At 64.6% G+C, this 57,671-nt stretch carries 48 protein-coding genes (2 of these 48 running past the window's edge); 30 read left to right on the top strand and 18 right to left on the bottom strand.

Features of this window, described 5'->3' with window-relative positions; genetic code table 11:
* The 3 genes in view from NCR34_RS16110 to NCR34_RS16100 are tightly spaced (at most 55 nt apart) and all read right to left on the bottom strand, a layout consistent with a single transcriptional unit that may run on beyond the window.
* Positions 1-1,160, bottom strand: partial view of an efflux RND transporter permease subunit gene (locus NCR34_RS16110; protein WP_250500452.1) — the beginning only. Its footprint begins 2,041 nt before the window's first position; 1,160 of the gene's 3,201 nt are visible here — the first part of the coding sequence; the start codon lies at positions 1,158-1,160; its stop codon lies beyond the left edge, outside the window.
* 31 nt (positions 1,161-1,191) lie between these two features.
* Positions 1,192-2,388: an efflux RND transporter periplasmic adaptor subunit gene (locus NCR34_RS16105; protein WP_250500451.1), complete on the bottom strand. Its 1,197-nt coding sequence runs from the start codon at positions 2,386-2,388 to the stop codon at positions 1,192-1,194.
* A gap of 55 nt (positions 2,389-2,443) precedes the next feature.
* The gene (locus tag NCR34_RS16100) at positions 2,444-3,262 is read right to left on the bottom strand and encodes an alpha/beta hydrolase (RefSeq protein WP_250500450.1); all 819 of its coding nucleotides are present in this window, start codon (positions 3,260-3,262) and stop codon (positions 2,444-2,446) included.
* Between the two features lie 216 nt (positions 3,263-3,478).
* On the opposite strand from NCR34_RS16100, the gene NCR34_RS16095 reads away from it, so the two are divergent.
* The 4 genes from NCR34_RS16095 to NCR34_RS16080 all read left to right on the top strand — a co-directional run bounded on the left by NCR34_RS16095 (position 3,479) and on the right by NCR34_RS16080 (position 7,497).
* Positions 3,479-4,489, top strand: a complete 1,011-nt coding sequence (locus tag NCR34_RS16095; RefSeq protein WP_248322475.1) for a LysR family transcriptional regulator — start codon at positions 3,479-3,481, stop codon at positions 4,487-4,489.
* Between the two features lie 252 nt (positions 4,490-4,741).
* Positions 4,742-5,080 carry a DUF4148 domain-containing protein gene (locus tag NCR34_RS16090; protein ID WP_175941427.1) on the top strand — a complete coding sequence of 113 codons (339 nt, stop codon included), beginning with the start codon at positions 4,742-4,744 and terminating at the stop codon, positions 5,078-5,080.
* Positions 5,081-5,119: 39 nt separating this feature from the next.
* A complete protein-coding gene (locus NCR34_RS16085; protein ID WP_206469471.1) occupies positions 5,120-5,266 on the top strand; it encodes a hypothetical protein in 147 nt (48 codons plus the stop codon).
* 1,766 nt (positions 5,267-7,032) lie between these two features.
* Entirely contained in the window at positions 7,033-7,497 is a 465-nt protein-coding gene (locus NCR34_RS16080) for a DUF3331 domain-containing protein (protein ID WP_206469470.1), read from the top strand.
* 52 nt (positions 7,498-7,549) lie between these two features.
* On the opposite strand, the gene NCR34_RS16075 is transcribed toward NCR34_RS16080, so the two are convergent.
* Positions 7,550-8,164 (bottom strand): NAD(P)-dependent oxidoreductase, encoded by a 615-nt coding sequence (locus NCR34_RS16075; protein WP_250500449.1) that lies wholly within the window; start codon positions 8,162-8,164, stop codon positions 7,550-7,552.
* A gap of 436 nt (positions 8,165-8,600) precedes the next feature.
* On the opposite strand from NCR34_RS16075, the gene NCR34_RS16070 reads away from it, so the two are divergent.
* The gene (locus tag NCR34_RS16070; RefSeq protein WP_159833576.1) at positions 8,601-8,798 is read left to right on the top strand and encodes a hypothetical protein; all 198 of its coding nucleotides are present in this window, start codon (positions 8,601-8,603) and stop codon (positions 8,796-8,798) included.
* Positions 8,799-9,054: 256 nt separating this feature from the next.
* Positions 9,055-9,702, top strand: a complete 648-nt coding sequence (locus tag NCR34_RS16065; RefSeq protein WP_250500448.1) for a phosphoribosyltransferase — start codon at positions 9,055-9,057, stop codon at positions 9,700-9,702.
* Here NCR34_RS16065 and mdeB read toward each other — a convergent pair.
* Positions 9,699-12,413, bottom strand: coding sequence for an alpha-ketoglutarate dehydrogenase (mdeB, locus tag NCR34_RS16060; RefSeq protein ID WP_250500447.1), 2,715 nt, complete (start codon positions 12,411-12,413; stop codon positions 9,699-9,701). The two genes, NCR34_RS16065 and mdeB, sit on opposite strands and share 4 nt — an antisense overlap.
* A 138-nt stretch (positions 12,414-12,551) precedes the next feature.
* Between mdeB and NCR34_RS16055 the strand changes: the two genes are divergently transcribed.
* The 3 genes from NCR34_RS16055 to NCR34_RS16045 all read left to right on the top strand — a co-directional run bounded on the left by NCR34_RS16055 (position 12,552) and on the right by NCR34_RS16045 (position 15,776).
* Positions 12,552-13,082 carry an Lrp/AsnC family transcriptional regulator gene (locus NCR34_RS16055; RefSeq protein WP_250473710.1) on the top strand — a complete coding sequence of 177 codons (531 nt, stop codon included), beginning with the start codon at positions 12,552-12,554 and terminating at the stop codon, positions 13,080-13,082.
* A gap of 694 nt (positions 13,083-13,776) precedes the next feature.
* A complete protein-coding gene (locus NCR34_RS16050) occupies positions 13,777-14,673 on the top strand; it encodes an ATP adenylyltransferase family protein (protein ID WP_250500446.1) in 897 nt (298 codons plus the stop codon).
* A 68-nt stretch (positions 14,674-14,741) separates the two neighbouring features.
* Positions 14,742-15,776: a S1C family serine protease gene (locus tag NCR34_RS16045; protein WP_250500526.1), complete on the top strand. Its 1,035-nt coding sequence runs from the start codon at positions 14,742-14,744 to the stop codon at positions 15,774-15,776.
* A 74-nt stretch (positions 15,777-15,850) separates the two neighbouring features.
* On the opposite strand, the gene NCR34_RS16040 is transcribed toward NCR34_RS16045, so the two are convergent.
* Positions 15,851-16,729 (bottom strand): hypothetical protein, encoded by an 879-nt coding sequence (locus tag NCR34_RS16040; RefSeq protein ID WP_250500445.1) that lies wholly within the window; start codon positions 16,727-16,729, stop codon positions 15,851-15,853.
* Positions 16,730-16,983: 254 nt separating this feature from the next.
* Here NCR34_RS16040 and NCR34_RS16035 point away from each other — a divergent pair, with 254 nt between their 5' ends.
* Positions 16,984-17,259 (top strand): putative hemolysin, encoded by a 276-nt coding sequence (locus tag NCR34_RS16035; RefSeq protein WP_250500444.1) that lies wholly within the window; start codon positions 16,984-16,986, stop codon positions 17,257-17,259.
* A gap of 434 nt (positions 17,260-17,693) precedes the next feature.
* Here the strand turns inward: NCR34_RS16035 and NCR34_RS16030 are convergent, their stop codons facing one another.
* Positions 17,694-18,437 (bottom strand): response regulator transcription factor, encoded by a 744-nt coding sequence (locus NCR34_RS16030; RefSeq protein ID WP_206469465.1) that lies wholly within the window; start codon positions 18,435-18,437, stop codon positions 17,694-17,696.
* Between the two features lie 489 nt (positions 18,438-18,926).
* Between NCR34_RS16030 and NCR34_RS16025 the strand changes: the two genes are divergently transcribed.
* From NCR34_RS16025 to NCR34_RS16015, 3 genes are all read left to right on the top strand, one after another.
* Positions 18,927-20,219, top strand: a complete 1,293-nt coding sequence (locus tag NCR34_RS16025; RefSeq protein WP_250500443.1) for an MFS transporter — start codon at positions 18,927-18,929, stop codon at positions 20,217-20,219.
* A 107-nt stretch (positions 20,220-20,326) separates the two neighbouring features.
* On the top strand, positions 20,327-21,763 hold the full coding sequence (locus NCR34_RS16020; RefSeq protein WP_250500442.1) for an MFS transporter: 1,437 nt from the start codon (positions 20,327-20,329) through the stop codon (positions 21,761-21,763).
* Positions 21,764-21,829: 66 nt separating this feature from the next.
* Positions 21,830-21,997, top strand: a complete 168-nt coding sequence (locus tag NCR34_RS16015; RefSeq protein ID WP_206469462.1) for a hypothetical protein — start codon at positions 21,830-21,832, stop codon at positions 21,995-21,997.
* 75 nt (positions 21,998-22,072) lie between these two features.
* Here the strand turns inward: NCR34_RS16015 and NCR34_RS16010 are convergent, their stop codons facing one another.
* Both NCR34_RS16010 and NCR34_RS16005 read right to left on the bottom strand, forming a co-directional pair.
* Positions 22,073-22,345 carry a hypothetical protein gene (locus NCR34_RS16010; RefSeq protein WP_206469460.1) on the bottom strand — a complete coding sequence of 91 codons (273 nt, stop codon included), beginning with the start codon at positions 22,343-22,345 and terminating at the stop codon, positions 22,073-22,075.
* Positions 22,346-22,465: 120 nt separating this feature from the next.
* The gene (locus NCR34_RS16005; RefSeq protein WP_250500441.1) at positions 22,466-23,302 is read right to left on the bottom strand and encodes a helix-turn-helix domain-containing protein; all 837 of its coding nucleotides are present in this window, start codon (positions 23,300-23,302) and stop codon (positions 22,466-22,468) included.
* Positions 23,303-23,537: 235 nt separating this feature from the next.
* On the opposite strand from NCR34_RS16005, the gene motA reads away from it, so the two are divergent.
* Together motA and motB are read left to right on the top strand one after the other, a co-directional pair.
* Positions 23,538-24,407 carry a flagellar motor stator protein MotA gene (gene motA / locus NCR34_RS16000; RefSeq protein ID WP_248322488.1) on the top strand — a complete coding sequence of 290 codons (870 nt, stop codon included), beginning with the start codon at positions 23,538-23,540 and terminating at the stop codon, positions 24,405-24,407.
* Between the two features lie 33 nt (positions 24,408-24,440).
* On the top strand, positions 24,441-25,424 hold the full coding sequence (motB, locus tag NCR34_RS15995; protein WP_250500440.1) for a flagellar motor protein MotB: 984 nt from the start codon (positions 24,441-24,443) through the stop codon (positions 25,422-25,424).
* 29 nt (positions 25,425-25,453) lie between these two features.
* Here motB and NCR34_RS15990 read toward each other — a convergent pair whose 3' ends face one another.
* Positions 25,454-26,785 (bottom strand): Nramp family divalent metal transporter, encoded by a 1,332-nt coding sequence (locus tag NCR34_RS15990; protein WP_250500439.1) that lies wholly within the window; start codon positions 26,783-26,785, stop codon positions 25,454-25,456.
* A gap of 271 nt (positions 26,786-27,056) precedes the next feature.
* On the opposite strand from NCR34_RS15990, the gene NCR34_RS15985 reads away from it, so the two are divergent.
* The 7 genes from NCR34_RS15985 to NCR34_RS15955 all read left to right on the top strand — a co-directional run bounded on the left by NCR34_RS15985 (position 27,057) and on the right by NCR34_RS15955 (position 36,216).
* Positions 27,057-27,335 (top strand): DUF4148 domain-containing protein, encoded by a 279-nt coding sequence (locus tag NCR34_RS15985; protein WP_250500438.1) that lies wholly within the window; start codon positions 27,057-27,059, stop codon positions 27,333-27,335.
* A 164-nt stretch (positions 27,336-27,499) separates the two neighbouring features.
* Entirely contained in the window at positions 27,500-27,763 is a 264-nt protein-coding gene (locus NCR34_RS15980) for a DUF4148 domain-containing protein (RefSeq protein ID WP_250500437.1), read from the top strand.
* Positions 27,764-27,993: 230 nt separating this feature from the next.
* Positions 27,994-31,170, top strand: coding sequence for an efflux RND transporter permease subunit (locus NCR34_RS15975; protein WP_248322493.1), 3,177 nt, complete (start codon positions 27,994-27,996; stop codon positions 31,168-31,170).
* Positions 31,171-31,194: 24 nt separating this feature from the next.
* Entirely contained in the window at positions 31,195-32,469 is a 1,275-nt protein-coding gene (locus NCR34_RS15970) for an efflux RND transporter periplasmic adaptor subunit (protein WP_250500436.1), read from the top strand.
* The gene (locus NCR34_RS15965; RefSeq protein WP_250500435.1) at positions 32,466-33,917 is read left to right on the top strand and encodes an efflux transporter outer membrane subunit; all 1,452 of its coding nucleotides are present in this window, start codon (positions 32,466-32,468) and stop codon (positions 33,915-33,917) included. The genes NCR34_RS15970 and NCR34_RS15965 overlap by 4 nt, the downstream gene beginning before the upstream one ends.
* Before the next feature lie 47 nt (positions 33,918-33,964).
* Positions 33,965-34,678, top strand: coding sequence for a heavy metal response regulator transcription factor (locus tag NCR34_RS15960; protein WP_175941383.1), 714 nt, complete (start codon positions 33,965-33,967; stop codon positions 34,676-34,678).
* A complete protein-coding gene (locus NCR34_RS15955) occupies positions 34,675-36,216 on the top strand; it encodes a heavy metal sensor histidine kinase (RefSeq protein ID WP_284506573.1) in 1,542 nt (513 codons plus the stop codon). Before NCR34_RS15960 ends, NCR34_RS15955 begins: the two co-directional genes overlap by 4 nt.
* 13 nt (positions 36,217-36,229) lie before the next feature.
* Here NCR34_RS15955 and NCR34_RS15950 read toward each other — a convergent pair whose 3' ends face one another.
* The 5 genes from NCR34_RS15950 to NCR34_RS15930 are packed head-to-tail and all read right to left on the bottom strand — an operon-like array spanning position 36,230 to position 44,474.
* Positions 36,230-38,977, bottom strand: coding sequence for a molybdopterin-dependent oxidoreductase (locus tag NCR34_RS15950; protein WP_502800086.1), 2,748 nt, complete (start codon positions 38,975-38,977; stop codon positions 36,230-36,232).
* Entirely contained in the window at positions 38,974-40,236 is a 1,263-nt protein-coding gene (locus NCR34_RS15945) for an NAD(P)/FAD-dependent oxidoreductase (RefSeq protein WP_250500434.1), read from the bottom strand. Before NCR34_RS15945 ends, NCR34_RS15950 begins: the two co-directional genes overlap by 4 nt.
* Complete coding sequence (nirD, locus tag NCR34_RS15940; protein WP_250500433.1) at positions 40,233-40,577, bottom strand: nitrite reductase small subunit NirD; 345 nt, start codon at positions 40,575-40,577, stop codon at positions 40,233-40,235. Before nirD ends, NCR34_RS15945 begins: the two co-directional genes overlap by 4 nt.
* Before the next feature lie 15 nt (positions 40,578-40,592).
* The gene (gene nirB, locus NCR34_RS15935; RefSeq protein WP_250500432.1) at positions 40,593-43,133 is read right to left on the bottom strand and encodes a nitrite reductase large subunit NirB; all 2,541 of its coding nucleotides are present in this window, start codon (positions 43,131-43,133) and stop codon (positions 40,593-40,595) included.
* Between the two features lie 15 nt (positions 43,134-43,148).
* Positions 43,149-44,474 (bottom strand): MFS transporter, encoded by a 1,326-nt coding sequence (locus tag NCR34_RS15930; RefSeq protein WP_250500431.1) that lies wholly within the window; start codon positions 44,472-44,474, stop codon positions 43,149-43,151.
* 573 nt (positions 44,475-45,047) lie between these two features.
* Between NCR34_RS15930 and cobA the strand changes: the two genes are divergently transcribed.
* From cobA to NCR34_RS15890, 8 genes are all read left to right on the top strand, one after another.
* The gene (cobA, locus tag NCR34_RS15925; RefSeq protein WP_250500430.1) at positions 45,048-45,833 is read left to right on the top strand and encodes a uroporphyrinogen-III C-methyltransferase; all 786 of its coding nucleotides are present in this window, start codon (positions 45,048-45,050) and stop codon (positions 45,831-45,833) included.
* Positions 45,834-45,939: 106 nt separating this feature from the next.
* A complete protein-coding gene (locus tag NCR34_RS15920; RefSeq protein WP_250500429.1) occupies positions 45,940-46,515 on the top strand; it encodes an ANTAR domain-containing response regulator in 576 nt (191 codons plus the stop codon).
* 20 nt (positions 46,516-46,535) lie between these two features.
* On the top strand, positions 46,536-47,663 hold the full coding sequence (locus NCR34_RS15915; protein ID WP_250500428.1) for a CmpA/NrtA family ABC transporter substrate-binding protein: 1,128 nt from the start codon (positions 46,536-46,538) through the stop codon (positions 47,661-47,663).
* Between the two features lie 871 nt (positions 47,664-48,534).
* Positions 48,535-49,128: a DUF2760 domain-containing protein gene (locus tag NCR34_RS15910; protein ID WP_250500427.1), complete on the top strand. Its 594-nt coding sequence runs from the start codon at positions 48,535-48,537 to the stop codon at positions 49,126-49,128.
* Positions 49,125-51,008, top strand: coding sequence for an Hsp70 family protein (locus NCR34_RS15905; protein ID WP_250500426.1), 1,884 nt, complete (start codon positions 49,125-49,127; stop codon positions 51,006-51,008). The genes NCR34_RS15910 and NCR34_RS15905 overlap by 4 nt, the downstream gene beginning before the upstream one ends.
* Entirely contained in the window at positions 51,009-53,828 is a 2,820-nt protein-coding gene (locus tag NCR34_RS15900) for an Hsp70 family protein (protein ID WP_250500425.1), read from the top strand.
* A gap of 139 nt (positions 53,829-53,967) precedes the next feature.
* The gene (locus NCR34_RS15895) at positions 53,968-54,126 is read left to right on the top strand and encodes a hypothetical protein (protein WP_250500424.1); all 159 of its coding nucleotides are present in this window, start codon (positions 53,968-53,970) and stop codon (positions 54,124-54,126) included.
* 244 nt (positions 54,127-54,370) lie between these two features.
* Positions 54,371-56,380, top strand: coding sequence for an ATP-binding response regulator (locus NCR34_RS15890; protein ID WP_250500423.1), 2,010 nt, complete (start codon positions 54,371-54,373; stop codon positions 56,378-56,380).
* Here the strand turns inward: NCR34_RS15890 and NCR34_RS15885 are convergent.
* The 3 genes in view from NCR34_RS15885 to NCR34_RS15875 are tightly spaced (at most 40 nt apart) and all read right to left on the bottom strand, a layout consistent with a single transcriptional unit that may run on beyond the window.
* Complete coding sequence (locus tag NCR34_RS15885; RefSeq protein WP_250500422.1) at positions 56,367-57,044, bottom strand: alpha/beta hydrolase; 678 nt, start codon at positions 57,042-57,044, stop codon at positions 56,367-56,369. The genes NCR34_RS15890 and NCR34_RS15885 overlap by 14 nt on opposite strands.
* 12 nt (positions 57,045-57,056) lie before the next feature.
* Positions 57,057-57,446 carry an MAPEG family protein gene (locus NCR34_RS15880; protein ID WP_250500421.1) on the bottom strand — a complete coding sequence of 130 codons (390 nt, stop codon included), beginning with the start codon at positions 57,444-57,446 and terminating at the stop codon, positions 57,057-57,059.
* Positions 57,447-57,486: 40 nt separating this feature from the next.
* Positions 57,487-57,671 carry the 3' end of a metallophosphoesterase family protein gene (locus tag NCR34_RS15875; RefSeq protein WP_250500420.1) on the bottom strand. The gene runs 658 nt beyond the window's last position, so 185 of the gene's 843 nt are visible here — the last part of the coding sequence; its start codon lies beyond the right edge, outside the window — the gene reads right to left on this strand; the stop codon is at positions 57,487-57,489.

Genomic DNA, 57,671 nt, shown 5'->3' with positions numbered 1-57,671 from the left:
AGCAACAGCGAGAACGTACCGACGATCGACACCGGCACGGCGAGCAACGGAATGATCGACGCACGCCACGTCTGCAAGAACACGATCACCACGAGCACGACGAGCGCAATGGCTTCCGCGAGCGTATGGATCACGGCTTCGATACTGGAACGCACGAACTGCGTCGGGTCATAGACGATCTGATATTCGAGGCCCGCAGGCATGTCCGCCTGCAGTTCCTTCATCGTCTTGCGCACTTCGTCGGAGATTTGCAGTGAGTTCGCGCCAGGCTGCTGATTGATCGCGATAGCCACGGCCGACTTGTTGTCGAGCAACGAGCGCAAGCCGTATTCGGACGCCGCGAGTTCGACACGCGCGACATCGCCGAGATGCGTGACCGCGCCGTCCGGCGACGTTTTCAGCACGATATCGCGGAACTCCGACTCGTTCTGCAAGCGGCCGCGCGCATTCACGTTAAGTTGCAGCGGCACGTTAGGCAGCGTGGGCGAACCGCCGATCACGCCGGCCGCGACCTGCACGTTCTGCTCGCGAATGGCGTTGACGACATCGGTCGCCGTCAGGCCGCGCTGCGCGACCTTTTGCGGATCGAGCCATACACGCATCGAGTAATCGCCCGAGCCCCACAGTTGCACTTCGCCGACGCCGGCGATGCGTTCGAGCCGGTCCTTCACGTTGATCAGCGCGTAATTGCGCAGATACGTCATGTCGTAACGGCCGTTGGGCGAGTTCAGGTGGACCACCATCGTGAGCGTGGGCGACGACTTGATCGTCGTGACGCCGAGCCGCTGCACGTCTTGCGGCAGACGCGGCAACGCCTGGTTCACGCGGTTCTGCACGAGCTGGGTGTTCTTGTCCGGATCGGTGCCGAGCTTGAACGTGACCGTGGTCGTGAGGTTGCCGTCGCTGTTGGCCTGCGACTGCATGTAGAGCATGTCCTCTACGCCGTTGATCTGCTCTTCGAGCGGCGAAGCGACGGTCTCCGCGATCACCTTCGGATTCGCGCCCGGATACTGCGCATGCACGACCACCGAAGGCGGCACGACTTCCGGATACTCGGAGATCGGCAGCCTGAACATCGCGATGATCCCGGCCAGCAGCACGACCACCGATAACACGCCCGCAAAAATCGGGCGGTCGATGAAGAATTTGGATATGTTCATGACGGGTTCTGTTCGTTACGAATGACGCGCATCACTGTGCCGATGCCGTCTTCACCGCGGGCGCATCGCCGGCGTTGTTCATGGCGACGGCGTTGACCTTCACGACATCGTTCGGACGCACGCGCTGCAAGCCGTTCACGACGATGCGCTCGCCCGGAGCGAGTCCCTTCGCGATGACGCGCAGGCCATCGTGCGTCTGCCCCAGCGTGACTTCGCGGTATTGCACGCGGTTGTCCTTGTCCACGACCATCACGTACTTCTTGTCCTGATCCGTGCCGATGGCGGCGTCGTCGACGAGCACTGCGGGATGCGGCGTGCCGCCGCCCACCTTGATGCGTGCATACAGCCCCGGCACGAGCGATCCATCCGGGTTGTTGAAGCGCGCGCGCACGCGGATGGTGCCGGACGTCGTATCGAGCCGGTTATCGACCGAATCGACGACGCCTTCGCGCGAATAGCCGTCCTCGTTCGCCAGGCCCAGCGAGACAGGCACGGTGCTGCCCGCATCGCGTCCGAGATAGCGCAGGTACGTCTGCTCGTCCACATCGAACGAGGCGTAGATCGGCGAAACCGAGACGAGCGTCGTCAAAAGCGGCGCGTTCGCGCCCGTCGAGACGATGTTCCCGACCGTCAGTTCCGCGCGCGAGACGCGGCCCGACACCGGCGCGACGATATGCGTGTACGCGAGGTTGATCTTCGCGGCTTCGAGCGCGGCCTGCGCGGCCTTGAGGTTCGCGACGGCCTCGCGGGCGGCGTTCTGCTTCTCGTCGTAGTCGCGCTTGGCAATGGCGTTGTCCGCGAGCAGACGTTCGGCGCGCGCCGCGTCCGTCGACGTATAGCCGTTGCGGGCCTGCGCTGCCGCGAGCTGCGCCTGCGCGCGATCCACTTCGGCTTCGTAGGGACGCGGATCGATGGTGAAAAGCGGATCGCCCTTCTTCACGAGCGCGCCGTCCTTGAAATGAACCGCGACGATGGTGCCGGGCACGAGCGGACGAATGTCCACGTGATTCACCGCTTCGAGCCTGCCGGAATAGCTCTGCCAATCCGTGATGGTCTTCGACACGACGGTCGCCACGTCCACTTCGGTGGCGGTCGGACTGTGTGCCGCGGCGCGCGCCTGATTGATGGCCGCGTCGCCCTGGCCGCGCCAGACGGTATAGCCGCCCGCGCCTGCGATGATCAGCGTCGCGCCTAGCGCGGCGTAGATGCGTTTGCGAGTGAACATCATGATGGAAAGCTCCGGTTGCGTTGAGTTCGTATTGTTGTGGTGCGTGGCTTTGCGCTTATGTGGTGCGCGCGAGCCGTTTCCTGAAGAAGGCGACGACATCCTTCAATGCCGCCGCGTGCGCCGCGAGCGCCTGGTGCGATGCCTTGCAGTGGCGCGTGACTTCGGTCGGCACGCCCGCCGCAATGAGTTCGGCCGCGTATTTCTCGGCTTCGATATGCAGCAGGTCATGCTCCGCGCTTGCGATCAATGCAGGAGGCAAGCCAGCGAGACGCCGTGATTCGAGCGGCGCGGCATACGGATGCAAACGTTGCGACGCGTTCGGCAAGTACGCGCGATAGCACCGCGCGCACTCGCTGAGTTCGAGATCGGGGCACAGAACCTTGCGCTCGTCGGCCACGCGCGTCATGCTCGGATCGAGCAGCGGCGCGAGCAGCGCCTGCGCCGACACGCGAATGTCGCCGCGATCGCGAGCGATGGCAGCCACGCACGTCGCGAGGTTGCCGCCTGCATCGTGGCCCGCGACGCCCATGCGCTGCGGGTCCGCGCGCTGGCCGCGTGCATGCGCGAAGGCCCATTGCGCCGCGCGATAGCCGTCTTCCGGCGCGGCGGGAAACGGATAGGCCGGCGCGAGCGAATAGCCGACGGACACGACCCACGCCGGCGTATCGCGCGCGATGGTCGAAGCGGCGATGTCGGCATCGTCCAGATTGCCGTGTGTAAAACCACCGCCATGAAAATAGAGCACGATGGGCAAGACAGTGCCATCGGATGCCGGGCGATAGCTGCGCAGCACGATTGGCTGGACGTGCCCTGCGATATGCACCTCTTCGATGCACAGTCTCGGGCGTTGCTCCTGATCCAGCAGTGTTGCCATGGTTATTCCGTTCGCACGGCCTTGCGTACAAGGCGTCCGCGCATGAGTTGCGATGGTGCGAATTCTGGAGTCCACGCCTTTTTAGATAAATGCCTATAATCCGGCAACACAATTCGGTCGCCCCGAACAATCGGGGCAATCGTGGCTAGACCGCGCAATTCATTTCTTAGCCACCCGCTTAATTCCTCGCTCACTCAGCATCGAAGGTACGAGAACATGGATCGGCTACAAGCAATGCAGGTCTTTACCCGCGTCGTCGACACGAACAGCTTTTCGCGGGCAGCGGATACGCTCAATTTGCCGCGCGCGTCCGTGACGACGATCATTCAAAACCTCGAAGCGTTTCTCAACGTGCGCCTGCTTCAGCGCACGACGCGCAGGCTCAATCTCACTCCGGACGGCGCGGCTTATTACGAGCGCTGCGTGCGCATTCTCGCGGATATCGAAGAAGCGGAAAGCACGTTCTCCAACAACGGCAAAGGCCCGCACGGCAAGCTGCGCGTGGATATGCCGGGCGCAATCGGGCGTCTGATCGTGATGCCTCAGCTATGCGATTTTCACACGCGCTATCCGGATATCGAGCTGATGATGGGCTTCGGCGACAAGCCCGTCGATCTCATTCAGGAAGGCGTCGACTGCGTGATTCGCGTGGGCACGCTGCAGGATTCGAGTCTCGTCGCGCGGCGCATCGGCGTGTTTCAGGGCGTGACCGTGGCGAGTCCGCAATATCTGGAGCGTCACGGCACGCCCAAGACACTCGACGATTTGCAGAACCACACGGCGGTCAATTATTTCTCGAGCCGCACGGGCCGCATCATGGATATGGATTTCGTCGTGGACGGGGAAACCATCGAAGTGAAGATGCGCGGCATGATCGCGGTGAACGACGCCGAAGCGTATCTCAGCTGCGGGCTGAAGGGCGTCGGCATCGTGCAGGTCGCGCGTTTCATGGCGCTGCCTTATTTGCGCTCGGGCGAACTCATCGAAGTCTTGCCGCAATGGAATCCCTTGCCGATGCCTATTTCCGCGGTCTATCCGCACAACCGGCATTTGTCGCCGAAAGTGCGCGTCTTCGTGGACTGGGTTGCCGAGCTATTCGAACGCTGCCCGCTGCTGCAAGGACAGAAGGATGCGGAAGAGCGTTGCCTGCCGACGAGCACCGCATCGCCGATGATCGTGCGTCATGGCACGCCCGAAGTGGCGGGCACCGCAGACGTCGTGGTCTAACGAAGCACCGCTGTTCTTCTCGTTTCTCGAATGCTTTCCATCGCCATGATGGAAAGCATTCTCTCATTTCCCGCTTACTTCAATGACGACGCCGCGAGCGATTATTCGCGGATGTCGATAAATCTATTCGCGGATGGGGCATTTATCCGCCGGCACCGCGCGACTACATTTCGTCCTGCCACGACGCATCGCTCAACGTGAACGATGCGCCGTATCCCGATGCATATGGAACGGATCGAAAGGAGTCGCAACATGAAAAGCTTTATCGTCGCGAGTGTCTCGCTTGCCGCTATCTCTGCCGTCATTTCGAGCACGGCTTTCGCTGAAGGCGGACAAGGCATTGGCCGTGCGGGAACGTATCTGACTCAGACCACGTCGAGCACGAGCGAAGCACCGAAGACTCGCGCGCAAGTCCGTGCCGAACTTGCAGCGGCTTACTCCGACGGCTCGCTGCCGGCATTGAATCGCAATAGCTATCCGTCGCGCAGCATGTGGGGCGATGCGGTCGCCGCTCAAGCGGAAGCGCGCAATCGCGGGATCGTCGAGTATGCGAATGGGTCGCCGGTGCGAAACAATGTCGTCGCGCGTTAAATTATTTCGCTTACCTAACTATTCCAAATGAGGTCGATTATGTTCGATAACACGTCGCTCGAACAATTCTCCATGCTCGACGATTTCGCGCCGACCGCGCCCGTGTGGCGGCCGTTCGTGCAGCCGGCATCGACCGATGGGTTGCAGGTCGCGGAAGAATGCGGCGATTGTGCGGCGCTTTCGTGAGCACGCTCGGTCGCGCCGATGCGTTCGTTGGATGCGGGCGCGATCTGGGCTTCAGACAGGCGCGCGCGGCATTGTAGTCGCGTGACGGGAGTTGTTGCGAAGGTGGCTTGGGTGGTCTGTTGTACGTCGGGAAGAGAGGTAGCCCCGGCGCTGCCGCTTGTCTCCCCGCAATGACGGCGGGCGCGATGGCCTTGCTGGCGCCCTCTCTCGCTGAATCCTCATGACGCTCGTTCTCGCCTAAGCGGGCCAAACTGCATTTCCGCAGCGAAATGGCTTACCGTCCGGTTGCTGCATTTATTGCGCTCGCATGGCTTTCCGGCGCGGGCGATAGCGGTCCAACGTCGTGGCCGTAGATCAGAACGCCGGCTTATCCCGCGAGCTTCGACGCCGGCCACGCGCCCGCCCTAGGGCCTGTTCCTTTCGAGTCGATTGCAACGCGCGCTGAATGCGGCCCGTACTATGGCCGAAACCTAGCCCACCGCGGCGCTCGCTCTTTCTCGCCTGAGCGGGCCGAAGCGCGGTTCCGCCGCGAAACGGCTTACCGCCGAGTGTTGCTTCGACTTGCGTTCGCAGCGCTATTGAGCCCGGGCGATTGCGGTCCGAGGCCTTGGCGGTGGGTCAGATTGCCGGCTTATACGGCGGGCTTCGGCGCTGGGCCGCGCGCCCGCACTAGGGCCTGTTCGTTTCGAGTTCGGCTCAACGCCCGCTGAATGCAGCCCGCACTATGGCCGGGACTGAGCCCACGGCGGCGCTCGCTCTTTCACGCCTGGGGGCGTCAAACCGCGGTTCCGCCGCCAAACGGCTTACCGCCGACTATTGCTTCGATTTGCGCTCACAGAACTCTTGGCCGCGCGCGATTTCGGTCCAAGGCCGTGGCGGTGGATCAGAACGCAGGCTTATAGGGCGGCCTCCCGCGCTGGGCCACGCGCCCTCACTAGGGTCTGATTCTTTCGGTCTCAACGCCCGCTGAATCGTGCCCTCACTATAGCCGGGACCGAGCCCACGGCGGCGCTCGCCGCCGGGCGCAGACTCCGCGCGCTCATCCGGCCTTGTGGGCAAGGCGCCTCTCCTTGCTAGCCCGCACTGCCGGTCCTCTGCCGTCGGCTGCTTTCGTGCTCGTTTCGCGTCCGCAGCCTCTCTTATATCAACGCGTCGTTGCGCTTTCGTCGCCTGAGGCGACCAATCTGAACTGCTCGGGCAAGCGTCGAGTGTCGGCCCATTGCCGCACGCGCACTTGTGCATCTGTTTTCAACCGGCGCCTGCCTGGTCTCGATTCGTCACCTACGTGCGCGGCAGCGGGCCGAGACCGCCGCGGCGGCTCGTCGTGTTGCCTTGTGCGACACGGGTCGCCATAGGGCCGCGTGCGGCCATCTGAGCCAGCCAGATCGTCGCATCCTTGCGCCTCAGGCGCGACCCGCGCACGAGCGCCAGACCGAACGGCCAGGGCTCCCACACAGACGTGGCCGCGCGATCTGCCGAACAAACCCACGTCGCCCGTACGGAAAAGCGCGCCGTTTGTCTCCCTGCCGCGACTAAACAGTGCCGCGCCGTCCGGCCTTCGATCAAAGGCGAGACCCGCCGCAAACCCCCGCCACGCAAGGCTGGGCGCCGGTCCACATACCAATCCGGCGGCCCGCAATCGCACCCCGCTCGCTCCCCTTTCGGATTATTCGTAGTAACGGGACAGTGTTTTCACCTATCCCATATTTATCGGAATATGCTTAATGACGTACGTTCTAGGTCGAGTCAAAGCCTGGAACAATGCCATGACAGCTTTTTCGAAAAGAGCGGACCCGTGGTCACAGACCGTCCACCAACTTGAAACCATCCCCGTCGAGTCGGGGCGGACCGCGCCGTCGCAGAAGACGGCCCGCGCCGAAAGCGCCTTCCTCGAACGCCTGACCCGCGACTGGAATCGCACGCATCCGCGGGAGTCGAACGACCGCTTGCCTTTCCCGCAGGCCATCGTGCGCGTGATCGAGCGCCCGAGCAGCGCGACTGCGCTCGTTTATTGGTCCGATCCGGGAACGTGCCATTACGGCTATCAGGGCTGGCGCGCCACCACCGCGTCCGGCGACGGCGTGTGCTCGCTTTCGGGCATGCCGATTCATCGCGGGGATCAGGTGTATCGGCCGTCGCAGCGCGATCCGAAGCCCCAGAACGCATCGGCGATGATTCTCGCCGCCGCGATGCCCAAGACCGAGGAAGTCGAAGCCGACGTCCACGGCTGAGGGAAGGGGGCGGGCGCGCGGCGCGGGCGGCGCTCCGCGCGGCCGCCTGCGGTCAATAGCCGACCGTGAACCGCTGCTTGATATGCGCACCGCGTTCGAACTCGTCGAGGAACGCGATCGCGAAATCGTCGAAGGAAATCCAGCTTCGGCCGTTGGCATCGACCAGCAGTTCGTCGACGCCCGTGCGAAACCGCTGCGTGCGCGGGCCGCTCACGAACTCCGCCGACGGCGACACGAACGTCCAGTTCAGGTCGCGGTCGCGGCGCAGGGCGTCGAGAAACGCGGCGCCTGCTGTCGCTTCCGCGCGGTAGGCGTCTGGAAAGTCCGGGGCGTCGAGCAGGCGCTGGCCGGGCGCGAGATACAGACTGCCCGCCCCGCCCACGACCAAGAGCCGCTCCACGCCCGCGCGCTTCACCGCGCCCACGATCGCGCCCTCGGGCACGGTCGAAAAACGCGTCGCGCTGAAGACGGCGTCGTGTCCGGCGATGGCATCGGCGAGCGCGTCGAGATCGAGCGCATCCACGTCTCGCGCGTCGAGACCTTCGCGCTTTTCCAGCTTCGACGTGTCGCGGGCGAGCGCCGTCACGGTGTGTCCGCGCCGCAACGCTTCGTGCGTGAGCCGGCTTCCGACATTGCCGGTAGCGCCGATGATCGCGATCCTGCTCATGTTTCTTTTCTCCTTGTTTTACCGCGTGCGCATGGACGTCGCGCGCGCCTCTCGCGCCGGATGCCGGTAAGGAACGTCGAGTGAGCGGTCCTGATGGTTCGGATTCCTTCCCGCGAACAGCCGTTGGCGAGAACGATCGTACGGGACGCCGCTGAGTCCAGCAACGCGCCCGATGCGGGGATGCAATTTCCGCGCCGCTTTGTCACGTCCGCGTCCGATACTGCTCCGCCGGCGTCATAAGAAAAAATCGCTTCGGCCGGCGCGCGCCGCCGTTACACTAGAGCCCCCGCGCTCTTTGACATTGCGTCATTACGGCGAATACCGGCGCGCCGGACGCGTATGTTGCGGATGCGTGCTCAATCGAAGTCGTCAATTTGTCACGACACTGGTTTATCTTGCAGGTCCTCGCCGCTCCCTTACCGGAAAGGAGTTAATCGTGAAGAATCCGCAATTGCAGAGTGCCATCGAAGGACGCAACAATCCGGCAGGCGAGACTGCCTACGAGCCGATTCCGGTCGGCGCTGCGCCCGCCGAGTCAGCCGAGAAAACGGGCTACTCGGACTCGCTGGACATTCCGCTCAATTACGGCATCGTGATGGACGCTCTCAGGGACGCAGTGCGCGCGAATCTCTGAGCGTTCGAATCCCTCATGCGAAAGCGCCCCCGAGTCGGGGGCGCTTTTTTTTCGCCGGGCCGGTTCCTGGCGCGCCGCCGTGCGCGTGCGCTCGTTCACATGGGTAACAGACGATTTATCGCCTACGATGTAGGGATGCTCCTCCTAGGCGGATGCGCGCAAGCGCCCGGCGACCCGCGCCGTGCGGCCATCACGCGTGCCTCGGCGTGATGCCGATCAGGACGACAGTCCCACGCGCCGGCAAGACCCAAGCCACATGGATTCCTTCTTCAAGGACCGGCGCGAAGCCGGCCGCGAACTCGCCACGCTGCTCGCGGATTACGCGAACCGCGACGACGTGATCGTGCTCGGCCTCCCACGCGGCGGCGTGCCGGTAGCCTTCGAAGTGGCGAGCGCGCTTGGCGCTGCGTTGGACGTGCTCATCGTGCGCAAGCTGGGCGTGCCGTCGCAGCCCGAGCTTGCGATGGGCGCGATCGCGTCCGGCGATGCCTTCTATCTTGATGACCGCATCGTCGGCTATGCGGGCGTCAGCAAGCCCGAACTCGACGCCGTGATCGAGGGCGAGCGCGCGGAACTGGCCCGGCGCGAGGCGATGTATCGCGGGTCGCGTCCGCCGCTCGATACCGCCGGCAAGGTCGCGATCGTCGTGGACGACGGCATGGCCACCGGCGCCACCATGCGCGCCGCCGCGATGTCGCTGCGCAACGGCGGCGCCGCGCCCGCGCGCCTGATCGCGGCGTTGCCGGTCGCGCCGCTGGATGCGGCGTCGCGCTTCGCCGAAGTCGTCGATTCATGCGTCTGCGTGCTTCAGCCGCGTCACTTTCTGGGCGTCGGGCAGTTCTACATCGACTTCGAGCAGACGAGCGACGACGAAGTGCGCGCGCTGCTAGGACTGAGCGCCTAGCGCGTCCACGGAGCGTCGCGTTCGCCATGCGTCGCGCCGTACTTCTCCCGCGCGAGCCGCAGCACCGCGCGCTCGATCAGGCCGTCGTCCGCCAGCGCCTTCAGCGCCGCAAGCACGATGGCCACGCGGTCCACCTCGAAGAACGCGCGCAGCGACTGCCGCGTGTCGCTGCGCCCGAACCCGTCGGTGCCGAGCGTCACGTAACGGCGGGGCACATGGGCGCGGATCAGCTCGGGCACCGCGCGCACGTAGTCGGTCGCGGCGATCACCGGCCCGCGCGATGCCTGCAGCGCGCGCGTCACATAGGGCGTCGGCGCGTCGTCGGAGAGGCGGTCCATGCGCTCGCACGCCGCGCCATCGCGATGCAGTTCCGCATAACTCGTCACGCTCCACACGGCCGCCGCGATGTTCCAGTCGGCTTCGAGCATGGCGCGCGCAGCGATCGCCTCGTTGAGGATCGCACCCGAACCGAGCAGTTGCACCTGAGCGCTACTCGCCTCGTCATCGCCGGAAATGCGGTGGATGCCGCGCAGAATGCCTTCGCGCGTGGCCGGATCGAGCGTCTTGCCGGGCGCGGAGGGTTGCGCGTAGTTCTCGTTCGTGACGGTGAGGTAGTAGAACACGTCGCGTTGGCGCGTCAACATCTCCTGCATGCCCTCGTCGACGATCGCCGCGACTTCGTACGCAAACGCGGGATCGTAGGCGCGGCAGTTCGGAATGGTCGATGCCGTCAGATGACTCGTGCCGTCCTGATGCTGCAAGCCCTCGCCGCCGAGCGTCGTGCGCCCGGACGTCGCGCCGATCAGGAAGCCGCGCGAACGCTGATCCGCCGCCGCGAAAATCAGATCGCCGATGCGCTGGAAGCCGAACATCGAGTAGTAAATGTAGAACGGCAGCATCGGCAGATCGTGGACGCTATAGGACGTCGCCGCCGCGATCCACGACGAAATCGCGCCGGCCTCGGAGATGCCCTCTTCGAGAATCTGCCCGCGCGTGTCCTCGCGGTAGTAAAGCATCGAGCCCATGTCTTCCGGCTCGTAAAGCTGGCCGAGCGGCGAATAGATGCCCACTTGCCGGAACAGATTCGCCATGCCGAAGGTGCGCGCTTCGTCGGCCACCACCGGCACGATGCGCGGGCCGAGCGTCGCGTCCTTCATCAGACTGCCGAGCATGCGCACGAACGCCATGGTCGTGGACATCTCCTTGCCGGCGCTGTCGAGCGCGAATTGCGCCCAGGTGCCGAGCGCAGGCGGCACGAGCGATTCCGACGCCTTCGCGCGTCGCCGCGGCAGGTAGCCGCCGAGCGCCGCGCGGCGTTCGTGCAGATAGCGCATTTCCGGGGCGTCGTCGGCGGGCTTGTAGAACTTCAGCGCCTCGACGTCGGCATCGGAAAGCGGCAGGCGAAAGCGGTCGCGGAACGCTTTGAGGTCGTCGAGATCCAGCTTCTTTTGCTGATGCGTGGTCATGCGGCCCTGCCCGACCGTTCCCATGCCGAAGCCTTTCATCGTCTTCGCGAGGATCACCGTCGGCTGGCCCGTGTGGGCGAGCGCTTTTGCGTACGCCGCATGCAGCTTGCGCACGTCATGGCCGCCGCGCCGCAAACGGTCGATGTCTTCATCCGACAAATGCGCGGCGAGCGCGGCCAGTTCCGGGTTCTGGCCGAAAAAGCGCTCGCGGTTGTAGCGGCCGTCGTTGGCGGAAAAGGTCTGAAACTGGCCGTCGACCGTATGCGCGAACGCGCGCAGCAACGCGCCGGTGCGGTCGCGCGCGAAAAGCGCGTCCCAGTCCGATCCCCACAATACCTTGATTACATTCCAGCCCGCGCCGGTGAACTGCGCTTCGAGTTCGTCGACGATGCGCCCGTTGCTGCGCACCGGTCCATCCAGCCGCTGCAAATTGCAGTTGATGACGAACACGAGGTTGTCGAGCCGTTCGCGCGAAGCCAGCGACAGCGCGCCGATCGACTCGGGCTCGTCCATCTCGCCATCGCCGAAAAAGCCCCAGACCTTGCGCCCTTCCGTCTGCTTCAGGCCACGGTTTTGCAGATAGCGCATGAAGCGCGCTTGGTAGATCGAGTTGATCGGCCCGATGCCCATCGAGCCCGTCGGAAATTGCCAGAAATCAGGCATCAGCCACGGATGCGGATACGAGCACAGCCCCGGCCCGCCGATCTCGCGCCGGTAGTGCTGCAAATGCGCTCCATCAAGGAAGCCTTCGAGGAAGGCCCGCGCATACACGCCCGGCGACGAGTGCGGCTGAAAGTAGACGAGATCGCCGCCGTGATCGCCGCCCGCTGCGCGAAAGAAGTGATTGAAGCCCACTTCGAAGAGATCCGCGGCCGACGCGTAGCTCGCGATATGGCCGCCGAGTTCACCGTAGGCGCGGTTCGCGCGCACGACCATTGCCAGCGCGTTCCAGCGCAGCACGCCGGCGAGTTTCTCTTCGATGTCGAAGTTGCCCGGATACGGCGGCTGCTGTTCGACAGGAATGGTGTTGGCGTATGGCGTCGCGCGCGCCCGCGCCGATTCGACGCCGACCGACAGCGCATGCTCCGCGAGGCGGTCGAACAGATACTGCGCGCGCTCCTTCCCGACGTGGGCAACGACCGCATCGAGCGCATCCAGCCACTCGGCTGTTTCGCCGGGGTCCGCGTCTTCACGCCCCCGCGCAAGAGAAAGAAGCTGACTGGTTCCGTTCGACAAATCGGTCATGGCGCGGCTCCGCTGGCAGGCTAGTATCAGTCGAGGATAACCACTCGCGCGCAGAATGTGCATCTCATTTGGCTGCGAGATCGCTTTGCGGTAGTGTTCTTATTCTGCGAAAACGCGCGAAACAGGAATGATCGAACTATGAGCTCACAGACGAAGCAGCGGCTTGACCGCATCGACATCGGCATTCTCAACGAGCTTCAACACAACGCCCGCATTACGAATTCGGAACTTGCGCGCGCCGTCAATCTGTCGCCGACGCCCTGCTTCAATCGGGTGCGCGCGCTGGAGAAAGCCGGGCTTTTCAGGCAACACGTCACGCTGCTCAGTCCGGAGGCGCTGGGACTCAGCATCAACGTGTTCATTCAGGTGAGTCTGGAAAAGCAGATCAAGGACGCGCTGGCGCGCTTCGAGCAGGCGATCAGCGAGCGCCCGGAGGTGATGGAGTGTTATCTGATGACGGGCGATGCCGACTATCTGCTGCGCGTGGTGCTGCCCGACGTGGCGGCGCTGGAGCGCTTCATTCTGGAGCGGCTCACGAAGATGCCGGGCGTGTCGAACATTCGCTCGAGCTTTGCACTCAAGCAGGTGCGCTACAAAACGGCGCTGCCGCTGCCCGCGTCAGGTCTGACGTTGCCGGAGCCGAAGAACGGCGAGGAAGACTGGGCGTGACTTGTCCTGCGACAAAGGCTCCCTGAAACGGGAGCCTTCGCACACCCGGGTCACGCTCTCACGAAGAGAGCGGGAACCTTACGCCGAGATCTTGATGTCCACGGTCGTGTTGGTCGACGACGAGCTCGACGCCTTGGCCGTGCCGCCAGCGATGTTTGCTTGAGCCAGAGCAGCGCGTTCGATCTTTTGCATGTGCATACCTTCTTGAATAACGGTTGAAGCGATAGTGCTGTAACGCCGACGTCGCAGCTTTAAGCCGTGATCGTGACGGAGACGTTGGTGGTGGACGAAGACGTGCTCGACGCCTTGGCGGTGCCACCAGCGATGTTTGCCTGAACCAGAGCTGCGCGGTCGATCTTTTGCATGAGAGTGCCTCTCGCTAAAAACAAAGAATGTAGGTAACACGCCGGAAGACATCTGCGCTGCGCGCGCAATCCCGGACCAGCGTGGCGCTCAGTCGCGACGTCTATTCGTTATGTACAACGAACGGATAACTGCGTTTGCGAACGACTGAGTGCGAGAAAGTCTATCCAAGTCACCGCAATAAATGAACGCCGAAAAGTCTGAACTATCGAAGCTATTCCGTGCCGTTTCGCTGCCCAGACGTTTCATAGCGGCCGCCCGGAAACAGCTTCTGCACGCAATGTGCGCAGAGGCAGCAGAATGGTCGTTCCGGCAATCACTCGTCAGAAACATGAGCTCAACTTCACTGCCAGAAGCGCCTTCATGGGAAGCCGTCGTCGAGCAGACGGCGCGCGCGCTCGCGTGCGGCGCGCTGCGTCCGTTCGACACGATCGAGCACGTCATCGAGGAAGGCGGCGTGCGCTTTCTCGTGCGGCAAGCGGCGAATCTCGCGCGCAAGGAAGAGGCCGCGAAGCTCGCGGCCAAGTCTGCCACCGATGCGGCAAGCGCGTGGCGCGATCCGTTCTCGCCGTGCGAGGACGCCCTGCGCGTCGGCGATATCGGCGAGCGGCATTTCCTGTTGTTGAACAAGTTCAATGTCCTCGCGCACCATCTGCTGATCGTGACCACGCAGTTCGAGCCGCAAGAAGCCTTGCTCGATACCGACGACTTCGCCGCCCTGCTCGCGTGCCTGAACCGGTTCGACGGACTCGGGTTCTACAACGGCGGCGCCGTCGCCGGATCAAGCCAGCCGCACAAACACATGCAGATGGTGCGGCTGCCGCTCGACGGTCTCGCGGCGCCGATCGAGCCGTTGATCCGGAACGCGCGAAACGGCGCGATCTTCCGCGTGCCGGGGCTTGCGTTCGGTCACGCGGCGGCGTGGCTCGACGCCCTCTCCGACAACACGCCGCAACACGCGCACGACACGTATCGACGCTTGCTCGACGCGATCGGCGTCGAGCCGCTCGATGTCGCCGGGGCAACGCATCAGGCCGCGCCGTACAACTTGCTCGTCACGCGCCGCTGGATGCTCGCGGTGCCGCGCACGGCGGCCGATGTCGAAGGCATCGCGATCAACGCGCTCGGCTTCGCCGGCTCGCTTTTCGTGCGGGACGACACCCAGCGCCGCATCGTCGAGACGCTCGGGCCGATGAACCTGCTCGCCCGCGCCGCCGCCCGCGTCTGAGCCGCCGAGCGGGCTTGAAAACCGCCGGCGCGGCCCGCATGTCGCCTCTCGAATATCGGGAGTCCAACATGGGAAGCCGGCCACAATTCATCGACGATCTTGCGCGCGGCCCGCAAGACGCCCCGCAGTCACCGCCGCAGCCGCTCGACGACACCGCGCTGCTCGATGCCTATTCGCGCACCGTGATCGGCGCGCTGGAACGCGTGCAGCAGGCCGTCGTTTTCATCTCGGTCGAGCGCGAACTCGCCGATGCCCGCGGCGCGCGCCGTCAGGCGGGCGGCACCGGCTCGGGCTTCATTTTCACGCCCGACGGTTATCTGCTGACCAATAGCCACGTCGTCCACGGCGCGACGCGCATAACCGTGACGCTCGCTGACGGCGCGCACTTTCACGCCGATCTCGTCGGCGACGATCCGGGCAGCGATCTCGCGGTGTTGCGCATCGGCTCGCCGGAGCCGCTGCCGCACGTCGAACTGGGGGAATCGGGCAAGCTGCGCGTCGGCCAGATCGCGATCGCGGTCGGCAATCCGCTCGGCCTCGCCCAGACGGTGACGACAGGCGTCGTCTCGGCTCTCGGACGGTCGCTGCGCTCCACCTCCGGCCGCATGATCTACGACGTGATCCAGACCGATGCCGCGCTCAATCCCGGCAACTCGGGCGGTCCGCTCATCAATTCGGCGGGACAGGTGATCGGCGTGAACACGGCCATCATTTCGGGCGCGCAGGCCATTTCGTTCGCGACTGCCATCGATACGGCCAAGTGGGTCATCATGCAGATCTTCGCGTACGGACGCGTGCGGCGCGCGTATATCGGCGTAGCGGGAACGACGGCGCCGGTGTCGCGGCGCGTGCAACGCTTCTTCGGGCTGACGTCGGCGAGCGCGGTGCACGTCATGGAAGTCGTCAAGGGCAGTCCGGCCGCGCTGGGCGGGCTGCGCACGGGCGACCGTATCGTCGCGGTGGATGGCGTGAGCGTCGATAGCGTCGACGGCTTGCAGCGCGCGCTGGATGCATCGCGTATCGAGCGCGCGGTGAAGGTCGCGGTGCTGCGCGGCACGCAGATGATCGAGGTCGACGTGACGCCGGTTGAGCAGACGGGATGAGGGTTGGCGGGCGGGCGCCTTCGCCCCTCTCGGGCCATCCAACACTTGATGGCAACTTGAACGTCGTTACGCGTTTAGTCTTCCGAGTCGCCCTGCGCGAGTTTGAACAGCTCCGATAGGAACTCGTGATGCTGATCGAGATCGCTTCTGCTGAGCCTCAGCTTGTAACGTCCTTCCTTGGTGCTGTATTCGAGAACATCGAGCCCGGCTTCTTCTATCCTCGCCTGTATAGCCTCGCTCTGCGGGAGTCTTATCAAGACGCCCAACCAATTCTTTCTCGGCTTCAGTGCAACGAAATTGTCGGGTCGACCATTTCGGTCGGCAAGACCAATGTAGAACTTGTTGTACTTGAGTGAAAGTCCCGGATCGAATTCATTGATCAATCTGAGCACTTCATCCGCAAGGCCGACCGTAGACTTGCTACCGCGTTTCTCCCAATAGGCCCGGTCCGTTGTCTCAGCGACTTCTTCGTCTTCATCCACGAGTCCGAGCTTCCTCTCGTCGAGAACGGTCGTGAATACCAGCGAGATGTTCGCACCGAATCGGAATGCGCTTACCTGAATCGCGACCAGCGGAATGAATCCGTTGAAAAGATTCACGACATTGAGAAACCGGCTGGTTATGTCTTCGGCAACGATGACGGCGACATGTTCGTATTGTGGGTAGCGCTTGCGCTCGATGTCCCAATACTCAATGGTGCGAATGATGTGCGACTCGTCTGTCTTTCCTAGCTGAATCTCTATCTCGTATCGGCGACTTTCATCAGCATCCTGACAGAGAATGTCGAGCCGGCCCGCGCCACGGTGAATTCGTTCCTTGTCTTTTACGATGAGATCGCCGAGTCCGAGAATCGACGGGTCTTCAATGATGCGTTCCTGGATCCAGCGTTCACCAAACTCTGGATGATTTTTCAGTGAGATTCGTTCTGGTTTTAGGTAGCTCAACGTCGTCATTTGGCTCATTCCTTTGCTGCCCGTAATGGCTTACGTGCCATTGTATTCTCGGGCTCTTGCATATCGTACGCTTCTGTCCGTGACCGGTCGTCGAAGAGCGCCGCACCGGTTCGGCCCACCGAATCCGGGTCAGCTTGGCGACCGCAGCGGGGATCGCCGTCCGTTCGCGGAAACAAACTTCACGAGAGTTCGACGACGCCACAGGCGCTTGATATATTGACCCCGTTCGACTTTCGAATCGCTCGCCCCCAATCATGTTCAGGCTCGCCACTTTACTTGCCAGCATTTTTCTTTTGGTAGCTTGCACGTCGCCTGCCCCTTCGGTCACCGACGCTTCTACAACCCAGTCCGCTCCGCGACCCAGTGGCCCAGTAGGACTTCCGAATCCGGCGTCTGTCGATTGCGCTCGCCGAGGAGGCACGCTGCAATTCATCGACACCAGCGACGGCCAGATCGGCATGTGCCGCTTACCCAGTGGCAAGTCGTGCGAGGAATGGGCGCTGCTTCGCGGCGAATGCTCGCCAGACTAGAAGTAGCGGGGCCAAGTTCGGCGCGTTACGCCTGCGGTGCGACGCAGAGCATTTTTGAGATAGGTCCGATGGCAACCAAGACCACCTCATCTCAAAATTACTCCTGTCTGAACCGCAACCGAGTGAGAAGATTATGAGCCCGTTCTTTCTGATCGATGTCGCCGCCCTTTCCCGTAACACGCACGTTTCCCGCGATTCCCTGAAAGAAACAGTCCCTACGACAATGATCGAGACTCTGGTACGCCTGCTGACCTCACTGTTTCATTAATCGATGGGTGTTCGCATTAAACGGCGAAGCCAGCTTTGCGCGACCAATGCCGGCCTTGCCCGTCGCGCGAGCGGCAAGAGACAAACGCCGACAAATCGAAGCGCTAAACCGAAAAACAAAAATGCCGTCTCACGACGGCATTCCCATTCAGCTTCGTTCAAGCGCCTCAAGCAGCGATTCGCGCATGCTCGGTTTCCACGCGATCGTCGCCCGCGTCCTCGCCGTCATCGTAAAGATGGAGCAGCCGATAGCCGCTCTTGTACACCGGCTGCAGACGGAAGTGATTCACCGGCTCGATCTCGAGCGCGAGACGCAGGCGCGACACATGGCTATCGATCGTGCGCGTGGTTTCGCGGAATTCGCGACCCCAGACCATCGCGAAAATGTGATCGCGCGACAGCACCCGACCGATATTCGAGAAGAAAAGCTGCGCGAGCCGGAACTGCGTGCCGCTTAATTGCACCGGGCGGCCGCGCACGGTGACGGTCTGCTGGCGCGAATCGAAGCGATACGGCCCGATCTCCAGGCATGCGCTGGACGTCGTCGGGTACGCGCGGCGCAGCAAGGCTTCGACACGCGCGCCGAATTCGCCCGGACGGATGGGATAGACCACGAAGTCGTCCGCGCCCGCCGTCAGCGCGCAGACGACGTTGTGCTCGGCGCCATCGGCGGTGGCGAACATCACGGGAACGCGCTCGCCGAAGCTCGAGCGCACGGATTTCAACAGATCGAGACCGCAGAGGCCCGTCGAGTTCCAGTCGAGGATCAGGAGATCCACGGTCGAACGCGACAGCGCCTTGGAAAGCAGCAAGCCGTCGCCAAAGGTGACGACAGTGTGTCCGAGTCGTTTGACGACTTCGGCGATGAGATTTCGGTAACTTGGGTCGGTTTGCAAAACGGCGACGCGCATAGTGTCAAGCCTGATGAGTCTGAGGACATGGGCCGATACCGCTTCGCGCGGCATCTCCCCGGGCGTCTCGTTACAAAAAGAGACGGCAATACAGGCACGCATTCTGGTCAGCGCGCCCACCCTTTCCCATCGGACTCCTCCGAAATGTCAACGCATGTAACCGCAGCGCGCCGCCAATGGCGCGAGCGCGCCACATCTAAACGTGATTTTTTGTGTAGTGGCGACTTACATCCTGTAACATGCCGCCTTCGGCTTACATCGAGCCGAAAGTCCCCGCTTCCGCCGCCTTACCGAGACGGCGCGAGCGCAAGCTGCGACACGGCTGTCCGCCGACATGCGCAGCGCGGTGACGGGCGCGGTTTCGGACCGCGCCCCAGTCGTTCCCGTTTTCGCGCTCACCCGGCGCGTCCGACATCCCGCAGGGCATCGCCTCGTCCCATGCGTCGCTCGACCGCACGCGTGGCTTTTCTCATTACGGGTTCTCATTCGATGCAGGCAACACCTTTCGACGGCGCGTCGCACGCCGCCGGCCGCGCGCTCACGCGCGGCGATTACAAGACGCTCGCGCTCGCCGCGCTCGGCGGCGCGCTCGAGTTCTACGACTTCATCATCTTCGTGTTCTTCGCGCCGGTCATCGGCCAGCTGTTCTTCCCGGCGTCCATTCCTGACTGGCTGCGCCAATTGCAGACTTTCGGCATCTTTGCCGCCGGATATCTGGCGCGGCCGCTCGGCGGTATCGTGATGGCGCATTTCGGCGATCTGCTCGGACGCAAGCGGATGTTCACGCTTTCTGTCCTGCTGATGTCGGTCCCGACGCTCTTAATGGGCCTCTTGCCCACGTACGCGTCCCTCGGCCTGATGGCGCCCGTTCTGCTGCTGGTTTTCCGTGTGATGCAGGGCGCGGCGGTCGGCGGCGAAGTGCCGGGCGCGTGGGTTTTCGTCTCGGAGCACGTGCCGCGCCGTCACATCGGCTATGCGTGCGGCACGCTCACGGCCGGCCTGACCGCGGGCATTCTGCTCGGCTCGCTGATCGCGACGGCCATCAACAAGACGTTTGCTCCTGCCGATGTCGCGAGCTTCGCGTGGCGTCTGCCGTTCCTGCTCGGCGGGTTGTTCGGACTCTGCTCGGTGTATCTGCGCCGCTGGCTGCATGAAACGCCGGTGTTTGCCGAACTCCAGAAGCGCAAGTCGCTGGCGGCGGAACTGCCGCTGAAGGCCGTTTTGCGCGACCACGGCCGCGCCGTCATCGTGTCGATGCTGCTTACGTGGATGCTCTCGGCCGCCATCGTCGTCGTGATCCTGATGACGCCCACGCTGCTCCAGAAGCAGTTCCACATTGCGCCGGCCACAGTGCTGATCGCGAACTGCGCCGCGACGCTGTGTCTCACGGTCGGCTGCGTGCTCGCGGGCGCGATTGCCGGCCGCATCGGCGCGGGCAAGACGCTTTTCGTCGGCGCGTTCCTGCTGGCGGGCTCGTACTACGCGCTGTTCCAGCAAGTCGCGGTCGATGCCTCGACGCTGTTGCCGTGGTACGCGCTCACGGGCTTCACGGTCGGCGTGATCGGCGCGATTCCGTTCGTAATGGTCAAGTCGTTCCCGCCCGCCGTGCGCTTTTCGGGCATCTCGTTCTCGTACAACGTCGCGTACGCGGTGTTCGGCGGACTTACGCCGATCGTCGTCTCCCTGATGATGAAATCGAGCCCGGCCGCGCCCGCGCTCTACGTCGGCGCGCTGTGCGTCGTCGGCGCGGTGACCGCGCTCTTCATCAAGGAAGCACGCTGAGGCCGCGAGCCGTTTCGTCGTGACGGCAAGACAGTGGCGCACGCCTCGGCGGTGCGCCATTTTAATTTCAGGCGAGGCCGAAACATCCCGCGCGCCACGCGCCTACGATGAGCGGCATGAACTCGAACCTGTCTTCCCGCCAGTTGTGCGTCGTCGCCGCGACGAGTGTCGGCTTCGTCGTCTCGCAGCTCGATGTGTCGATCGTGAACGTCGCGCTCGCGAGCATCGCACATGATCTCGGCGCGAGCGTCGCGAGCCTGCAATGGACCGTGGACGCCTACGCGCTCGCATTCGCCGCGCTGATGCTTCTGGCCGGCTCGCTCGGCGACCGGTTCGGCGCGCGGCGGCTGTTCGTCTGCGGCCTCGCGATCTTCGCGTTCGCTTCGCTCGCCTGCGCTTTTTCCCGCGATGCCGCGCAGCTGATCGCCGCCCGCGCGATTCAGGGCGTCGGCGCGGCGGCGATGCTGCCGAATTCGCTCGCGCTGCTGAACGCCGCGTGTGGCCACGATCGGCGCGTGCGGGCGCGCGCGGTCGGCTTATGGACGGCGGCGGGCGCGGTGTCCATCGCGGCAGGGCCGATCGTCGGCGGAGCGCTGATCGCGGCGTTCGGCTGGCGCAGCATCTTCTGGGTCAATCTGCCGATCTGCGCGGCGGGCGTCGCGGCGACGCTCGCATGGGTGGACGAGACGCCGTCGCACGGGCGCGGCGACGGCATCGACGTGAGTGGCCAGGCGCTCGCCATCGTGGCGCTCACGGCGCTGGTCGGCGCGGTGATCGAAGCGAGGCCGCTCGGGCTGTCGCATCCGCTCGTGACCGGCGCATTCGCGATCGCGGTGACGGCGACGGCCGCGTTCATCGCAGTCGAGAGAAGAAGCCCCGCGCCGATGCTCCCGCTCGCGCTCTTTAGCGAGCGCACGTTCAGCGCTGCGGTGCTGTTCGGCATCGCCGTGAACTTCACCTACTATGGAAGCGTGTTCGTGCTGAGTCTGTATTTGCAACGCGTGCTCGGCCATTCGCCGTTGCAGACCGGCCTCGCGTTTTTGCCGCTCACGGGCGGTTTCCTGTTGTCGAATCTCGCGAGCGGTCCGGTGGTGGCGCGCTTCGGCTCGCGCGGCCCGATGATCGCCGGCGCATTGCTCGACGCGGTGGGTTTCGCGTCGCTCCCATTCGTCGATGCCCATACGCCGACGGTTGCTCTGCTGCTCCCGTTCCTGCTGATTCCGTCCGGCATGGGCGTGGCGGTTCCCGCGATGACCACGGCGCTCCTCGGCACCGTCGGCCAGCGAAGCGCGGGAACGGCGTCGGCCGTGCTGAACACCGCGCGGCAGGCTGCCGGCGCAATGGGCGTGGCCGCGTTCGGCGCGTTAGCGGGCCACGCGGGAGGCGCGGCGGCATCGGCGCAAATCGTCGATGCGGTGCGCTGGTCGGCGGCTGCATCGGTGGCGATGCTGGCGTGCGCGGCGGTCATCGCGCGTGGCGTGCGCGGCGGCACGGCGGCCGACGGCAATGAAGCCGCGAACCGACCGCGACGCGCGGTGAAATAGCGCGTGGGCATCGGCGGGAACACAGGTTGCGAACCGGCTCAAGTCACTTCAAGGAGAACCCGCATCATGTCCAGCCAGCCACACGCCCCGGAAGAAACCGTCGAACCGGACCCGGACAAGTTGCTCGATCCGGATGCGGCGCCGAATCCCGACGATCCCGACATGCCGGACGGTCCCGATTCCGCGATGCCGCTCGTCCCGGCCGATCCGAAGAACGGCGAGCCGCGCATGTAGCGGCCCGTTCATGTCCGCATGACGAATGCCCGCGCACCCTTCCGGGCTGCGCCGGCATCGGTCGGATAAAAACACCTAGAGGCTTGTCGTCTGAACCTCGCCGGTTTCCAGCGCGCGTTCGATCAACGCGTCCTGCTGCGCCTTGCGCACGGCGTCCGCGACGAACGTATCCGGCGCTTCCACTTCTGCCCTGATCGTGCCGATGATGCCATCGGCCTGGACGATGACGAGCGATTCCGCCGAGTCCGCCCGGCTGATGATGACGCGCTGCGGTCCGCCGCCTTCCGCGATGCTCGCGCAAAACTGCATGCGCTCGCCGCCGATCACGTGTTCGAATGTCTGAATCATGGCTGCCTTCTGCGTTGGTTGGACAAAAGCTGACGCAGGCACCGGCGCGCACTTGGCAGCGCGCGCCGCTCCCCTCCTGTTGATTGATTCGCGCGGCGGCAGCAGGTTCCACATCACCCGTCAGCGACGCTCGCCGTGCGCCCGATGGAGTATGCGCGCGGTGGCGTCGTCTGCGGGGAAAAAGGCTTCGATTGCGAGCTCGGAGAGCGTGATATCGACCGGCGTGCCAAACACCGTCGTCGTGCTGATGAGCGACAGCAGGCCGAACTCCGTGCGCAAGCGCAGCGGCACGACGACAGAATCGGTTGCGCCGCGTTCGGCGCGTCCCGCGTGCGGCGGCGCAGGATACGCTTCGAGTTCGTCGAGCAGCGCGGCGAGCGTCGGGTCGCCTGACACGTCGATCTGCCGACGCAGCCTCGCGAGCAGATGCGCGCGCCACTCGTGCCAGTTCTCGATGACGCTCGCGAGCCCGCGCGGATGCAGCGAGAGGCGCAGCACGTTGACCGGCGGCGCAAGCAAGGACGCATCCGCCGACGCGACGAGCGGTTGCAGCGCGGCGTTGGCGGCAATCATCGTCCAGTGACGATCCACCGCGAGCGCGGGATACGGCTCGTGGCCTTTCAACACGAGTTCGACCGCACGTCGCGCGGGTTCGAGATCCGGGTCCGCGAGTGGCCGCTCCTTGTACAGCGGCGCATAGCCCGCTGCGAGAAAGAGCGCGTTGCGCTCGCGCAAAGGCACGTCGAGTTGCTCGGCGAGCCGGATCAACATGTCGCGGCTCGGCACGGAGCGTCCGGATTCGATAAAGCTCAAGTGGCGCGTCGAAACGTCCGCTATACAAGCAAGCTCGAGCTGACTCATGCGCCTGCGTTGACGCCATTCGCGCAGCAACATGCCGACCGTGGCAGGCGTGACGCCCGGCGCGCGCGGCTTCGCTTCTGTGAGTGTCGTGTCCATGCGCCGATGTTAGACGAAGCGCATGGCAGCAATCCATTACCTTGCGCGTAAAGCACGCGCGTAAGTTTTACCTTGGGCGAGGCCGCGTCGAAATGTTTGCGGGCACCACCCTAAATGTCGGCGTGTACTGCGCCGTTAAAAAGCCCAGCATCATCCAGACAATGCATTGCGAGCCGTGCGTGTTTCGCTGACGAGCGCGCACGGCTCGCAACGCCCGGACATTTGCGGAGAAATCATGTTTGTCGTTATCGGATGGGTAGTCGTCATCGGCTCCGTCATCGGGAGCTTCATGGGGGTCGGCGGTCACCTCGCGGCCCTCGTTCAGCCTTTTGAATTGCTGTGTATCTTCGGCGCGGCCATCGGGGCTTTCGTCGTATCGAACCCCACGTCCACGCTCAAGAAAACCTTGCAGGCGCTGCCCAAGGTATTCAAAGGCGGCGGGTATAGCAAAGAGAAATACCTGTCGCTCATCGCGTTGCTGTACGAACTGCTGCAAAAGGCCCGCAAGGAAGGAATGATGGCGCTCGAAGCAGACGTCGACGCGCCCGAGTCCAGCCCCGTCTTCCAGAAATACGAACACGTGATGGCGGATCATCACCTGCTCGACTTCATCGTCGATTACCTGCGCATGATGTCGGCGGGCAACGTGAACGCGCTCGAATTGCAGGACCTGATGGACGAGGAACTGGAGACGCATCACACGGAAAGCGCGGTGGCCGCGAACGCCATTCAGAAGATGGCCGATGGCTTGCCTGCATTCGGCATCGTGGCCGCGGTAATGGGCGTGGTGCATACGATGGGCTCGGTGGGCGCTGCGCCCGCCGTGCTCGGCGAGATGATCGCGGGCGCGCTCGTCGGCACGTTCCTCGGCATCTTGCTCGCATACGGCTTCATCGGCCCGCTCGCCGACCTGCTCAACGCGAAGGGCGCGGCAGAAGCCAAGCCGTTCCAGTGCGTGAAGTCCGTGCTGCTCGCGTCGATGAACGGCTACGCGCCGACGGTCGCTGTCGAGTTCGGCCGCAAGGTGCTCTTCACGGCGGACCGTCCGAGCTTCAAGGAACTGGACGACGCCGTGCGCGCCACCAAGACGCCGAAGTCGGCCTGACCCGCTGCTGCGTAGACACAAGGAGCATCGTTCATGGCTGAAAGACCGTCACGCGACCCGTTGCAATCCGTGCTCGCGCCCACTGTCGTCGTGCGTCGCAAGAAGAAGGGCGGCGGCCACGGCGGCCATCACGGCGGCGCGTGGAAGATCGCCTACGCGGACTTCGTGACTGCAATGATGGCGTTCTTCCTCTTGATGTGGCTGCTCGGCTCCACGTCGAAGTACGACAAGGAAGGCATCGAGCAATACTTCAATACGCCGCTCTCGGCGCTGTTCGGCAGCGAAGGCGGCGCCTCCGCGCATACGAGCGTCGTCAACGGCGGCGGCAAGGACCTGTCCAGCTCGCGTCCCGGCGAAGCCAACAAGAGCCAGACGCAGCCGGTGCCGCCTTCCATCGCGCGCGCGGCAGTCGCTGTCGACGACATGCAGCGCCTGCAACAACTGAAGCAAAAGCTGACCGCGCTGATCGAGAACACGCCCGCATTGCGCGCGTTCAAGGATCAGATCCGCATTGCGATCACGAGCGAAGGCTTGCGCATTGAGATTGTCGATTCACTCAAGCGGCCGATGTTCGCATCGGGCAGCTCGAAGCTCGAAAGCTATGTGACGACGATTCTGTCGAACATCGGCGCATCGCTCAACGACGTCGACAATCGCGTGTCGATTGCAGGCCATACGGATGCCGTGCCCTACTCCGGCAATCAGAAAGGCTATTCGAACTGGGAACTGTCGAGCGAGCGCGCGAACGCGGCGCGGCGCGCGCTGGTCGCCGGTGGCATGAACGAAGGCAAGGTACTGCAAGTGCGCGGTCTCGCAGACGCCCTGCCGCTCAACAAGGACGTCATCGACGAGCCGACGAACCGGCGTATCAGCATTCTCGTGCTGAACAAGGCGGCTGAACTCGCGTTCTTCCGCGATGGCGGACGCACGACGGTCGATCAGGCACTGCCTGCCGACGCTGCGATTCCCGCTGCCGTCGCGGCGAAATCGAATACGCCGGTCGCGGTCGTCAAGTAAGCCGTGAGTGGTTCGCGTAAGTCTCGCGCTTATGCGAACCACTCTGTCGCGGTCTGCACGACGAGCCAGATGTTCGCGGCGCTGATCACGACGAAAAGCAGCCACGCGATCACCTTCGTATGCGACGCGTTCGCGAAGCTGCCCATGAGCGCGCGATCGCTCGTCATGCGAATCAGCGGATACAGCGCGAACGGCAATTGCAGACTCAGCACGACCTGGCTCGCGACGAGCAGCTTGCCGACCGCGCCGTTGCCGAGCATATAGACACCGATCAGCGCAGGCACGAGCGCGAGCGCCCGCGTGATGAAGCGCCGCTGATAACACGGAATCTTCAGGCGCAGAAAGCCTTCCATGATGACCTGCCCCGCAATGGTCCCCGTGAAGGTGGAGCTCTGACCCGAAGCGAAGAGCGTCACCGCGAACAGAATAGCCGCAAGCCCGCTGCCGACGATGGGCGCGAGCAGCTTGTATGCGTCCTCGATCTCGGTCACTTGCGTGTGACCTGTCGCATGAAACGCGGAAGCCGCGAGAATCAGGATCGCAGCGTTGATCAGGAGCGCAAGCATCAATGACGCGATGGTGTCGAGCCGCGAAAGCCTGATCGATGAAGCAAGATCCTTCGGCTCGCGAGTGACCACGCGTGTCTGCACGATGGACGAATGCAGATACAGGTTATGCGGCATCACGGTCGCGCCCAGAATGCCGATGGCGAGATAAAGCGGCTCGCGCTCGGACAGCACGTTGAACGACGGCACGAGTCCCGCCGCGACGGACGGCCAGTGCGGTTTGACGAGCGCCAGCTCCACGATGTATCCCACGCCGATGGTCGCGATGAGCCCGAGCATGATCGCTTCGAGGTCGCGGAAGTTCTTGCCCTTCAGCCCCAGCACGATCAGCGTGTCGAATGCCGTGAGAATCACGCCCCACATCAGCGAACAGCCGAAGAGCAGATGAAACGCGAGCGCGCCGCCGAGCACTTCGGCGAGATCGCACGCGATGATCGACAACTCCGCGAGCATCCATTGCGCATTGGCGACAGGCTTCGCGTAACGCTCGCGCGACAACTGCGCGAGATCGCGGCCGGTGACGATGCCGAGGCGCATCGACAGGCATTGCAGCACCATCGCCGCGATGCTCGACAACACGACGACGAACAGCAGGCTATAGCCATAGCGCGAGCCTGCTTCGATGTCGGTTGCCCAATTGCCCGGGTCCATGTAGCCGATCGAGATGAGCAGCCCCGGCCCCGCGAATTGCAGCAGCTTCTTCCAGAGCGGCGTGCCCGGCGCAACGATGACGGAGCCTTTGACTTCTGACGGGCAGAACGGAGCGGTAGCGGTAGTCGGCAGCTTGAACGGCAATTGATCGTATCCGGTTGGATGAAAAAAGGCGCGGCGTCGAGCGCTTCGCCGGATGGGCGGGCCTCGCGCGCAGGCGAGTCTATCACTGGCCGCGCCGTCTTTCAGGCAGCCGACACGCACGCGCCGCTGACTGAAACGTCATGTGCGCGCCAGCATCTCGTCACGGTACGACAAATAGAATTCAGCCGTGGCGAAAGCGCTCTTCTCTGCTTTCGCTCCTCTTTCCCGACCGCATGCCGCGATCGCCAATCACCCGTAACAGGAGTTCGCCATGAAACTCGTCATGCGTATCGTCGCCGCCGCGCTCATTGCCTCGCCCGTCGCCGCGATGGCCCAGCAAGGCCTCACGCGCGATCAGGTCAAGCAGGACCTTCAGCAACTGGAGCAGGCCGGCTATCGGCCGGCGGCACGCGAGGCGTTCTATCCCAACGACATCGAGGCGGCCGAAGCGCGCGTGCATGAAGGCACGGCGTATGGCGCATCGCCGGAAGGCACGTCGGCCTCGGGCGGTGCTTTGTCGAATACGCCTTCGCAGCAGATGCCGCAATAGTCCGCGCATTCGTTCACTGCATTCCCTCGCAGCGTTCGATAAAACCGCCGCAAACAGGCGAATTCTTGCTAACGCTCGTATTTACAATGGACCGGTCCACGGCGGCTCTGCCGTGGACGCGCATTGGATTTGCGTCCGTCCATCATCTGCATGAGGAGTTCGCCATGAAGCCAGTCACGCGCATTGCCATCGTTGTGTTCGCACTCTCGCCGCTTGCCGCCGCCGCGCAGTCGAACGGTTTGACGCGGCAGCAGGTCCACGACGACCTGATTCGAGCCGAGCGGGCCGGCTACTTTCCGGGCGTCGACGATCAACGATATCCCGGCAGCTTCCTTGACCGACGCGAGGGCATCTATACCGGCGCAAGCGTGTATCGCTCCGCGACTCCGCAATCCTCATCCAACGACACCAACGTTAACGTGAACTGATGCCGTCATGGAGCGACCGCCTCGCGCGGTTGCTCCGCGATTCATAAACGTCCGAACGTTCGCGCGTAATCGATCGAATATGACGGCAGCGCCATTTTCGCGTCATTATCTCGTTGGTGCCCGCGCACTACCATAGCGGCACCGAACGTAAGGCGCCCGCCTCTTCGTGGAACGCCGCGCGCTGACAAGCGCGATTCCGGCGCCCTTCCCCGCACTCTCCTAACGACTCAATGTGGATCGTCAACGTTGCGCTGAAGCGCCCCTATACGTTCATCGTCATGGCCATCATGATCGTGCTGGCCACGCCGTTCGTCCTGTTGACGACGCCGGTAGACGTGCTGCCAGAGATCGACATTCCCGTGGTCAGCATCATCTGGACGTACACGGGCTTGTCCTCGCAGGACATCGCCAATCGCATCACGTCCGTCAACGAGCGCAGTCTCACGACGACGGTCAATAACATCGAGCACATCGAGTCGCAATCGCTTCCGGGCATCGCCATCATCAAGCTTTTCCTGCAGCCGACCGCCAACATTCAGACGGCGATTGCGCAGACGGTCGCCGTCGAGCAGGCGCAGCTCAAGCAGATGCCGCCGGGCGCGACGCCGCCGCTCGTCATCAGTTATTCGGCGTCGAGTATTCCGGTGATTCAGCTCGGCCTGTCGAGTCCGAAGCAGTCGGAGCAGGAACTGAACGACACCGCGCTCAACTTTCTGCGTCCGCAACTGGTGACCATTCCGGGCGCGGCCGTGCCGTATCCGTATGGCGGCAAGACGCGCCTGATTTCCGTGGACCTGAACACGCGCGCGCTTCTTGCCAAGGGTCTCACGCCGATAGACGTGGTGAGCGCCGTCAACGCGCAGAACCTGATTCTTCCGACCGGGACCGCGAAGATCGGCTCGAAGGAATACACGATCAACATGAACGGCTCGCCGACGACGGTTGCGGGCCTGAACGACATCCCGGTGCGCACGGTCAACGGCGCCACCACGTACTTGCGCGAAGTGGCGCACGTGCGCGACGGCTCCTCGCCGCAGACGAATATCGTGCGACAGGACGGCCGGCGCGGCGTGCTCATCTCCGTGTTGAAGAACGGCAATGCGTCGACGCTCGCCATCGTCAATACGTTGCACAGCCTCTTGCCGCAAGCGCGAGCGGCGCTGCCGCAAGATCTCAAGATCACGGCACTGTTCGACCAGTCCGTCTTCGTCAAGGCCGCCGTTGAAGGCGTGGTACGCGAAGCGCTGATTGCCGCCGCATTGACCGCCGCCATGATCCTGCTGTTTCTCGGAAACTGGCGCAGCACGTGCATCATCGCCGTCTCGATTCCGTTGTCGATTCTTTCTTCGCTGCTCGCATTGCATGCGCTCGGGCAGACCATCAACATCATGACGCTCGGCGGCCTGGCGCTTGCTGTCGGCATTCTGGTCGACGACGCGACGGTGACGATCGAGAACATCGAGCGCCATCTGCACATGGGCACGGACCTGCACGAAGCGATTCTCGAAGGCGCGGGCGAAATCGCCGTGCCTGCGCTCGTTTCCACGCTATGCATCTGCATCGTGTTCGTGCCGATGTTCTTCCTGACCGGCGTGGCCCGCTACCTGTTCGTGCCGCTCGCGGAAGCCGTCGTCTTCGCGATGCTCGCGTCGTATGTCCTGTCGCGCACGCTCGTGCCGACGCTCGCCATGCTTTTGATGGGCCACGCGCACGCAGCGGATGCGAAGGCCAAACCAAATCTTTTCATGCGGCTGCATCGCCGGTTCGATCATGGCTTCGAACGCATGCGCGCTGCTTACATCGTCATTCTGAGCAGCCTGCTCGTGCGGCGACGCGTCTTCGGCTCGCTATTTCTGGGGTTCTGTCTGTTGTCGGCAGGACTGGTATTCGTGCTCGGCGAAGACTTCTTCCCGAGCGTGGACGCCGGCGATATCCGCATGCACATGCGCGCCCCGACCGGCACGCGCATCGAGGAAACGGCGCGTCTTGCGGACGAAGTGGAGAAGGTCGTGCGCAAAGTCGTGCCGCAGGACGAACTCGCCACCATTCTCGACAACCTCGGCCTGCCGTATAGCGGCATCAACTTGTCATATAGCAACGCGGGCACGATCGGCACGCTGGATGGCGAGATACAGGTCGCGCTCAAGCCCGATCATGCGCCGACTCAAACCTACATCGACCAGTTGCGTTCCCTGCTGCCGCGCCTTTTTCCCGGCGTCGAATTCTTCTTTCAGCCAGCGGATATCGTCACGCAAATCCTGAACTTCGGTCTCCCCGCGGCCATCGACGTGCAGATTCAAGGGCAAAACCAGCAAGGCAATTTTCAGGTCGCTAGCAACCTGATGAAGCAGATACGCATGATCCCCGGCAACGTGGACACGCATATCCAGCAGAAGCTCGACCAACCCACGCTCAATCTCGTGATGGACCGCACGCGCTTGCAGCAGCTCAATCTGTCTGCGAGCAATGTCGCGCAAAACGTGCTGATTTCGCTGTCGGGCAGTTCGCAGACGTCGCCGGGCTTCTGGTTCAATCCGCGCAATGGCGTCGAATACAACATGGCAGTGCAGACGCCGCAGTATCAGATATCGTCGGTCGATGAACTGATGCGCACGCCCGTCTCCGCGCCCGGCACGGGGCCGACGCAATTGCTCGGCAACCTCGTGCGTTTGTCCCCGCAGAGTCAGTTCGCGGTCGTGTCGCACTACAACATCCGCCCTGTCATCGACATCTTCGTGAGCGTGGAAGGACGCGATCTCGGCAGCGTCGCGCGTCGCGTGAACGAGCTCGTCGATCAGGCGCGCGGCACGCTGCCACGCGGAAGCCAGATCGCCGTGCGCGGACAGGTGGAGACCATGCGCACATCGTTCTTCGGTCTGGGCGTCGGCGTCGCGATGGCGATCGTGCTCGTGTATCTGCTGATCGTCGTGAACTTTCAGTCATGGATCGATCCGCTCATCATCGTGAGCGCATTGCCTGCCGCGCTTGCAGGCATCATCTGGATGCTCTTTCTCACGGGCACGCATCTGTCCGTTCCGGCGCTGACCGGCGCAATCATGACGATGGGCGTCGCCACCGCCAACAGCATCCTGATGGTGTCCTTCGCAAGGCAACGCCTCGCGGCCGGCGCGCCGCCGCTCACGGCCGCGCTCGAAGCCGGCGCGAGCCGCATTCGCCCCGTGTTGATGACCGCCTTCGCGATGATCATCGGCATGATTCCGATGGCGCTCGGCCTCGGCGAAGGCGCGGAGCAGAACGCGCCGCTCGGCCGCGCGGTGATCGGCGGCCTGCTTTTCGCAACGGTATCGACGCTCTTCTTCGTGCCGCTCGTGTTCGCCGGCATTCACGCGCGGCTCGCACGCCGCGCGCGGCGCAAAGACGAAGCGCAGCATCACGATCAACACTGAACCGCATCACGCCCGAAGCCGAACATGACTGAAAAGAACCACGCATCGCTGGCCATTCCCGCTCGGGATCCCGACGAAGGCCCGGCGTTGCCGCCGCGCAATCTCGAATGGAAGCGCGCGAAGATTGCAATCGTGATCGTGCTCGCGCTGCTGGCGATAGGCGCCGCGCGCACGGTCGTGAGCGACCTCATGCATAACCGTTCGGTCGCCACGCGCACGCAGCAGAACGCGCAGCAATACGTCAACGTGGCGTCGCCGACACAGACGGACGGCAGCGGCGAGACCACGCTGCCGGGCACGTTGCGCGGCTTCGTCGAGTCGCCGATCTACGCGCGCGCAACCGGTTATCTGCTGCACTGGTACGTCGATATCGGCGCGCGCGTGAAACAGGGACAATTGCTCGCCGATCTCGACACGCCCGAGATCGATCAGGAACTCGCGCAGGCCGTCGCGCAACGCGACCAGACCGCATCGAGCCTTGGGCTCGCGAAGACATCGCTCGAACGGTGGAAGCAACTACGCCAACGCGATGCCGTTTCCCAGCAGGAACTCGATGAACGCCAGAGCACCTATAACCAGGATGTCGCGAACTTCGCCGCCGCCGATGCCAACGTGAAGCGCCTGCGCCAGCTCGAATCGTTCAAGCGTATCGTGGCGCCGTTCGCTGGCGTCGTCACGCAGCGCAATGTGGATGTCGGCGATCTCATCGATGCAGGCAGTGGCGCAAGCCGCGCGCTCTTCGCGCTCGCGCAGTCCGATCCGTTGCGCGTGTATGTGCAACTGCCGCAGGCCTACGCGCAAAACGTGTCGGTCGGGCAGCAGGTGGTCGTCACGCAAGCCGAGCTGCCGGGACAACAGTTCCACGGCAAGATCACGCACATCTCCGGCGCGATCGACGTGCCCACGCGTTCGCTGCAAATCGAAGTGACCCTGCCCAATGCCGATGGACGTCTGCGCCCCGGTGCGTATGTGCAGGTCGCGGTGCCGTCCGTCGCGCATGCGCGTCTGATCGTTCCCGGTAATGCGTTGCTATTTCGCTCGGAAGGTCCGCGCCTGGCCGTCGTCGATTCGAGCGGACATGTGCATCTCCACAAGATCGTGATCGCGCAGGACCTCGGGCAGACGCTGGAAATCGAGAGCGGCATCGAAGCGAACGACAAGATCATCATCAACCCGAGCGACTCGGTGGCGGACGGCGATCATGTCGTGATCGCACCGCAACAAGGCCAGCCGCACGAGCAGCAGCAACAACCGCAGCAACCCGAGCAGCAGGCGAGCGACAAGAAGGCCGCATCATGAGACGCATCGCCTCTATCGCGTTGCTGTCGATGCTCGCGGCCTGCACGGTCGGACCCGACTATCAGCGCCCGCTTGCCGAGACGCCGCCGACATGGAAGACGGACTCGTACTGGCGCGTGGGCGAGCCTTCGCACGCGCCGCTCGCTCTCGACTGGTGGCGCGGCTTCGATGACGACATTCTCGACGGACTCGAAACGCAGGCGCTCGCGCAGAACCAGACGCTCGCCGCCGCGAGCGCGCATTACGAGCAGGCTCGCGCTACACTCGCGCAGACGTCATCGCTCGCGCTGCCCGAAGTAGATCTTGGCGCACAGGCGGCACGCACGCGCACCTCGCGCAATCGCCCGGTGAACAGCTACAGCACGCCGAGCATGTCCACCGTGCAGAACGATCTCAAGCTCGCGCCCACGGTCGATTATGACCTCGATCTGTTCGGCCGCATTCGCCGCGAAGTGGAAAGCGCGCAGGCATCGGAAGACCAGACGCGCGATGACCTTGCCAACGCGCGCCTCGTCTTGACTACCGATCTCGCGAGCGCTTACTTCTCGATGCGCGAACTCGATGCTGAGATCGACGTGCTCAATCGCTCGGTGCAGTTGCAGGAGAAGGCGCTCGACTATGTGAACACGCAGCACAGTCTCGGCGCGGTATCCGGCCTCGATGTGTTGCAACAGCAATCGCAGCTCGATTCGACGCGTGTGCAAGCGCAACTGCTGCTCAATCAGCGCGCGCAATACGAGCATGCAATCGCCGCGCTGGTCGGCACGCCCGCGCCGCAATTCTCGATTGCCGCGAGAGTCGATGAACGCCCGATTCCGCCGATACCGCTCGGCGTGCCGAGCGACGTGCTGCAACGCAGACCCGACGTCGCGTCTGCGGAACGCGCGATGGCCGCCGCCAACGCGCAGATCGGGGTCGCGAAAGCCGCGTTCTTTCCGAGCCTCACGTTGCACGGCTCCATCGGCTGGGAAAGCACCGCGCTCACGAGCCTGATCTCCGCGCCGAGTCTCTTGTGGACCATCGGCACGATGGCGAGCCAGGTCGTGTTCGATGGCGGCCGTCGCTCGGCGGCGGTCGCATTCGCGAGCGAGGGGTATCGCGCAACCGAAGCGAATTACCGTCAGACCGTGTTGAACGCGTTCCAGCAAGTACAGGATGGCATCGTCGGGCTCTCGGTGCTGGATGGCGCAGCGAAACAGTCGCATGCCGCCGTGATGGATGCGCAGCGTCTGCTCTCGCTCGCGAATGACCGCTATTCCGGCGGCCTCGTCGCCTATCTCGATGTCATCACGGCGCAGCAGCAGCTGCTTACGAGCGAGCGGCAGGACGTGCAGATTCGCGGCCAGCAGCATACGGTATCGGTCGCGCTCGTGAAGGCATTGGGCGGCGGATGGGATGTGAGCGAGCCGGCGCAGACGCAAGATGTCGCCGACGCGCGTGCCAAGTGAATACCGCCGCGACACAATAAGCACACACTGAACACACAGGTGCAGGCATGAAAGTCCTGATAGTGGAAGACGAACACAAGGTGGTCGATTACCTGCGTTCCGGCCTGACCGAGCAAGGATGGGTCGTCGATGTCGCGATGGATGGCGAAGAAGGCACGCATCTCGCCGTCGAATACGACTACGACGTGATCGTGCTCGACGTGATGCTGCCGCGGCGCGATGGCTTCGCCGTGCTGAAGGCGCTGCGCATGCAGAAGTCGACGCCGGTCATCATGCTCACCGCGCGCGATCACATCAATGACCGCGTGCGCGGACTGCGCGAAGGCGCGGACGACTACCTCACCAAACCGTTCTCTTTTCTGGAACTTGTCGAGCGGCTGCATGCGCTCGCACGGCGCACGCGCGCGCAGGAATCCACGCTGATTTCGGTCGGAGATCTTTACGTCGATCTCATCGGACGACGCGCCACCCGTGACGGCGTGCGTCTCGATCTGACCGCGAAAGAGTTTCAGCTGCTGAGCGTGCTCGCGCGTCGTCACGGCGATATCCTGTCGAAGACGGCGATCACCGAGCTCGTATGGGAAGTGGATTTCGAAAGCCATACGAACGTGGTCGAGACCGCGATCAAACGCTTGCGCGCGAAACTCGACGGACCGTTTCGCACGAAGCTGCTGCATACGGTGCGCGGCATGGGCTACGTGCTCGAAGTGCGCGAGCCGCGCGACGCACGTGACACGAGGGAAGACGCGAGGCCATCATGAACGTTCCGTGGGCAGCATCGCACGAGGGTCCGCACGCACAGAATCTGCCGCGTTCGCAGCGTTCCATCGCGCGGCGGCTTGCGGTCATGTTCGCGCTCGTCGCGCTGTTCGTGTTCTCGCTCGTGGGCTCGGGGCTTTTTCTCGTGCTTCGCGTGCAGCTCGAACAGCACTTGCGCGATTCGCTCGATAACCGCGCCGAGATTGCGCGGCTCATCGTCACCCATGTGTCCAACGCGGACAAGTGGAAGATCGCGAAAGAGAAGCTCGCTGACATAACGCCGCGCGACGGCTCCACGCTCTTCGCGGTGACGAGCAACGACGCGCGCTTCAGCTACGGCACGCCGCCTGCGGGGCACGTCACCAAGCGCGTGCTCGGCGGCTATGCGCGCTTCAAGCCCGAAGGCCGCGCGTACGACATGCTGATGACCACGCTCACGATCCCGCCCAACGCCGACCGTCCGCCGCTACAGCTTTTCGTCGCGGTGGACTGCTCGCCGAACGTGCGCACCATGCGCGTATTCGGCGTGGCGCTTGCCGCGCTGACGGCGCTCGCGACCGTCGCTGTATTGCTGCTGAGTTACTCGGTCGCGCGGCTCGGCCTGGCGCCGCTCACGCGACTCACGCGCGATGCGCAGAGCGTGAGTCCGAACAATCGCTCGCAACGGCTCAACACGCGCTCGTTGCCGTTCGAACTGGAAGACCTTGCGAAGTCATTCAACGGCGCGCTGGAGCGGCTCGATCATGCATATGGCCGCCTCGAAGCATTCAACGCCGATGTCGCGCACGAACTGCGTACGCCTGTCACCATTCTCATCGGTCAAACCGAAGTGGCATTGACGCGGGACCGTCCGATAGAAGAACTGCGTCATACGTTGCAGTCGAATCTGGAGGAATTCGAGCGCGTGCGCGCGATCATCAACGACATGCTGTTCCTCGCACGCGCCGATCAGGGCGAACGCGCGACGGGCCTCGTGGAAGTGTCGCTTGCCGCGGAAGTGCAACGCACGCTGGACTTCCTGGAGATTCCGCTCGAAGAAGCGCACGTGCGCGCGGTATCGAGCGGAGATGCGCGTGCTTTCGTGAACACATCGCTATTCGGACGCGCATTGTCGAATCTCGTGATGAACGCGATTCAGCATTGCGCGCCGGGCGCGATCATATCGGTGTCGATCAAGCGGGAGCAGACGCGCGTGCGCATAGCGGTCGCCAATCCCGGCGAGCCGATTGCGCCGCACATCATGGAACATCTGTTCGACCGCTTCTATCGCGCGGAAAGTTCGCGAACGAATAGCCGCGAGAATCACGGGCTCGGGCTTGCCATCGTGAAAGCGGTCGCCGAGATGCATCGCGGCACGGTGTCGGCCACGAGCGAGAACGGCATCAATACATTCGCGTTCTCCGTCGCGCGCTTCGGCAACGACGATCGGCCGATGCACGAACTACGCATGCGCGGCACTGAGCACGCCCTTGCGAAGAACGGCGCGCCGCACTCATCGCAAGCGCGCGAAGGCAAGATCGGCGTGCGGCCCGCCGGATAGACGAGGCGAGGGGTCAACCGACGCTCAGTTGCGCCATCTCTGTCTCCACGATGAGCTTCTTCAACTCCGGCACGCACGATCCGCAATTGCCGCCCGCCTTCACGCACGCAGTGACCTGCGCCGCTGTTTTCAGCCCTTTCTCGCGGATCGCGTTGCAGATGGTGTTGCGGCCCACGCCGAAGCACGAGCACACCGTCGGTCCCGTGTCTTCGCCCTTGCCGATCGCCTGGCCGAGCAAGAGGCTCGCGCGGTCTTCATCGCTCAGGCGCTCCTTGTCGAAGAGACTCGCGAGCCATGCGCGCGCCGGCAGGTCCGGGCGCTCGCTGATGAACAGGCAACTCTCGATGCGATCGTCCACCACATGCGCCGCGCGATACACGCCCGCGCTCTTGTCTTCATACTCGATCCAGTCGGCATGCGGATCGTCGACCCCGAGAAATGCACGCGCCCAATCGTGATGATCGCCATGCGAGGCATCGAAGCGATTGCGTCCCGCGAGTTCATAACGCATGAAACGGTCGCCATGAACGCGCGTCCAGTGCGTGACCGAATCGAGCGCCGGCGTGCTGCGCGAAAGCGAGAAGCCGTGCCACGTCACATGGAATTTCTCGACGGCCACGGGCGTATGCTTGAACTCGGGCTCGCCCGACACCGGATCGACAACGGGATTCACCACTGCGCCCACGCGCGCATCCGATGCCACCTGGTCGTTCCAGTGGATCGGCACGAAAACGCTGCCGCGCTGCATGCCGCCGCTGTGTTGCACGCGAGCGATCATCGAACCCCAGCGGCTCGTGATCCGCGCCAGTTCGCCTTCACGCACGCCGCATGCGAGCGCGTCTTGCGGATGCATGTCGAGGAACGACTCGCTGATATGTCCTGCGAGCTTTGCTGAACGACCGGTACGCGTCATCGTGTGCCACTGGTCGCGCACGCGTCCGGTATTGAGCACGAACGGATATTCGCTATCAGGCGCATTGACGGGCGCGCGCGGCGGCGTTGCGATCAAACGCGCGCGGCCGTCCGCATGACTGAACCGGCCCGTTTCGAACAACCGTGTGTTGCTGGCGGCTTTCGTGGCACGCAGCGGCCATTGCACCGGCTCCAGCGCATCGTACTGCTCGCGTGTCAGATCGCCCAGTCCGCCGATATCGAATGCGCGATACACGCCGCTTTCCGCATCGTTGCGATACGAGGAAAGACGCGCGTGCTCGTCGAAAATCTCGTGCGGCGCGTCGAAGTCGAAACCATCGAAGCCCATGCGCCGCGCGACATCGCAGATGATGCGCCAATCGGCACGCGCATGTCCCGGCGCGGGCAGAAACGCGCGCTGACGCGAGATGCGCCGCTCGGAGTTGGTCACCGTTCCTTCCTTCTCGCCCCATCCGAGCGCGGGCAACAGCACATGCGCGAAGGCGTTGGTATCCGTCTTCTCGATGATGTCCGATACAACGACCAGTTCGCACTTGTCGAGCGCCCGCTTGACGCGATCGCCGTCGGGCAGACTCACCACCGGATTCGTGCCCATGATCCACACTGCCTTCACGCGGCCTGCTTCGATGGCATCGAACAGTTCGACGGCCTTCAGACCGACCCGCGTTGCCATGCGCGGCGAAGACCAGAACGTCTGCACCGTGTCGCGGTGCATCGCGTTATCCAGTTCGAGATGCGCGGCGAGCGTGTTGGCGAGGCCGCCGACTTCTCGGCCGCCCATCGCATTGGGCTGGCCCGTGAACGAGAAAGGCCCCATGCCCGGCTTGCCGATGCGCCCCGTCGCCAGATGACAGTTGATGATGCTGTTGACCTTTTCCGTCCCCGCGCTCGATTGATTGACGCCTTGCGAATAGACCGTGACGACACGCTCGGTGCGCGTGAAGAGTCGATAGAACGCGAGCAGGTCGTGCGCATCCACCTTGCAGTCGCGCGCCACTTGTTCGATGTCCGCGGCTCCCGCTGCCGAAAGCGCCGCGTCGTAGCCATCGGTATGAGCGTCGACGAACGCGGCATCCGTTGCGCCATGCGCCGCGAGAAACGCGAACAGTCCATTGAACAGCCGAACGTCGCTGCCGGGCTTCAATGGAAGATGCAGGTCCGCCATCTCGCACGTCGCGGTGTAGCGCGGATCGATCACGACGATCTTCACGTCCGGCCGCGCTTCCTTCACCTTCATCATGCGCTGAAAAAGGATCGGATGGCACCACGCGGTGTTCGATCCGACGAGCACGATCAGGTCCGCGAGTTCGAGGTCTTCGTAGTTCATCGGCACCAGGTCTTCGCCGAATGCGCGCTTGTGCCCCGCCACCGACGACGACATGCAGAGCCGCGAATTCGTATCGATGTTCGCGCTGCCGACATAGCCCTTCATGAGCTTGTTCGCGACGTAATAGTCCTCGGTCAGCAACTGCCCCGACACATAGAACGCGACGGCATCCGCGCCGTGTTCGGCAATGATGCGGGCAAAGCCGCTCGCCACCGTGCCGATGGCATCGTCCCACGACACGTCGCTGAGCTCGCCCGTCGCCTTGTCGCGCAGCTTCGGATGCAGCAGCCGCCCTTCGAGGCCGACCGTATCGCCGAGCGCCGAGCCTTTCACGCACAGACGGCCGAAGTTCGACGGATGCGTTTCGTCGCCTGCAATGGCAACGTCGACCGGCGTGCGCCGTGTCGCGACGACGCCGCATCCCACGCCGCAATAAGGGCATGTCGTGCGCACGCCGACCGGGTCGGCGCGAGTGATCGGAATGATGTCCATGCTACTCATGCGGCCCCTTCGCAAAGTGTCTTGCCGAACAACAAGCGGTCGCGATAGCGCGAAACATCGGTGCCGCTCTGAATCAGATCGAAGTACCAGCCGCCGTCCTTCACGTCGCCATACAGGACCGTGCCAATCACGCGGCCCGCTTGCAGCACGAGTCGCTTGTATACGCCGCGGCGCGGGTCGCGCAGCACGAGATCTTCGCTGCCTTCCCCGCCGATAAGATCGCCCGCGGAATACAGGTCCACGCCGGTTACTTTCAGCTTGGTCGCGGTTGCACGCTGCACGTAACGCCGATGCCCCGCGCCCGCGAGATGCGCGCCGGCCACGCGCGCCTGATCCCAGATCGGCGCGACCAGACCGAACGTGGCCGACCGATGCTGCACGCATTCGCCGACCGCATATACGCGCGGATCGAACGTTTGCAGCGTATCGTCCACCACGATCGCGCGATCGCAGTGCAAACCCGAAGCCTTCGCCAGCGCGATATTCGGGCGCACGCCCGCGGTCATCACGACGAGGTCCGCCTCGATCTCCGTGCCGTCAGCAAAGCGCACCGCTCGCACGCGTTCCTCGCCGACGATCTCGGTCGTTTGCGCGGCCATCGCGAAGCAGAGGCCCTTTGCTTCGAGCGAACGCTTGAGCAGTGCGGACGCGCTCGCGTCGAGTTGCCGATCCATCAGGCTATCGCTCGCGTGCACGACGGTGACCAACATGCCCTGTCGCTGCAACCCGTTCGCCGCTTCGAGCCCAAGCAGTCCGCCGCCGATGACAACGGCGCGGCGATGACGGCGCGCAGCCTCGCGCATCGTTTCGACGTCCCGAATGTCTCTGAACGCGATCACACCCGGAAGATCGCGGCCCGGCACGGGAATCACGAACGGCGTGGATCCGGTCGCGATCAACAAGCGGTCGTACCGTGCTTCGCGTCCTTTCTCCGATCGCACGATACGGCGCGCACGATCGATTTCGACGACCGCATCGCCCGCATGCAGCGTGATGCCGTTCGCGTCGTACCATTCGCGCGTGTTGATGACGATGTCGTCGATGCTCTTCTCGCCGGCGAGCACCGGCGAGAGCATGATGCGGTTGTAGTTGCCGTGAGGTTCGGCACCGAACACGGTGATGTCGTACAGCTCAGGCGCGATCTTCAGCAACTCTTCGACGGTGCGCATGCCGGCCATGCCGTTGCCGATCACCACGAGCTTCTGCCTCTCGATGCGAGCCGCGCCTGCCGCAGCCGCAACCGCATATTCGGTTCTCATGCCGCGATCCAGACTTTGCCGCCCGCGACGCGCGCGCGATACGCATTGACCGAACGCTCCGGCGCTTCGAGGCATTCGCCCGTGCGCAGATCGAAGTGCTGCTTGTAGAGCGGCGAGGCCACGACGATCCGTTCGCCGAGACTGCCGACGATGCCGCGCGAGAGCACGGCGGCCTGCGAGTGCGGGTCGACGTTGTCGATCGCGTACACCGTGTTCGCATCCGCCGCGATGTGAAACACGGCGACCTGCGCGCCGTTGACGAGCGCGCAGACGCCCGTGTCGGGCACGATATCGTCCAGCTCGCAAACAGCGGTCCAGTCCGGTTCGATACGGTCGTTCATGATGTGCTCCTGTGTTCAGACGGTTTCGACGACAACGGGGATTTCGATGCGCTTCGTCTTGCGCTCATCCGGCGTCGCGGGCCGGATCTGACCGCGCTCTTCCACGAAGGTCACGGTCTCATCGCCCTTGTCGCTGTTCACGAAATGACGGAAGCGCTTGCGGGTTTCAGGGTCGGTGACGGCCTTCTTCCACTCGTCTTCGTAGGTGTCCACGACGAGTTGCATCTCGGCTTCCAGCTCATCGGCGATATTGAGCTTGTCGTTGACGACCACATCGATCAGGTAGTCGAGACCGCCTTCGAGGTTGTCGCGCCATACGCTCGTGCGCTGCAGGCGGTCGGCGGTGCGCACGTAGAACATCAGGAAGCGATCGATGTAACGCACGAGCGTCGCCTGATCCAGATCGGACGCGAGCAGTTCCGCGTGACGCGGCTTCATGCCGCCGTTGCCGCAGACGTACAGGTTCCACCCTTTCTCGGTCGCGATGACGCCGATATCCTTGCCCTGCGCTTCGGCGCATTCGCGCGTGCAGCCCGATACGCCGAACTTGATCTTGTGCGGCGTGCGCAAGCCCTTGTAGCGATTCTCGAGTTGCACCGCGAGGCCGACCGAATCGCCGACTCCGTAGCGGCACCACGTCGAGCCGACGCACGACTTGACCGTGCGCAGCGCCTTGCCGTACGCATGTCCTGATTCGAAGCCGGCCGCAATGAGCTCTTCCCAGATGAGCGGCAATTGCTCGACGCGCGCGCCGAACATATCCACGCGCTGCCCGCCGGTGATCTTCGTGTAGAGCCCGTATTTCTTCGCGATCTGACCGACGGCGATCAGGCCATCGGGCGTGACTTCGCCGCCCGCCATGCGCGGCACGACCGAATACGTGCCGTCGCGCTGGATGTTGGCGAGGTAGTAATCGTTCGAATCCTGCAAGCTGGCGTGCTCTTTCTTGAGCACGAATTCGTTCCAGCACGAAGCGAGAATGCTTGCGACCACCGGCTTGCAGATATCGCAGCCGAGGCCCTTGCCGTGTTTCGCGAGCAGGGACGCGAACGTGCGATGCCCTTCGACTCGCGCGATGTGATACAGCTCCTGCCGCGAATAAGCGAAGTGTTCGCACAGGTGATTGTTCACCGCCAGGCCCTGACGACTCATCTCCGACTTCATCACTTGCGTGACGAGGGGCACGCAGCCGCCGCACGATGCGCCCGCCTTGCACGCGCTCTTCAATGCGCCGATGCTCGTCGCGCCCGCGCAGACCGCCGCGCAGATCTCGGCTTTGCTCACGTTGTTGCACGAGCAGATCTGCGCACCGTCCGGCAATGCCTCGACGCCGAGCGCCGGTTTGGCCTTGCCATCGGCTTGCGGAAGAATGAGGAATTCCGGCGCTTCGGGCAGTTCCATCTTGTTCAGCATGAACTGCAAGAGCGTGCCGTACTCGGTCGCATCGCCGACCATCACGCCGCCGAGCAGATACTTGCCGCATTCCGATACGACGAGCTTCTTGTAGACCTGCTTGCGTTCATCGCTGAATTGATAAGAGCGGCTGCCGGGCGTCTTCGCGTGCGCATCGCCGATGCTCGCCACGTCCACGCCCATCAGCTTGAGCTTCGTGCTCATGTCCGCGCCCGCGAACGACGCCGCTTCGCCCGACAACTGCTTAGCGACGATGCGCGCCATGTCGTAGCCCGGCGCCACGAGGCCGAACACTTGACCGTTCCACGATGCGCATTCGCCGATCGCGTAGATATGCTCGTCGCTCGTGCGGCAGGCGTCGTCGATCACGATGCCACCGCGCGGGCCGACTTCGAGGCCTGCGGAACGCGCGATATCGTCGCGCGGACGAATGCCTGCGGAGAACACGATCATGTCCGTGTCGAGATGCGCGCCGTCCGCGAAGTTCATGCGGTTGACCGCGCCTTCGCCGTCGACGATGGCAAGCGTATTGCGGTTCGTATGCACGGTCACGCCGAGCGCCTCGATCTTGCTTCGCAGCACGCGGCCGCCGCCTTCGTCCACTTGCACGGCCATCAGGCGCGGCGCGAATTCGACGACGTGCGTTTGAAGCCCCATGTCGCGCAGCGCCTTCGCGGCTTCGAGCCCGAGCAAACCGCCGCCCACCACCGTGCCCGTCTTCGAACGCGCGCCGAACGCCTGCATCGCTTGCAGGTCTTCGATGGTGCGATAGACGAAACATCCTTCGCGGTCCTTACCTTCTACCGGCGGAACGAACGGATACGATCCGGTCGCCAGGACGAGCTTGTCGTAGGCGAGCGTTTCGCCGGTCGATATCGTGACGGTACGCGCGGCGCGATCGATGGCGACGGCTCTCGCATTCAGCTTCAGCGCGTAACCGGAACGCTCGAAGAAGCCTGCTTCGACGAGCGACAGGTCGTCCGCCGACTTGCCCGCGAAAAACTCCGACAGATGCACGCGGTCGTACGCTGCGCGCGGTTCCTCGCACAACACCGTGACATGCAGTGCTTCATTGGCGCTTTCGGCGAGGCATTCGAGGAATTTGTGGCCGACCATCCCGTGGCCGATGACAACGATCTTCATGACAGGGACCTTTCCTCAGTGGGCAACGCCGTTATTGACTGCGAGCGCGCTTTCACGCAGCGCGGCTTCGCGGGCCTTGTGTTCGGGAGAGAAGCGCACGGCGATGGCGCACAGCGCCGAGCCCGCGACCAGCACGCCGAGCAGCGAGAGCGTCTGTTGCACGTTGCCGACGCCCTTCATCAGAAAGCCCGCGGCTACCGCGCCTGCATTGCCGCCCGCGCCGATCACGCCGGCCACGCCGCCGAGCGCCTTGCGGTCGATGAACGGCACGAGCGCATACGTCGCGCCGCATGCCATGTGCGTAAAGAGACCGAACGCAATCATCGCGATGACGGCAAGCGCGATGCTGTCCGCATGCGCGAACGCATAGAGACCGACGCCCTCGCCCGCGATCAGCACGAAGAGCAACGTCGCGCGTATGTCGAGGCCGCGCCGCGCGGCGGCTTTATCCGAGAGCCAGCCGCCGAGCGCGCGGGCAAACAACGCAAGCAAGCCGAAGCTGCCCGCCGCCATGCCCGCCTGACCGAGCGACAACCCGAAGTGATCGACGTAATAGACCGCCGCGATGTTGTGGATGAACACCTCGACGCCGAAGCACGCGCCATACGTCACGAAGAGCATCCATACGCGATAGTTCGCGCAGGCGGTGACAAAGCTCTGCCAGCCGCCCTTCTTGCCGCCGTCGATGGCGATGCCCGCCCGACGCAGTTGCGCGAAGTCGCCTTGCGGACAGTCCTGCGTATAACGCCAGTAGAAGAAAGCCATGACAGGCATCGCCAAGCCCGGCACGATCAGCGCGATACGCCATGCCGATGCCTCGCCCGCGCCCAATGCAATCGCCGCCGCGACGAGCAAGGGCACGAGGGCTTGCGCCGCGCCCGCGCCTGCGTTGCCCCAGCCTGCGGTCGTCGCGTTGGCCGTGCCGACGACGTTCGGCGCGAACATCACCGACGTGTGGTACTGCGTGATGACGAAGCTCGCGCCGACTGCGCCGATCGCGAGCCGGCACCACAGGAAGCTGTCGTATCCCGTGGAAAGCGCCGCGCCGATGACCGGCACCGCGCCGGCGAGCAACAGCGCGCTATACACCTTGCGCGGGCCGAAGCGGTCGCACATCGGGCCGACCACGAGCCGCACGAGAATCGTCACCGCGACCGCTGCGATGTTGATGTTGGCGATCTGGTCTGCGTTGAGTCCGTATTCGCGCTTGATGAGCGGCATGAGCGGCGCGCACGCGAACCACGCGAAGAAGCACACGAAGAACGCCATCCACGTGAGATGGAAGGCGCGCATGGGCGCCGTGCGCAAGCTGAATAGATCGATTCGGGTGGCTTTATCCATCGTCTTTCCGCAAAAAGAAAGGCGTCCCGCGCATCGGGCCGATGGCCAGATGCAGGGGACGCCGTTGTCCGTGCCCACTTGGCTTCAATCAGCCGGGCGCTATGTTCAGGACGGATCGCCGTTGATCCGATGGCGAGACTAAAGGCAAGGGCTATGCCATGCGCGTGGCATCGTCCGCTTTCGCTTGCGGCGTAAGGCTTTGCGCGGAGGGCGCACTCGTTGCGTGCATGCATCGCGCGTCGCATTCGGATGCACGCCGGCACAGCGATGGTGCGACGCAGCACCCATCACGTGCGAAGGGCGATGCATGGCCACATGTGTACGAACCGGTTAGCGTACGCCGATACCCATTGTCCGCGCGACTTCTTCGTCACGGGCAGCACCCACAGAGAAAATGGCCCGCTTATTGCATTAGAACGAAGGCCACGGCAACGACGCCTTGGCGCATGAGTATTGACGGATCGAACGCACCGACTGCGAACCACGGACAACGGCGTCCCTCGTGCCCGACACGAGCGGACGCTTTGCGCGTTCGCCGCGCCGATTCCAGCAACATGCGATACAGGACCGAATATGAGCACCACTCCCGCGAAGAACCCAGGCAAAGTCACGCTGCTGAGCGCAGGCCCGGGCGACCTCGATCTCTTGACCATCCGCGCCGCCAACGTGCTCGCCGCAGCGGACATCCTGCTGCTCGACGACCTCGCGAATCAGGACATCGTCACGCTCGCGCCGCGCGCTCGCGTGATTCGCGTGGGAAAACGCGGCGGCTGCAAGTCCACGCCGCAAGCGTTCATCGAGCGCCTCATGCAGCGTTATGCGAAGAAGGGCCTGCACGTCGTGCGCGTGAAGGGCGGCGACGCCTTGTTGTTCGGTCGCGCAGGCGAGGAACTGACCGCGCTGCGCGGCGTGGGCATTGCGGTGGATATCGTGAACGGGGTGTCGTCGGGCTTTGCGGCGGCGGCGAGTCTCGGCGTGTCGCTCACGCATCGCGACCATTGCCAGGGCGTGACCTTCGTGACGGCGCACATGCAGGATCACGGCGAGCCCGACTGGCGCGCGCTCGCGGCCACCGGCATGACGCTCGCCATCTACATGGGCATGAGCCGCATTGCGCGTATCGCGGCGACGCTGCTCGACGCGCTGCCCGCCAGCACGCCGGCAGCGGTGGTGCAGCACGCGGGCTCGGCGCATGAGAAGCGGCTCGTGACCACGCTCGATCGCCTTGCCACCGATGCTGCGGCAGCCGGGCTCGGCAGCCCGGCTGTGATCTTCGTGGGCGGAGCGATCGGTGAAGCGGTGGGCTTTGCGGTTGATTCGGCGGCGCGCAGCGAGCACGGTTTCGCTCACGCGGCCTGAGCGACGCCGTCATGCGGCCTATGCCATTCGGCCAGGTTTTCGCTCGTTGCGCCGTGCGTTAGAGTCGAATCCACCGATACCTCGAACACCGCTTCCGGCTCAACAGATGCTTCGCGTCCTACTCGTCACCGACACAGACAAGCCCATCGGCGATCTCCGCGATCAGCTCGCCCGCATGGGCTATGAGATGCTCGCCGAGGTCGCCGCGCCTGCCCAGCTGCATGCGGCCGTCGAGAGCCAGAAGCCGGATGTCGTCATCATCGACACGGACTCCCCTTCGCGCGACACGCTCGAACAGCTCGCGGTGATGAATCAGGCCGCCCCGCGCCCGGTGCTGATGTTCAGCAACGACGCGGACCAGCAGTTCATCCGCGCGGCCGTCGGCGCGGGCGTGACCGCCTATTCGGTGGATGGCCTCGCGCCGGAGCGGCTCGCGCCGATCATCGAGGTCGCGCTCGCGCGCTTCGCTCACGAGGCGCGGCTGCGGCTGCGGCTGGAACAAGTCGAGAACGAACTCGCGCAACGCAAGCTGATCGACCGCGCGAAGCGTCTGCTGATGGAACGGCGCGGCATGTCGGAAAACGACGCTTACGCCACGCTGCGCAAACGCGCGATGGATCAGGGCGTGAAAGTCGCGGAGATCGCCCGTCAGCTTCTTTCCGTGGCCGACCTGCTCGGTTAGACAGTACTCCCTATCAAGTCATGAATTCGCCCAAATCCGCTTCATCTGCCACGCACGCGCCCGAACGCACCCATCTGCGGCTCGGCTTCGTCGCGCTCAGCGACGCGGCGCCGCTCGCCGCCGCCGCGCTGCGCGAGATGGGACAACGCCACGGCATCGAAATCGAGTTATGCCGGCAACCGTCGTGGGCCGTCGTGCGCGACAAACTTCTGTCGGGCGAACTCGACGCGGCGCACGCGCTCTACGGACTCGTGTACGGCGTGCAACTCGGCATCGGCGGGCCGCAGGCTGACATGGCCGTGCTCATGGTGCTCAATCGCAACGGACAGGCGATCACGCTCTCGAATCCGATCGCCGACGCGATCCGCAAAGGGGCCAGCGTGAAGGACGCGCTGACATCGCTCGGTCGCGTGCCGGTTATCGCGCAGACGTTCCCGACCGGCACGCATGCGATGTGGCTCTACTACTGGCTCGCGGCGAATGGCGTGCATCCGCTGCGCGACGTGCGCAGCGTGGTGATTCCGCCGCCGCGCATGGCCGAGGCGCTCGCCGAAGGCACGCTCGACGGCTTCTGCGCGGGCGAGCCGTGGCATGCGGTGGCCGAAGCGCGTGGCGCGGGATGCACGGTCGTCCATACGAGCGAGATATGGCCGGATCATCCTGAGAAGGTGCTCGCCTGCCGGCGCGATTTCGTCGCGCTGTATCCGAATACCGCGCGCGCGCTGGTGCGCACGATGCTCGATGCGTGCGCGTGGGTCGACCGGCCCGAGCACCGCGCGGAGATTGCGCAAGCGTTGGCTTCGTCGGATTTGCTGAGCGTGCCGCGCGAACTGATCGAAGCACGGCTCGGCTCGCCGCGCGGCATCGCGCCCGTGCGCTTCTTCGATGAAGGCGCGGTGAACTATCCACGCGCGTCCGAAGGCTTGTGGTTCATCACGCAGTACCGTCGATGGGGCATGCTCGCCGGCGAGAGCGATGACGCCGCCGTGGCCGCGGCTGTGAATCAAACGGCGCTGTATCGGGAGGCGGCGGACGCTTCGGGCGTGCCGATTCCTGCGGAAGGGCAAGCCGCTATTTTCTGCGATGGCCGCGTGTGGGATGGGAGCGATGCGGTGGGGTATATGGCCGGGTTCGATGTGAGAGCCTGAAGCGGCGCGGACCACACCGGAGATGGCGCATTCCACAAGAATCCGTGAATGGACCGCGTCGGGCGATCGGCGTGCGAGCTTCGGCTCCGCCCCGCCTCGTTCGGCTGGATGATCACTCGCCGGTGCCGTGATGGCATCGCCGTTTAGATGGTGTCGTCCGCGCTGCTTGTGTGATGCCACGCCCGCCAGCGATTGATTGCGCTTCGCTCAATCAATCCGCGGATGCGTCGCGCCCGAATTGGCTCGTGGCTCGTGGCTCGTGGCTCGTGGCTCGTGGCTCGTGGCTCGTGGCTCGTGGCTCGTGGCTCGTGGCTCGTGGGTTGTAGTTTGCGCGTGGCAGCTTGCAGCCGGGGCTTCGCGCTACCGCTCTGGGGTCGAGGCTTGGGCCTCGGACTCGCGGCTCAGATCACGACTTGAGCTGCGCGTGGACTTGCCGTCAGATCAGACTCCCACTCGCAGTCGCACCCGCATCCTAACCCGGACTTGGCCTCGACTCGCGTTCCGACCGTGAAAGCCCGACGCTTCAGCATTGCCCCCGCGCCAACGCGCCCACCCCGCCCCACCTTGACTTACCCCCACAAATCCCGAGAATGAGCGCCGCCACCGCGTCCAACGCCCCCGACGAGCGGCCAGCCCAGACCCGCCCGCGAGGATGTTTTCCCGCGTGATCCGCAACTTCATGGACAATAACGGGATGAGGCACGAACGCCCCGGCGTTTCCTGCGCTCGTCTCACCGGCGCGCGATGCATGTCGCGCCGACGCAGCATCCACGGCAACCGGCCCTTTGCGGCCGGTCAGCCACCGAACTCGGCCACCCGCGCCGCCCGAGGATGAGGTCGTCCTCGAACGCGGCCTACAGGAGCATCATCCATGACCGACATGAATCCGTCCTTTTTCGGCCGGCTATCCATCGCCTTCGGCGCGTTTTTCGGCATCCTCGGCAACAGCGCGTTCGCCGGCCGCGTGCAGCGTCTGCGCGAAGCGGGCGAAGCGCCCCAAGCACCCGAGGCGCCCATCAAGACGCCCGCGCCCGCCGCAGCGCCCGTTGCCCCGGCAGCGCCCGCGCCCTCGCCCCTGAAGGAAGCGAGCCCGGTCGCCGCGCTCCAGTTGCTGGGCCTCCTCCAGCGCGACGCCCGCTTCATCGATTTCGTCGAGGAAGACATCGCCAATTACAGCGACGCCGACATCGGCGCGGCCGCGCGCCTCGTGCACGACGGCTGCCGCGCCGTGCTGCGCGAGCACTTCACCATCAAGCCGGTGCGCAGCGAAGCGGAAGGCAGCCGCATCACGCTGCCGGACGGCTTCGACGCAAGCGCCGTGCGTCTGACGGGCAACGTCGTCGGCAAGCCGCCGTTCAACGGCAGCATCAGCCATCGCGGATGGAAGGTCGAGGAAACGCGCCTGCCGAAGCTCGCGCAGACGCATGACGCCAGCATCGTCGCCCCGGCGGAGGTGGAGCTATGAGCGACTTCGACCAGCAAAACACGCCGCGCTATTCGATCGGCGTCGATCTCGGCACGACGCATTGCGCGCTGTCGTACGTGGACTTGTCCGCGAGCGACGGCGAGAGAACCGCGCAGGGCGTGCTGTCCATCGCCCAGTTGACCGCGCCCGGCGCCGCCGAGGAGCGCGATCTGCTGCCGTCGTTCCTCTACTTGCCGCATCCGAACGAACTCGCGCCCGGCGACCTCACGCTGCCGTGGACGCAGGAGCGGCCCTTCATCGTCGGCGAACTGGCGCGCAGCCGCGGTGCGGGCACGCCCATCCGGCTCGTGTCGAGCGCGAAAAGCTGGCTGTGCCACCCCGGCGTGGACCGGCGAGCCGCGATCCTTCCGGCCGACGCGCCCGAGGAAGTCGAGCGCGTGTCGCCGCTGGAAAGCTCGGTGCGCTATCTGACGCATTTGCGCGAGGCGTGGAACCACGCGCATCCGGACGCGCCGTTCGATCAGCAGGACGTCACGGTGACGATTCCCGCCTCGTTCGATCCCGCCGCCCGCGAGCTCACGGCCGAAGCGGCCGCGGCCGCCGGCTACGCGCGCATGACGCTGCTCGAAGAACCGCAGGCGGCGCTCTATAGCTGGATCCAGAAGTCGGGCGGCGGCTGGCGCAAGCAGGTGAAGGTGGGCGACGTGATTCTCGTCGTCGATGTCGGCGGCGGCACGACCGACTTGTCGCTGATCGCGGTGGTCGAGCGCGAAGGCAATCTCGAACTGCATCGCGTGGCGGTCGGCGAGCACATTCTGCTCGGCGGCGACAACATGGATCTCGCGCTCGCGCACGTCGTCGCTCGCAAGCTCGCCACTCAAGGCACGCAGCCCGATCCGTGGCAGTTGCGCGCGCTGACCTACGCGTGCCGGTCGGCCAAGGAAACGCTGCTCTCCGATCCGAATACCGACACCGTGCCGCTCGTCGTGCCGAGCCGCGGCTCGAAGCTGATCGGCGGATCGCTGCGCACCGAACTCACGCGCGCCGAGCTCACACAGATTCTGCTCGAAGGCTTCTTCCCGCAAGTGGATGCGTCCGCCCGCCCGGTGGCGCGCGCTCGCGTCGGTCTCACGCAACTCGGGCTGCCGTACGCGCAGGATGCGGCCGTCACGCGCCATCTGGCCGCGTTCCTCGGCCGGCAAGTGAACGCGCTCGCCGAAGTCGAGGGCATTCAGCGCGACGTGCCGCCCGGCGCCACGCTCTTGCACCCCACCGCCGTGCTGTTCAACGGCGGCGTGTTCAAGTCGCACTTGCTGGTCGAACGCGTGATGACGACGCTCAACGCGTGGCTCGCCGCCGAGAACGCCCCGCCTGCGCGGCTACTGGAAGGCGCGGACCTGGACCTCGCGGTGGCGCGCGGCGCGGCCTATTACGGCTACGTGCGGCGTGGCAAGGGCGTGCGCATTCGCGGCGGCACGGCGCGGGCGTATTACGTGGCGGTCGAATCGGCGATGCCGGCCGTGCCCGGACTGGAGCCGCCCGTGTCCGCGCTGTGCGTCGCGCCGTTCGGCATGGAGGAAGGCACCGACGCGGCGTTGCCCGCGCAGGAATTCGGGCTCGTCGTCGGCGAGCCGGTGCATTTCCGCTTCTTCGGCTCGTCGGTGCGCAGGCAGGATCAGGTCGGCACGCTGCTCGATTACTGGCAGCCGGACGAATTGCAGGAACTGGAAGAGATCGAAGCATCGCTGCCGTCCGAAGGACGCACGCCCGGCGAAGTCGTGCCGGTCAAGCTGCACGCGCGCGTGACGGAAGCCGGCACGCTGGAACTCGAAGCGGTCCCGCGCGGGTCGCAGGAACGCTGGAAGGTCGAGTTCGACGTGCGCGGCAGCGCAAACGCGGATCACGGCGCGGGCCTGTAAGTGTCAACGCGCAAGAAGAAGCCGTCGGCGGCGTTGGGCGCGCGGTATCGCGTCGGCATCGACCTGGGGACGAGCAATACCGTCGTCGCCTATGCCGAGGCCGGCTCGAACGATATCCGCGTGTTTCCGGTCGAGCAGCTCGTCGGTCCCGGCGAAGTCGCCGCGCAGCCGCTGCTGCCGTCGCTGCGGTATCACCCCGCGCCGGGCGAGCTCGCGCCGGGTGACGTGCAATTGCCGTGGTCGCCGGCTTGTGCGACCGAGCCGCCCGCGATCGTCGGACGCCTCGCTCGCCATCTCGGCGCGCAGGTGCCGGGGCGGCTCGTGTCGAGCGCGAAAAGCTGGCTCTCGCATGCATCGGTGGATCGCGTCGCGCCGATTCTTCCGTGGGGCGCGAGCGACGATGTCGCGAAGGTTTCGCCCGTCGCCGCAAGCGCGAGCTATCTCGCGCACGTGCGCGCCGCGTGGGACCAGCAGTTCCCCGACGCGCCGCTCGAAGCGCAGGACATCGTGCTCACGGTGCCCGCCTCCTTCGATGAAGGCGCGCGCGCCCTCACCGTCGAAGCAGCGCGCATGGCCGGCCTTCACGCGCTGCGGCTTCTCGAAGAACCGCAGGCCGCGTTCTACGACTGGCTCTTTCACCACCGCGAAACGCTCCGCGACGAGCTCGCGAAGACGCGCCTCGTGCTGATCTGCGACGTCGGCGGCGGCACGACCGATCTCACGCTCATTCAGGTCGAAGCCGGCGACGGCGAAGAGCCGCGTCTCACGCGCATCGGCGTCGGCAATCACTTGATGCTCGGCGGCGACAACATGGACCTCGCGCTCGCGCATCTCGTCGAGAAGCAGCTCGCGGGCGGCGACGGGCGGCTGTCGGCGGCGCGGCTGTCGCAACTGGTCGAGCGGTGCCGCGCCGCCAAGGAGCAGTTGCTCGGCGAAAACGCGCCCGCGTCGGCGTCGATCACGCTGCTCGGCGCGGGATCGAAGCTGATCGGCGGCGCGCGATCGGCGGAGGTGACGCGCGAAGAGATCGAACGGATCATCGTCGAGGGCTTCTTTCCGCTGGTGTCCGAGAACGAGCGGCCGGGACGCACGCGCGCCGGGATCGTCGAATTCGGGCTGCCTTATGCGAGCGATCCGGCGATCACGCGACACGTCGCGGCGTTCCTCGCACAACATGCGACGCCTTCGCGCGAAGCGTTGCGCGAAGCTCCGAGAGCCGATGACGCCCTTCCCGTTCCCGACACGCTGCTGCTAAACGGCGGCGTGTTCCGCGCGGCGCCGCTGGCGAAACGCGTCGCCGATACGCTCGGCCACTGGCGCGGCGAGCCGGTGCACGTGCTCGCCAACGACGATCCCGACGTGGCCGTCGCGCGCGGCGCGGTCGCCTATGCGCTCGCGCGCGCGGGCCATGCGCCGAAGATCGGCGGCGGCTCGGCGCGAAGCTACTTTCTGCTGCTGGACGAAGACGGCGAGGCGTCGCGCGGCGTCTGCGTGCTGCCGCGCGGCACCGAAGAAGGCCAGGCCATCCATCTCGCCGATCGCACCTTCGCGCTGCGACTCGGCGCGCCGGTGCGCTTTCACCTCGTCTCGTCGGTCGCGGATACCGCGTACCGGGCAGGCGAAATCGCCGATGTGAGCGCCGCAGGCGGCGACTTCGTGCGCCTGCCGCCGATCGCGACGGTCGTCGATCCGCGCGGCCACGCGAGCGCCGGCAAGCCGAGCGAGACGCCGGTGCAGCTCACGACATCGCTCACGGAAGTCGGCACGCTGGAGATGCACTGCATCGCCACCGACGATCCCGCGCAACGCTGGCTGCTCGAATTCCAGCTGCGCCGCGAAGAGCCGAAGGGCGATGCCGCCGCCGGAGAGACGCATCCGGCGCTGCCGAAAGCCATCGAACTGATCGACCGCACCTTCGGCACGCGCGCGCAGGACGTCGCTCCGAAGGAAGTGAAGCGGCTGCGCGCGCAGCTCGAACAGGCGCTCGGCCCGCGCGACACGTGGGACATCGCGCTTCTGCGCGAATTGTTCGGCGCGCTCTGGGACCGCGCGAAGAAGCGTCGGCGCAGCGCCGACCATGAACGCCTGTGGCTCAACCTCGCGGGCTATGCGATGCGTCCCGGCTTCGGGCATCCGCTCGACGAATGGCGCGTCGAGCAACTGTGGACGCTCTTCGATCAGGGCATCCAGTACGTCAACGAGAACCAGATCTGGTCGGAATGGTGGACCCTCTGGCGGCGCGCGGCCGGCGGGCTCGATGAAGCGGCGCAGTTGCGTCTGCTCGACGACATGGCTTTCGTGCTCCAGCCGCCCGGCACGAGCCGCTATCGACGAGCGGCGGGCGCGGCGCGCGCGGGCTACGAGGACATGGTGCGGCTCGCGGCATCGCTCGAACGCGTGCCGGTCGAGCGCAAGGTCGAGGTCGGCGAGTGGCTGCTCACGCGCCTGAAGAAGCCTTCGGAGAATCTGCAAAGCTGGTGGGCGGTCGGGCGCATCGGCGCGCGACAGCCGTTCTATGGCAGCGCGCATGGCGTCGTGCCGCCGGAGGTCGCGGCGCGCTGGCTCCATGCGATCCTCGCGCTCGACTGGAAGAAGGTCGAGCCTGCGGCGTTCGCGGCGGTGCAGATCGCGCGCATGACCGGCGACCGCTCGCGCGACATCGCGGACGACGTGCGCGCCGCCGTCATCGAACGGCTCACGACGCAAGGCGCCGCGCAATCGTGGATCGCGATGGTGAGCGAGACCGTCGCGCTGGATCGCGCCGACGAAGGCCGCGTGTTCGGCGAGACCTTGCCGGCGGGGCTGAAGCTGATCGGCTGAAGCGCCCGCGCGCGGCGCAAGCAATTGCTTCGCTCTCAGAAGCGTTTTCGCGCTCGGACTCGTGATCGCTTGAATAGCGGCTGCACGCGTCCTAAGGTTATCAGTGTGTCGCTTCGACACTCACTGAAGGAGGTCCACCATGCCATCCCCGCGTAAGGCTCAAGCGAGCCATCCCGCCGACACGGAAATGTCGAGCCGCAAGAAAACCGCCGGCACCAAGGCGAACACCGCGAAGACCGCCGGCGCGAAGGAAATGAGCGTCGGCAAGCGCACCACGAAAGCCAAAGCGAAGTCGTAAGTCATCGGCTGGTACCGCGCTCGACCGCGCGGGGATCGGTCACGGCTGTCCTTCGAAACGGCGAGCGGCAAACACTGAGTCCGCTCGCCGTTCGGCTTTCTGCGCTCTCGAAAATCAATCTGCATCCCCAGACCGCAGTTTTTGCCGCCCGCAGCGGCTCGGCCCGCAAAAAAGGCGTTGCCACATGGCCGCGTTCATCTAAAGTAGTTAACCTCCCTTGCACCGCTCTTTCGAGAATCCGACGATGGCCGTCCCGCCACGCGCCGCCTCCGTGCGCGCCGAAGGAATCCTGACCGCCGCCGCCCGCGAAGCCGGCGCGAGTCTCGTGCGCAACCTGTCGATTCCGGCGCCGTTCTCCGACGCCGCGCTCGAAGCGCAGTTTCTGGAGGACCACAGCCAGCGGTTCTGCGCGTTCCGGCGCGCGTCGGCGCTGCTCGCGCTCGTCATCTGGACGTGCTTTCTGTGGTGGGATTTCAGCTTCGTGCGCGGCAACAAGGCGCTCAACGTGCGGCTCGCGGACATTCTGGCGCTGCGCTTCGCCGGCGTCGCGCTTCTCATCTGCGTCGGCTTTCTGGTGCTGCGGCCGTCGTTTCGCTCGCACGCGACCGCGCACCGCGTCATCCTCACCGGCATTTACGGCCTGCTCTGCCTCATCCTGACGATGGTGGCGATCACGCCCGCGCCGTATAACTACACGCAGTACTTCATCGGCCTGTACCTCGCGCTCTTTTTTCAGTTCAGCTTTTTCTATCTGCGCTCGCGCGCCGCGCTGATGGTCGGCGTCATCACGATGGCCTCCGTCGTCTTCATGCAGATCACGGTCGGGCTGCTCAACGCGGAGGATTTCTTCGCCGGGCTCTTCTATATGTTCAACGTCGTGGTGGTCGGACACGGCGTCTGTGCGCACGCCGAGCGCGTGTCGCGGGAACGGTATCTCGCCGAGCGCGCGCTGGCGTCGCTCAACGACGAACTGCGCGGCGCGAACGGCTCGCTCGAACGCAAGAATCGCGAACTGGAAATCGCGAAGAAGGATCAGGAGACGAAGACCAACGCGCTGCTCGCGCTGCGCGAACAGCAGATGATCGCCGCGCAGACGGCGAGCCGCGAGAAATCGAACTTCCTCGCCGCCGCGACGCACGACCTGCGGCAGCCGATGCACGCGCTCAATCTCTTTCTGCAAGCCGCCGCCGAAGCCATTCGCAACGAGGAATTCGATCAGGCGGAGCGGCTCATCAACGAATGCGGGCGCTCGTCGGTGATTCTCGCGCGCCTTCTGAACGCCGTGCTGGACTTGTCGCGGCTCGAATCGGGGCGCGTCGTGCCGCGCTATCACGTCTTCGATGTCCGCGAGATCGTCGAGGAAGCCGCCGAGCAGTTGCGCCCATTCGCCAAGAGCCGTGGCGTGGACTTGCGCCTGCGCCTGCCGAAAGACGATGTCGTGTGCGTGCGCAGCGACGCGCACTGGCTCGGCCGCGCGGTGGCGAATCTGGTGTCGAACGGCATCAAGTACGCGGATACCGCGAAGCGCGCGAAGCCGACGGTGATCGTCGGCGTGGTGCGCTCGCCGACGCGCGCGCGTATCGACGTGCTCGACAACGGCATCGGCATACCGGCCGATTACTTCGACGCCATTTTTCAGCCGTTCTTTCAGGTCGATAACCCGGAGCAGGATCGCGACAAGGGGCTGGGGCTCGGCCTGTCGATCGTCAATGCGGTGATTTCGATGCTCGACGAACATCGCATCGAGCTGAAGTCCGCCGAAGGACGTGGCTCGCGCTTCTCCGTGGATATTCCGCTATGCGGGCCGTCGCCCGATCAGCCGTCCGCGCGCGCGCCGGCGCGCTCCGAAGCCGCGGAAGCGGCGCAACTGGACGGGCGCTATGTGCTGCTCGTGGAAGACGACGGCCTCGTGCGCGCCTCCACCGAGGCGCTGCTTTCGCAATGGGGCGTGCTCTATGACTCGGCCGCGACGTTCGAAGAATACGAAGCGATGCTCGCGACCATCGAACGCTTCCCCGATCTCATCATCACCGACTACCGCCTGGGCGATGCGAAAACCGCGCGCGAAGTCGCGATGCTCGGCGCGCGCAAGCTCGGGCGCGCGTGCCCTTGCCTCGTCGTGACCGGCGAGCCGGCGGCGACCATCGTGCCGCTCGCCTGCGATCACGACGTGTTGAGCAAGCCCGTGAGCCCGGCCGAACTGCGTCGCGGCATGGTGTCGATGATCGCGGCGGATTCGTTCAGCGGCCGGTGAGCCGGGCCGCGAACCACGCCCGCAGCGCCTCGACCTCTTCCATGCAGACCGTATGCGCCATCGGGTACGCGTGCCAGTCCACGGCGCAACCGTGGCCGCGCGCAAACTCGCACGCTTCCTCGCCGAGCCGCACGTCGAGCACGTCGTCGAAGCTGCCGTGCGCGGCGAACACCGGCGCGGCGCGGTTCGCTTCGCTGATCGAGGCATCGATGAGACCTGGCGACGGAATATAGCCCGACAGCACGATCAGGCCCGCAAGTTTTTCCGGATGCGTGAGACCGGCGTGATATGTCATCGCGCCGCCCTGCGAAAAGCCGGCGATGAAGATGCGCTCGGTCGGAATGCCGCGCGCGTTCTGCTCGGCGATCAACGCCCGCACGCGCTCCACCGACGCCTCGATGCCCGCTTCATCCACCTTCCGGTTGATGCCTTGGAACGACAGAATGTCGTACCACGCGCGCATCACGTAGCCGTTATTCGCCGTGACCGGAATCTCCGGCGCGTTCGGGAAGACGAAGCGCACGGCGGGCGCATCCGCGAGGCGCAGCTCGGGCACGAGCGGCACGAAGTCGTTCGCGTCGGCGCCGAGGCCGTGCATCAGAATGACGGCGAATTCGGGATTCGGCGCAGTTTCGATTTCCACCACCGACGGTGAATCGCTCATGAGCACTTCTCTCTAAATGATGGGAACGAGAATCTGAATGATGCCGACCACGGAAATGAGCCACGTGAGCGAGCGCAGGAACGGCACACCCGCGGCGTACAGTGGCACGTAGACCACCCGCGCGACGAAATACGCCAGCGCGCCGTAGTGCGTGAGCGGGTTCTCGCGCCCGGTCACGTGGACGATCAGCACGGCCACCGCAAAGACCGGCAGCGTCTCGAAGAGATTCGACTGCGCGCGCATCAGACGCGCGGTGAGCTTGCCGGGCGGCGGCGCGGGGCCGTCGCGCGGGCCGGTGTTGTATCGGATGCCGGTCTCGCGGTTGCGCAAGAGCGCCGGCAGCAGCACTTGCACGAGCGCGAGCACGAGCGTCCAGGCCAGCATCGTCAGTTCGAAACTCATGGCGTCTCCTGTCGGCCGTCTATTGTCTCAGGCGCGCGCTTCATTCGGCAGATGTCAGCGCCGCAGCCTGCGGCGCACTGTCGAGTGCGAGATCATGACTCGCGAGTTGTTCGAAGCGGCCGCTCGGCTCGGCGTAATCCCAGCGTTCCACGCGCGCGCGCCGCCCGGTCGCGTTGCACGCGTAGCGGATCACGTTCACGGAATTGCCGACGGTCGCCCGCGTGC

The sequence above is a fragment of the Caballeronia sp. GAWG1-5s-s genome (genome assembly GCF_023631445.1).
GTDB lineage: Bacteria > Pseudomonadota > Gammaproteobacteria > Burkholderiales > Burkholderiaceae > Caballeronia.
The sequence above is the reverse complement of the archived record's forward strand: the minus strand, read 5'-3'. Positions and strand labels throughout refer to the sequence as shown.

Bases quoted from the DNA above. Each gene is read 5' to 3' on its own strand.
- NCR34_RS16005 (WP_250500441.1), bottom strand. From the start codon at position 23,302: ATGGACACGACACTCACAGAAGCGAAGCCGCGCGCGCCGGGCGTCACG.
- NCR34_RS15920 (WP_250500429.1), top strand. From the start codon at position 45,940: ATGCTTCGCGTCCTACTCGTCACCGACACAGACAAGCCCATCGGCGAT.
- NCR34_RS15885 (WP_250500422.1), bottom strand. From the start codon at position 57,044: ATGAGCGATTCACCGTCGGTGGTGGAAATCGAAACTGCGCCGAATCCC.
- NCR34_RS16075 (WP_250500449.1), bottom strand. From the start codon at position 8,164: ATGAGCAGGATCGCGATCATCGGCGCTACCGGCAATGTCGGAAGCCGG.
- NCR34_RS16090 (WP_175941427.1), top strand. From the start codon at position 4,742: ATGAAAAGCTTTATCGTCGCGAGTGTCTCGCTTGCCGCTATCTCTGCC.
- NCR34_RS16095 (WP_248322475.1), top strand. From the start codon at position 3,479: ATGGATCGGCTACAAGCAATGCAGGTCTTTACCCGCGTCGTCGACACG.
- NCR34_RS16015 (WP_206469462.1), top strand. From the start codon at position 21,830: ATGTCCAGCCAGCCACACGCCCCGGAAGAAACCGTCGAACCGGACCCG.
- NCR34_RS16085 (WP_206469471.1), top strand. From the start codon at position 5,120: ATGTTCGATAACACGTCGCTCGAACAATTCTCCATGCTCGACGATTTC.
- NCR34_RS16025 (WP_250500443.1), top strand. From the start codon at position 18,927: ATGCAGGCAACACCTTTCGACGGCGCGTCGCACGCCGCCGGCCGCGCG.
- cobA (WP_250500430.1), top strand. From the start codon at position 45,048: ATGAGCACCACTCCCGCGAAGAACCCAGGCAAAGTCACGCTGCTGAGC.
- NCR34_RS15980 (WP_250500437.1), top strand. From the start codon at position 27,500: ATGAAGCCAGTCACGCGCATTGCCATCGTTGTGTTCGCACTCTCGCCG.
- mdeB (WP_250500447.1), bottom strand. From the start codon at position 12,413: ATGACCGATTTGTCGAACGGAACCAGTCAGCTTCTTTCTCTTGCGCGG.
- motA (WP_248322488.1), top strand. From the start codon at position 23,538: ATGTTTGTCGTTATCGGATGGGTAGTCGTCATCGGCTCCGTCATCGGG.
- NCR34_RS15895 (WP_250500424.1), top strand. From the start codon at position 53,968: ATGCCATCCCCGCGTAAGGCTCAAGCGAGCCATCCCGCCGACACGGAA.
- NCR34_RS16100 (WP_250500450.1), bottom strand. From the start codon at position 3,262: ATGGCAACACTGCTGGATCAGGAGCAACGCCCGAGACTGTGCATCGAA.
- NCR34_RS15910 (WP_250500427.1), top strand. From the start codon at position 48,535: ATGACCGACATGAATCCGTCCTTTTTCGGCCGGCTATCCATCGCCTTC.
- NCR34_RS16045 (WP_250500526.1), top strand. From the start codon at position 14,742: ATGGGAAGCCGGCCACAATTCATCGACGATCTTGCGCGCGGCCCGCAA.
- NCR34_RS15880 (WP_250500421.1), bottom strand. From the start codon at position 57,446: ATGAGTTTCGAACTGACGATGCTGGCCTGGACGCTCGTGCTCGCGCTC.
- nirD (WP_250500433.1), bottom strand. From the start codon at position 40,577: ATGAACGACCGTATCGAACCGGACTGGACCGCTGTTTGCGAGCTGGAC.
- NCR34_RS16050 (WP_250500446.1), top strand. From the start codon at position 13,777: ATGAGCTCAACTTCACTGCCAGAAGCGCCTTCATGGGAAGCCGTCGTC.
- NCR34_RS15965 (WP_250500435.1), top strand. From the start codon at position 32,466: ATGAGACGCATCGCCTCTATCGCGTTGCTGTCGATGCTCGCGGCCTGC.
- NCR34_RS16065 (WP_250500448.1), top strand. From the start codon at position 9,055: ATGGATTCCTTCTTCAAGGACCGGCGCGAAGCCGGCCGCGAACTCGCC.
- NCR34_RS15915 (WP_250500428.1), top strand. From the start codon at position 46,536: ATGAATTCGCCCAAATCCGCTTCATCTGCCACGCACGCGCCCGAACGC.
- NCR34_RS16105 (WP_250500451.1), bottom strand. From the start codon at position 2,388: ATGATGTTCACTCGCAAACGCATCTACGCCGCGCTAGGCGCGACGCTG.
- NCR34_RS15955 (WP_284506573.1), top strand. From the start codon at position 34,675: ATGAACGTTCCGTGGGCAGCATCGCACGAGGGTCCGCACGCACAGAAT.
- NCR34_RS15960 (WP_175941383.1), top strand. From the start codon at position 33,965: ATGAAAGTCCTGATAGTGGAAGACGAACACAAGGTGGTCGATTACCTG.
- NCR34_RS16010 (WP_206469460.1), bottom strand. From the start codon at position 22,345: ATGATTCAGACATTCGAACACGTGATCGGCGGCGAGCGCATGCAGTTT.
- NCR34_RS15945 (WP_250500434.1), bottom strand. From the start codon at position 40,236: ATGAGAACCGAATATGCGGTTGCGGCTGCGGCAGGCGCGGCTCGCATC.
- NCR34_RS16030 (WP_206469465.1), bottom strand. From the start codon at position 18,437: ATGCGCGTCGCCGTTTTGCAAACCGACCCAAGTTACCGAAATCTCATC.
- motB (WP_250500440.1), top strand. From the start codon at position 24,441: ATGGCTGAAAGACCGTCACGCGACCCGTTGCAATCCGTGCTCGCGCCC.
- NCR34_RS16080 (WP_206469470.1), top strand. From the start codon at position 7,033: ATGACAGCTTTTTCGAAAAGAGCGGACCCGTGGTCACAGACCGTCCAC.
- NCR34_RS15930 (WP_250500431.1), bottom strand. From the start codon at position 44,474: ATGGATAAAGCCACCCGAATCGATCTATTCAGCTTGCGCACGGCGCCC.
- NCR34_RS16040 (WP_250500445.1), bottom strand. From the start codon at position 16,729: ATGACGACGTTGAGCTACCTAAAACCAGAACGAATCTCACTGAAAAAT.
- nirB (WP_250500432.1), bottom strand. From the start codon at position 43,133: ATGAAGATCGTTGTCATCGGCCACGGGATGGTCGGCCACAAATTCCTC.
- NCR34_RS15950 (WP_502800086.1), bottom strand. From the start codon at position 38,977: ATGAGTAGCATGGACATCATTCCGATCACTCGCGCCGACCCGGTCGGC.
- NCR34_RS16055 (WP_250473710.1), top strand. From the start codon at position 12,552: ATGAGCTCACAGACGAAGCAGCGGCTTGACCGCATCGACATCGGCATT.
- NCR34_RS15890 (WP_250500423.1), top strand. From the start codon at position 54,371: ATGGCCGTCCCGCCACGCGCCGCCTCCGTGCGCGCCGAAGGAATCCTG.
- NCR34_RS16020 (WP_250500442.1), top strand. From the start codon at position 20,327: ATGAGCGGCATGAACTCGAACCTGTCTTCCCGCCAGTTGTGCGTCGTC.
- NCR34_RS16035 (WP_250500444.1), top strand. From the start codon at position 16,984: ATGTTCAGGCTCGCCACTTTACTTGCCAGCATTTTTCTTTTGGTAGCT.
- NCR34_RS15975 (WP_248322493.1), top strand. From the start codon at position 27,994: ATGTGGATCGTCAACGTTGCGCTGAAGCGCCCCTATACGTTCATCGTC.
- NCR34_RS15970 (WP_250500436.1), top strand. From the start codon at position 31,195: ATGACTGAAAAGAACCACGCATCGCTGGCCATTCCCGCTCGGGATCCC.
- NCR34_RS15985 (WP_250500438.1), top strand. From the start codon at position 27,057: ATGAAACTCGTCATGCGTATCGTCGCCGCCGCGCTCATTGCCTCGCCC.
- NCR34_RS15905 (WP_250500426.1), top strand. From the start codon at position 49,125: ATGAGCGACTTCGACCAGCAAAACACGCCGCGCTATTCGATCGGCGTC.